The organism is Edaphobacter sp. 4G125 (assembly GCF_014274685.1).
GTDB lineage: Bacteria > Acidobacteriota > Terriglobia > Terriglobales > Acidobacteriaceae > Edaphobacter.
Genome location: NZ_CP060393.1, coordinates 1,098,780 through 1,156,450 on the forward strand (window position 1 = coordinate 1,098,780; position 57,671 = coordinate 1,156,450).

Genomic DNA, 57,671 nt, shown 5'->3' on the forward strand with positions numbered 1-57,671 from the left:
CGATACCTCCAACGCGTCAGCCGAGTTTGGCCGTGCGTCAGGTCCGACGTTCAATATCGTGACCAAAAGCGGAACGAACTCTTTCCATGGAGGAGCGTTTGAGTTTCTTCGTAACAACTATCTGGATGCCACGAACTACATTGCGCGGCAGAAGACGCAGCTAATCTATAACGATTTCGGATTCTTTGTAGGCGGCCCCATCATCAAGGACAAGCTATTCTTCTTCGTTGGAGAAGAGTGGAAGCGTCTTCGCCAGCAGGCGACTGCCAGCACTTTTACGGTTCCCACCACTGCGATGCTGAATGGGGACTTTTCAGCGTTGCTTACCGGATCGAATCCGGTTCAACTCTACTACCCCGGTACTACGACTCCGATCCCAAACAATAACATCGCTTCGCTGATTACAACGGATGGTCGAGCAATCGCTAATGTGTATAAGACGATCAGTGCGGCTGGTTTGAGCTATCGCGATGGTGGTATTCCGAGCAATAACCTGACATTGGCACCTAGCAACCCACTGAACTTCCACCAGGATTTAGTGCGGTTCGATTATGTAATCAACCAGAAGCATTCGATTTATGGCCGCTGGATTCATGATCAAAATACTTTGACAGATCCGTTTGGCACTTTCTCAAATAGCGGAATTCTGAATACGACCCCAACGATTCGTAATCGTCCTGGACAGAGCTATCTGGTTGCTTATACCTGGGCAGTTCGTCCAAACCTGATCAACGTAGCGCAGGCGAATACAAGCTGGGCAGCGCAACGTATTCCTCCGGCAGGCAACAACTGGAAGCGCGAGACCTTTGGCTTCCAGTACCAGAAGATCTATCCGAATGCGGGTACCTATCCCAATGGAATTCCGCAGGTGAATATCACCAACTATGCTGGTATGCAGGGACCGAACTTTGCTCTGCTATCACCTTCGACCGATATCCAGTTGGCCGACACCCTTACCTGGATCAAAGGGAATCACACGGTCAAGACGGGTGTCGTTGTCATTCGTGATCGTGTCGACCAGAACGGTCGCGCAAACTACACCGGCACGGCAAACTTTCAGCCTGCTGCGTGCACGGGTGGGAAGCCTTCCAACGTCAATACGACCTGTTATTCCCTGGCGGATGCTTTCCTCGGCAATTTCAACAGTTACTCCGAGGCCAGTGCCGATCCAATGGGGCACTTCCGATTTACGCAGCCTGAAGCCTTCGTTCAGGATTCGTGGAAGGCAACCCGGAAGCTCAGTCTAGAGATTGGTCTGCGGTGGCAGGGGATCTTGCCCTGGTATACGCAGGGCAATAACATTTCGAGCTTCGATCCCTCCGTTTATGCCGCTTCTACTCCGGTTACACTTCTACCGAACGGCAGAATCGACACGACCAAGGGTGGCAATCCCTATGCTGGACTTGTTCGCGCTGGCAGTGGGGTTCCAGCAGATCAGCAGATTCGAGTGCCGAATGTAAATACGGCGTTGTTCCCGTTGATTCCTGCAGGCGCTCCGCGAGGTTTCTATAAGATGCATGGCGCGTTCGGACCTCGGTTCGGATTTGCCTATGCCGCGGATGACAAGACCGTTATTCGTGGCGGCTTCGGCCTGTTCTTCTATCGTGCGCAGGGTAACCTGATCTTCAGCCAGCTGAATATCGCTCCATTCCTTTCGAATACCAACCTTGATTTCGGTAACCTGGCGACGCTGTCCAGCGTTCCAACTGCAGCGACGACACAGGGTACGATCAGTGCGATCGATCCAACGGCGCATAATCCCTATACATACCAGTACAGCCTTGGCTTTCAGCACCAGGTAACTCGTACCGTGTTGTTTGAGGCCAACTATGTAGGCAGCGTTGCGCATCGCCAGCTTGCAACGCCGAACGTCAATTACCCGAACTTAGCGGTTGTTGCAGCGAATCGGGCCAATGGAATCACGAATACAAATTATTCGAATCCATATAAGGGCTTTACAACGATCAATATGAATCGGTTCGCTTCTAATTACAATTACAACTCTTTGCAGGTCTTCGCTTCGAAGAGAGCGGGACTTGTGACTACCACGCTGGCTTACACATGGTCTAAGGCGCTTGGAGATTCTAACGGCAACAATCAGACGCTCGAAAACTGGAGTAATCCGGGCTACAACTATGGTTATCTGGTCAATGATCGGCGGCACGCTTTTGTGGCGACCTTTGTTGTGCAGGGACCAGAGTTCCGCGGACATAACTTCGCGATTCGCGAGGCCATCGGAGGCTGGCAGTTGAGTGGTGTCGCTCGTCTTCAGAGCGGAGCTTACTTCAATGTTCAAGCGAACTCGGCACTCGGCGTTGGAAATGTGCGTCCGGACCTTAAGCCCGGCGCAAAGATCCTTGCCAACAACCATGCCGGTCTTAACGGTTATGTTTGTGGAGCCACAAAGTCTGGTTGTACAAACCCATTCGCTACCCCCACGGGAGCGAATTACGGTAATGCCCCGTATGGTGCAGTGCAGGGACCGGGGCTCGCTCAGACCGACGCAACGCTTTCGAAGTTCTTCCCGATTACAGAACGTGTTCGTGTCAAAGTGCAGGCAGATGCGTTCAACATTCTTAATCGCACGAACTTCAATGGTCTGAACCTGACGACAACAAACAGCAACTTCGGCTCAATCTCCTCTGCCTTCCCGCCGCGGCAGTTGCAGCTTGGAGCGAGGGTATTGTTCTAGACTGAAACGAAACGAAGACAAGAAGAGGAGCGGCTAAGTCGCTCCTCTTCTTCGTTTACCTCGAAGTTCCTATTCAGCTTTACCGACTGCGTGGTCTTTGTAGGTTTTCTGGAAAAGGAAGAAGGCCTGTTTGCGTTTGCCCTCCTCGGAGATGAGTCCTTTGCGGTTGAAGCCGTCCTGCAGTTTGGGGATGTTCCGGGTGGGTGAGCGGAAGTCCATCAGGACCCAAGGAATGAGTCCGCGTACCTGAGGGATCTTCTTGATCATGACGAATTGGTGCTCGTAGACATTCACCTGCTGCTCTTCAGCCCAACGTTGATCTTTACCACCATGGTTTCCCTGTTTCGCCTCAGCGCCGAACTCTGAGATAAGAACGGGCTTATTGGGAAGTGTCCAATGGACGTTGTCGGCATCTTCGGGGCGCATCTCATACCAGCCGATGTACTCATTCTGACCAACAACATCGAGGGCGTTGATCAGGGGATCATCCTGCACCATTTCCATGCCTTTGGGATGCGGTCCGATGAGCGCGGAGGTGATGGGACGAGTGGAGTCGAGGTGACGTGCCTCATTGGCGAGATCGGTAAGGAACTTAGTGCGTGTGGGATTATTGGGAGTCTCGTTGGAGACGGACCAGAGGATGACAGAAGCCTTGTTGCGGTCGCGGCGGATCATCTCGTTGAGCATGAAGCGGGCCTTGGCGTAGACCTCGGGCTTGTCGTAGGAGATGTGCTGCCAGATGGGGATCTCGGACCAGATCATGATGCCTTCGCGGTCAGCGGTGCGCTCCATGCGTTCATCGTGGGGATAGTGAGCGAGGCGAACGAAGTTGGCGTTGAGATCCTTGAGGAAGCTGAAGATGTTTTTAACGTCCTCATCGGTGCAGGCGCGTCCAGTGCGATAGGGAGCTTCGGCGTGCATATTTGCACCCTGAAGGAAGATGGCTTTGCCGTTGAGGAGGATACGGGTACCGTCGACGCGGATGTCGCGGAAACCGATATCGTCGGTGAGCTTGTCTTCACCGGACGATAGTTCTACCTTGTAGAGCTTTGGTTGCTCAGGTGACCAGAGAGCCAGGCTGAGTGCTCTGGCCTCAAAGGAGGCGCGGCCGTTTTCATCCGTTTTGATGGTGGTGTTGATGCCTGCTTCGGGGATGTGGAGTGTTACCGGGGTTCCAGCGGTGGCGCCTTCGACGTGCACGTAGCCGGTGAGGGTATTTGCATCTGAGGATGAGAAGGTAGCTCCGTGTTTCAAGTGGATATCGTAATCGTCGATGAATTTTGTGGGTACGGTTACGAGAGAGACATCACGGGTTAGTCCGCCATAGTTGAACCAGTCGATGCCAACGGAGGGGATGCCGTCGACATCGCGGGTGGAATCGACAGCGATGACGACGAAGTTGCTGCCGGGCTTGAGGGCCGAGGTGACTTCGCAGTCAAAGGGAGTGAAGCCACCTTCGTGATCGCAGATGCGCTTCTGGTTGACCCAGACGAAGGAACGATAATTTGCAGCGCCGATATGGAGGAAAGTTCGGGTGTTGGGGCGGGGCTGGAAGTCGAAGTCGCGCTGATACCAGACGACGCCCTCGTAACGAAAGAGCGTGGGTTCCTGGGTGTTCCAGTCGCCGGGGACCTTAAGAGTGGGAGCGGTGGCGAAGTCGTATTCGTCGTTGTGAGGACCGCTGTTGATATTGGGGTGCGTGTTGAGGGCGTAGCTGTTATCTCGCACTTTTCCCTGTGCGGTATAGAGGGCGCGGGCCGGAGGCTGATCGACGAGGTAGTGCCAGTCGCCGTCGAGCGAGGTGACGGTACGATGATCGACTCCGACGAGGAGGGTTTTGAGGGGCTGCTGCGCCTGTGTGAGCATTGCGCAGCAGGAGAACGAAGCAATGGCGCAAATGCGCGGGAAAAGATGTTTCAAGAAGACTGAATGACGAATCATACCCACCTAACTCTTTCTTTTGGAATGGAAATGGAGCGAAAAGGAAGCGAATGGAGCGATTGAGGTCTTTGCTCGGCTATGGCGGCCATATTAACAGAGTTGAGACAGAACGGGCTGTTCGTGCGGTGTTCATGCTCCCGCGCTTTATCTCGGTGGACAAATCTGACACACTAGAGGTATGAGCACAGCGACGGCTACCAAGATATTTGCGGACCGTATCGGCCGCATCGAAGTTTCTGCAACGATGGCTATCACCGCTGCGGCGCTGAAGCTGAAGTCCGAGGGCGTGAATCTGGCGGACTTTGGCGCGGGCGAGCCGCATTTTTCCACTCCGCGTCATATTAAGGACGCGGCGATTGATGCAATCGAGAAGAACTTTACGCGTTACACGAATGTCGCTGGTATTCCTGAGATTCGTAAGGCCATTGTGGATCGCCATGCGGCGGACTTCGGTTCGGCCTACACGCCAGAAGAGTGCGTCTTCACAACGGGCGGCAAGCTGGCCTTGTTCAATGCGATCCAAGTGCTGGTCGATCATGGCGATGAGGTGATCCTACCGGTCCCGTACTGGGTGTCGTTCAAGGACATCATTCAGTATGCTGGCGGTGTTCCGGTGTTTGTGGAGACGAACGAGGCCGAGAACTTCCGCGTAACGGCGAAGATGATTGAGGCGGCGATTACGCCGAAGACGAAGGCGATCATTCTGAATACGCCCTCGAATCCTTCGGGAGCGGTGGTTTCGCCGGAGGATCTGGAGGCGATCGTCAGGCTGGCGCACAAGCGCGATATCTTCGTACTGCTGGACGAGTGCTACGTCTACCTGAACTTTGCGGGGAATCTTGTCAGTGGCGGCAGCTTCAAGGACTGCAAGGAGCATGTGGTCGTTCTGGGATCGTTGTCAAAGACTTATGCAATGACGGGTTGGCGCGCGGGTTTTGCTCTGGGGCCGAAGCCGATTATCGCGGCGATGAGCAAGTTGCAGTCACAGTCGACCTCGAACACAGCGAGCATGGTGCAGCGTGCCTCGATTGCGGCAGTAAGTGGACCTCAGGAGTGCGTTGCCGAGATGCGCGCAGACTACATCAAGCTGCGAGACCGCGTGCTGGAGGGATTCAAGACAATTCCCGGTCTGACGTGCACTGTGCCCGAGGGTGCGTTCTATGTGTACCCGAACGTGAAGAACTTTATCGGCAAGGGCGGAATTACGTCGGCGACAGATCTCGCGGCCAAGTTGTTGAGCGAGGCCCATGTCGTGGTGGTTCCGGGCGAAGCGTTTGGTACGGCAGAGCACATCCGGCTGTCGTACGCAGTTTCGCATGATGTTGTTGATGAAGGCGTGAAGCGCATGCGGGAGTACTTTGCGTCGCTCGGATAGAGGATGATTTCAGGAGAAGGGCCGCATAGGGAGAATCCTGTGCGGTCCTTTCCATTGGGTAAAAGACATGGGCAATGCTGGAGATCAGGCCGGGGAAGTGAAGCTTCGTTTCGCTCCGGTGATTCTTGCGGGTGGTAGTGGGACGCGGTTCTGGCCCAGAAGCCGAAGATCGCGAGCCAAGCAGGTTTTAGCGCTGGACGGCGAACGGACGATGATTCAGCAGACGGTGGACCGGCTGGTTCCGGTTGCGGAGGCTGAGGACGTTTGGGTCGTCACGAACGATCTCTTGCGCGAAGAGATCGTGCATCAGCTTCCAGGAGTAAAGTCAGAACACATTATGAGCGAGCCGGCGGCGAGAAACACTGCTCCTGCGTGCGCATTAGCTGCCTTTCTGTTGGAGAAGACCGAACCTAATACAGTGATTGGTATCTTTCCTTCAGACCATGCAATCAAGAACGAAAAACGGTTTGCGGAGATTGTGAAAGCCGGCGTGAAACTGGCTGCCAGCGGCGAGAAGATCGTGGTGCTGGGAGTTCCTGCAATCAAAGCAGAGACGGGTTATGGCTATATCGAACAGGGCCAAACGGTAAAAACGGTTGATAGTATCGAGGTTCGAAGAGTCAAGCGGTTTACAGAGAAGCCGCACAAGGCTCTGGCCGAGGCATTTGTCGCTTCGGGAAATTATGCCTGGAATAGCGGAATGTTTTTGTGGAGCGTAAAGACGCTGACGGGAGCCGTTCGTGAGCATAGCCCTGGCATTGCCGTGTTGATGGAGAAGATTGCCGCAGCCTATGGCACGCCGAAATTTGGGCAAGTCTTTGCGGAGATCTATCCGCAGTGCGAGAACATCTCCATTGATTACGCGGTTCTTGAACCGAGATCGGCGAAGGGAGAGGAAGCCTCGGAGATCTATTGCCTGCCTGGCGATTTTTGCTGGAACGATCTGGGGTGTTGGTCGGCGTTGCATGAGCACGTCGCGGACTGTGGGCCGGAAGATCTGGCGAAGAAGAACGTCTTCGATAAGACGAATCAGCCCTGTGTGGATATCGATGCGCAGGGAAATTATGTGTATGCGCCAGGCAAGGCAGTCGCTCTCGTTGGTGTCAGTGACCTAGTCGTTGTTGAAACGGAAGACGCGCTGCTGATTACGACCCGGGAGCGGTCGCAGGATGTAGGCAAGGTGGTCGCAGAGCTGAAGCAGGCCGGAAGAGAAGACTTGGTGTAGTTGCAGATTGAAGGCATTTGCGAAACGAAAAACTATGGCAGAGATCAAGACAGTAGTGAAGTTTGGGACGGATGGCTGGCGCGGCGTAATTGCCGATGATTTTACCTATGCCAATGTTCGTGTAGCGGCGGGTGCGATTGCTAACTATGTTTTAGAGCATGAAGATGCCAAGGCTGGCGTCTGTATCGGGTGGGACACTCGCTTTGCTTCGCTCTCGTTTGCCAGAGTCGTTGCTGAGGTCCTGGCTAAGGCGGGTATTCCGGCGCAGATTGCGAAGGAGATCACTCCGACTCCGGCGCTGTCGTTTGCGGTGCGAGCGCGGAAAGCTGCCGGCGGTGTGATGATTACATCGAGCCACAATCCAGCCGAATGGAATGGCGTGAAATACAAGGCGACGTATGGTGGATCTGGCAAACCTTCGATTATGGCCTCGATTGAGAGCTATCTTCTGAAGCCGGTTCCGCAAGCGGAGAAAGCGGCACCGATTGAAGAGGCCGATTTCGCTCCGGAGTACATTGCCGCGCTGGAGAAGTTTGTTGATCTGAAGGCGATCCAAGCGAGCGGATATAAATTCCTGGTCGATGTGATGTATGGAGCGGGCCGTGGCGTTCTTGCAGGGATCTTCTCCCGCGCAGGCGTTCCATTTGTGGAGATCCGCAACGAGATTAACCCGGCATTTCCTGGGATCAATCCTGAGCCGATTCTGCCTCACATCAAAGCAACACAGGAGGCAGTCGCCGTGGAGAAGTGCGATGCCGGCCTCATTACCGACGGCGATGCCGATCGCATTGGTGCTGTGGATGAGCACGGCAATGTAGTGGATGCGCACAGAATCTTCTCCATTCTGCTGTGGTGGCTACTGGAGCGGAAGAAGTGGCCTGGTGAGGTGACCCGGGCGTTCAATACGACGAAGATGATCGATCGCATCGCCGCGAAGTATGGCCGTAAGCTGAACGAACATGGGATCGGCTTCAAATATGTTGTGGACTTCATGCTCGAGAAGGAGGTCCTGATCGGCGGCGAAGAATCGGGAGGAGTGGGGATCAGCAAGCATCTGCCGGAACGTGATGGTTTGTTGAACTCATTGTTACTGGCCAATGTGATGGCTGATGAGAAGAAGACGCTGGGTGAGCTGGTTACCATGCTGCAGACAGAGTTTGGTGTGCATGAGTATGGGCGCGTGGATATGCATATCGAAGAAGAGATTAAGCAGTCTGCGATTGCGCGGGCCAAGGCCGGAGTGACAGAACTGGCTGGCATGAAGGTGTTGCGAACGGAGATGCTGGATGGGATCAAGTTCTTCCTGGAGAATCCGGGTTGCGCGAACAAACCCAATGCAGCGGAGACGTGGCTGCTGCTACGTGCATCGGGGACGGAGCCGCTGTTGCGCGTGTACTGCGAGAGCTGCTCGAAGGAGTCCGTGGAGAAGGTCCTAGCGGCTGGGCAGGCTTTCGTACTGAAAGGGGCGCAGGCTTGAGCGAGCTGGTGAAGGTAGAAGCAAAGGGCCTGCTGTTCGATATGGACGGCGTGTTGATCAGCTCGATCGGTTCGGTCGTGCGTTGTTGGCGAATCTGGGCCAAGCGGCATGGAATCCCCAATGCGGAGACTTACAACGTTCCGCATGGCATGCGAGCGATCGAGATTGTTAAAAGCCTTCGACCCGATATGGACCCCGTGGAGGGACTGCGCGAGATTGAAGATCTGGAGATTGCCGATACGGCGGATCTCAAGGTGCTACCGGGCGCGAAAGAGTTGCTGCAGAGTCTTCCTCCGGACCGTTGGGCAATTGTGACCTCGGCGACGCGACGACTTATGCTGGGGCGTCTTGAAGTTGCGGGATTACCTGCCCCGGATCGCATCGTGAGCGCAGACGATGTGGAGCGGGGAAAGCCCGATCCAGAGCCCTATCGTCGCGGTGCAGAACTACTGGGTTGCAGGCCGGAAGACTGCGTCGTTGTCGAGGATGCTCCTTCAGGTATAGGAGCCGGAAAAGCCGCAGGCGCACAGGTGCTGGGCGTATTGGGAACACACTCGATGAGCGAATTGAATGAGGCGGACTGGGTGGTGAGATCGCTGGAAGAGGTCTCGGTGCAGAAGTCGATGAAGGGACAGTTGGAGATCAGCTTTTCCCAGACCCGTTAAGGGATTGCTGCATCAAAATCTTTTCTACCAGGCGAAGATCTTCTTCTGTATCGACACCGATGGTGTCGAATGGCGTGGGTTCGACATAGAGGCTGACTCCGTTTTCAAGAAAGCGGAGCTGCTCGAGCCGTTCCGTGTGTTCGAGTGTACTCGAGGCAAGCGTCGGAAATCGCTGTAGCGCAGCTTTGCGATAGGCATAGAGGCCGATGTGTTTCCAGTATTGCGCGGGATTACCATCGCGGTTGTAAGGAATGGTAGAGCGGGAAAAGTAGAGGGCGCGTCCATCGGCCGCCGTAACCACCTTCACTGCATTCGGATTGTGGATGTTCTCTGGCGTACAGAGAACCTTGAGGGTCGAAACCTCAACGTGGGGTTTGGCGAAGGGATGAAGCAGCGCGGTAATGTGCTCCGGCTTCAGGAGTGGCTCATCGCCCTGGATGTTGACGTAGATATCCGCATCGACGATTTGAGCGACGGCGTGGACGCGGTCGGTACCGCTGGGCAATGCGGGTGAGGTGAGCTGGCAGGTCCAGCTATTCTGCTTGCACAGGTCGGCGATCTCCTCGGAGTCGGTGGCGACCAGAAGGTCATTCAGCTGAGGACAGGCCCGGGCTGCCTCCCAGACCCAGGCAAGCATGGGGCGGCCTGCAATCGGACGAAGAATCTTGCGTGGGAGTCGGGTAGAAGCCAGCCGCGCCGGGATAACGCCAATGATGCGCAAGGGTTTGTCTCCACTGGGCTTTTCCGTCTGGGCGGAATCAAGTATGATGGAATCTGGCTGTGCCGCGACGGTTCTCCTTCTGAATCGTAACTTCTGGCGGGCATAGTCTTCCTGCATCGGCGGTGTAGCTCAGATGGTTAGAGCGACGGACTCATAACCCGTAGGTCAGTGGTTCGATCCCACTCACCGCCACCAAAAAACTACAACCAAAGTGCTGAAAAGACACCCCCCTGTTGCGACTCTTTGTACGAGAGTATCATTTTGTCAGCGCGGTTCGTCTAAACGCCTGTTGGGTGGTTTTGATCGCCCTGGAGATTTCTGTACCTATGCCGAAGATTTCGAAGATCCTTCTGCTGACCGTCTCGGCGGCCCTTGTACTGACGGTATTTCTTGGAGTCAATTCCAGCGGCGTAAACGCCGCGACGGACGATCAGGATGGCGCTTACCGGCAGATCAATGTCTATAGCGAAGTGCTGCGGCATATCCAGACAGATTATGTAGTAGAACCGAATATTCCTCAGGTAACCAACGGGGCCATGCGCGGGTTGTTGGAGTCTCTGGATGCGGATTCGAGCTATCTCACGGCCGACGATTACAAGGCATTCAAGGCTGACAAAGAAAAAGGCGCGAAGGCTCAAGTCGGAATCAACGTCTCAAAGCGTTGGGGGTATGCGACGGTGGTTTCCATCGTTCCAGGAAGTCCTGCCGACAAGGTGAACCTGAATGATGGCGACATCATCGAAGCTATCGACGACCATGACACTCGCGATATCTCCCTGGCAATGATCCGTATGATGCTGGAAGGCGCTCCAGGAAGTCAGGTGTCGATCTCTGTGGTTCGTCCGCGCAAGGCAGTTCCGGACAAAATCACGATGACGCGGCAGATGATTACACAACCTGCGACCAGCGAGACGATGTACGAAAACTCATCCATCTTGTATCTGAAGCCGGGCATTCTTGACCGCGAGCATGTGCAGCAGGTGGAGAGCAAGCTGAAGGGTATGCAGAAGGCTGGCAACAAGAAGATTCTGCTGGACCTTCGTGATGTAGCGGCAGGCGATATACCAGAGGCGATTCGGATGGCAAACTTCCTGCTGAAGTCGGGAACGATCACTATCCTGGCAGGCCAAAAGGTGGAGAAGCAGACTTTTACGGCTGAATCTTCGAAGGCGATTAATACGACCTCGCCGGTGGTGGTCCTGGTGAACCGTGGAACCGCAGGTCCAGCGGAAGTGGTTGCAGCTGCCCTGATGGACAATCACCGCGCTGACCTGGTGGGCGAGAAGACTTTTGGCGAAGGCTCGCAGCAGAAGACCTTTGAGCTGCCAGACGGCGCTGCATTGATTCTTTCGGTCGCAAAGTACGAGTCTCCTTCAGGCAAGAAGCTGGAAAATGAAGGCGTAACGCCTGGGGTTCTGGTGGCCTCGAATCTTGATGACAACGGTCCGATCGACGATGGCGATGCCACAGTACAGACGCAGCCGGAGACGAAGAAGCCCAGTGTCTCTGTCGATGATCAGCTAAATAAAGCGTTGGATTTGCTCAAGAGCAAGGCTGCCTGATCTGAATTTTCAGTCGTATAAGTTCTGATTCCGGGACCCGCCTTCCGCGGGGATCGGTCCACCTTTGGATGGGCCGATCATGCTATGGTGAGGGCTGTGCCGAGCTTATTCAGACGCGAGGAAGAGAAGGCGGGAGATGCGTCCGAGCCAATCTGGAAGCAACTTTTGCATCGGCTGGTTTCCGGGCCAGAGTATCCCAGTCGAAGGCGAGCCCGTCTTGCCACTTTCTATGTTCTGCTCGGGCTTTCGTCGGTCTTCGGAGCGCTCTGCGGGTTGATGCTCGTCTACTCTATCGATCTGCCAGAGGTCGATGATCTTACCCGCTATCGTCCAAATACGACGACTGAATTGTTGGATGTCCATGGTCGACCGTTTGGATCGTTTGCGCTGGAACGCCGCGTGGTGGTTCCATACTCGGAGTTCCCTCCGGTCCTGAAAGAGGCCATCCTTTCGATTGAAGATAAGAGTTTTGAGAGCAACTGGGGCGTGAACCTGGTGCGCGCAGTGGGGGCTGCCTATCGAGACCTGCATGATCAGCGGCGCAGTCAGGGATCGTCAACAATCACGATGCAATTGTCGCGGAATCTGTTTCTCTCAACCGAGAAAACCTTTGGGAGAAAGTTCCAGGAGGTCATCCTCTCGATGCAGATTGAGAGGAGATTTACGAAGAACCAGATCTTCGAGCTTTATGCGAACCAGATCTATCTTGGTCGCGGGACCTATGGGTTCGAAGCAGGAGCAGAGTACTACTTCAATAAGCATGTGCGCGACTTAACGTTATCTGAGGCTGCGCTGCTGGCGGCTCTTCCCAAGGGGCCGGAGTATTATTCACCGGTGCGTTACCCAGAGCGTGCACTGAAGCGTCGGAACCTCGTGCTCAGTGAGATGCGGCAGGACGGAAAGATCACGATTGATCAGGAGGAGACGGCGAAGGCGACTCCATTGGGCCTACATGTCCAGACGCCTCCGAACAGCATTGCGCCTTATTTTGTGGAAGAGGTGCGGAGGCAGCTCGAGCGGGAGTATGGAGTTGACGAGGTGCATGGCGCCGGCTTGCGCGTCTATACGACGCTCGATCTTGATTTGCAGGCGGTTGCCAATAAAGCTGTACTCGATGGCGCCGCCAGCTATGAACGACGTGAGGGATGGAAGGGAAATCTCCAGAATATTGTGCTGACAGGGGATGATATCGAGACATATAAGCATCCCGACTGGATCCAGCCCATCATGAAAGATACCTATGTGCATGGCGTCGTTACTTCAGTCGAAGCAAAGCGAGTGACGGTGAAGCTTGGTGATCAGATCGCGGTACTGACTCCCGATGACTGGAAGTGGACGCAGTACTCTGAGGCCGACAGCTTTTTACGAAGCGGTGATCTGGTGTATCTGAAGATTGAAGGGCCTGGGCCTGAAAAGACGTGGAAGGCATCGTTGCAGCAGGATTCAGGTGCTCAGGCTGCTCTGATGGCTGTGGACAATGCGACCGGCGAGGTTGTCGCGATGGTTGGCGGCCGAGACTTCGCGCTGTCCCAGTTCAACCGTGCGACACAGGCGAAGCGACAAGTGGGTTCGTCCTTCAAGCCTTATGTCTACACGACGGCGATTGAGGCGGGAGCCAAGCCGACGGATATTATTGTCGATGGTCCGACGACGTTTCCGACGCCCGGTGGCCCGTATACTCCACGCAACTATGAGGGGGATTATCGTGGACCGATGTCGCTGCTGTATGCCTTTGCGGAGTCACGAAATATCCCTGCCCTGAAGCTGGCTTCGCATGTGGGGATTCGCAAAGTCATTGATACGGCGCACAGGTTTGGAATTACAAGCGACATCCCGCCATTTTTGCCGGTCGCATTAGGATCGGCCGACATCTCGCTCTACGAACAGGTAGGAGCCTACAGTGTATTCCCGAACGATGGGATACGAATTGCGCCGCACTATATTCGCAAGGTGATGCAGGCCGATGGTCTTCCTCTCGATGAGAAGCCTACGGACGTGCGAGAGGTGATCTCTGTAGAGACAGCGCGCACGATGATGGAGCTGTTGCAGGCCGTGGTGCGAATGGGAACTGGCGGGGCAGCTTCTCAGCTGAAGCATCCTCTCGGAGGCAAGACCGGTACAACCAACAACTACACCGATGCATGGTTTATCGGGTTCTCTCCTTCGGTGACATGCGGTACCTGGATCGGGTATGACAATCGGCAGTCGCTGGGGGAGAAGGAGACCGGGGCGCGTGCTGCTCTTCCCATCTGGATGGACTTCATGCGTGTCGCAATTGCTAACAAGCCGGACGAAGTTTTTCCTGCAGAGGGAACTCCAAAGAAGATGCTTAATGTGGCTGTGAGTAAGGCCGGTGCGCCGGCGAAAGCAGCTGCGGACGATGATGTCGAACCAGCCAAGGCTCCCAGTTCATCGAAACCGAGTGCGCCCGCAACTCGTTCTACTTCTGTGAAACCAACAGGCGGCACAAATTAAAGTAGCGTTGAGCACGACGCACATCGCGTCCAATCTGCTCGCGTAGAGCTTCAGGCGAAGGCCAGCGAATCTCATCGCGCAGGTGATGAAGAAACGTGAGCTGAAGCGGAGTCTGCTCTGTCAGGTCGATGGGATGGAAGTTGAGTAGATGGGATTCGATCGTGAAGGAATCTTCTCCAAACGTCGGACGGTTGCCGACGTTGGTGACGGCATTGAAGCGTTCGCCATCAATTGTGAGAGTCGTGATGTAGACGCCAATGGCAGGAATTAACTCTGAATAGGGTGCCAGGTTGATTGTCGGAACGGTATAGCGTGTGCCATAGCCTCGACCCGAGGCTGGCGTGTTGACGATACGAAACGGGCGGCCAAGCAGAGCGCGGGCATCGCCGACCTTGCCCGCGGCGATGAGCTGACGAATGCGGCTTGAAGATACAGCACTGCCTCGTAGAATACGCGGAGAGTAGATCGCGACGCGAAAGCCGAGTTCCAGACCAAGAGCCTCAAGCGATTCCACTCCCGCCTCTGCGCGGTACCCAAAGCGGAAATTCTCACCTTCATGCAGTTCAATAACGTTGAGGGCTTGCCGGAGTATCTTCTCTGCGAAAGTTCGTGCGGGCGTAAGCGAGAGATCGTGTGTAAAGGGAAGGACGAGCGTAGCGTCGATTCCTGTTGCTGCAAGTAGCTCAAGCTTTTGCGCCAACGGAGTGATGAGAGGTTGGCTGGTTTCAGGACGGAGGACACGAACCGGATGTGGATCGAAGGTGATGGCGAGAGAACGGGCATTGAGCGCGTGAGCTCGTTCGATAACCTCGCGGATCACCCATTGATGGCCACGATGCACCCCATCAAAGTTGCCAATCGTGGCTACCGTAGGGCCGAACTGTTCGGGAATTTCAGAGAGGGAACGGAAGATCTGCATGCGGCTCATCGTCGTACTCGTCATCCAGCGATCTCAAAGGTGAGCTGGAGGCCATCATAAGCAAGCTGCACGTTCGGCGGAAGCTCTGCCTCAGTTACTACATGATCGAGGTCGTGGCTGATGTGAGTAAAAAAAGCTCGCTTCGGCTTGAGTTGTTCGACAAAGCCTAGAGAGCGCTCAAGGTGCGAGTGACTGGGATGAGGCTGACGGCGCAGGGCATCGAGAATGAGGATGTCGAGGTCCTGAAGCAGTGGAACGCTTTCGGGAGGGATATCGCTCATATCCGTAAGGTAAGCCGCCGAACCGAAGCGATATCCGGTGATGGTCTGGACTCCGTGAGTGACGGGAATACGCTGAAAGCAGGCGCCAAAGAGGTCGAATCCAGCTCCAGGTGTCTCATCGATGCGATGAATCTGCACACGCGCACTGGTGGGATAACGGTCTTTATCGCGAAAGGTGTAGTCGAAGATACGCTCGATCGTGCTCGCTGTTTCATCGTCGGCATATAAGGGGAGACCTCCGGGAAGCTGAAAGCTCAGCGGGCGAAGATCGTCGAAGCCTAGGATGTGGTCAGCGTGGCCGTGCGTGTAGAGCACGGCATCGACATGACGAACATTTTCGCGGAGAGCCTGTGCATGGAAGTCCGGACCGGTATCAACAAGGACGATGTGGTTGTTGTAAGCCAGACGCAGAGACGGGCGCGTGCGACGATTCCGCAGATCTGCAGAGGTGCAGACCGTGCAGTCGCATCCGAGCGTAGGCACTCCCATCGAGGTGCCGGTACCGAGAAAGGTGAGCGTCGCTTCCATTCGCTAACGAACGATGCTTGGCTTTCCAGGAGTTGGATTCGGAGTCTTAGCAGATGCCGAGCGGGCCAGCGCCTGGGTGATCTCCAGGAACGCCATCCGCAGCTCAAACAGGGCACTTTCCAGGAGCCGATGCTCGGAGTCGGAGAGATTCCCTTTGGTCTTCTCTTCGAGAATGCCGAGCATATCGATGCTCTGGCGTGCACCCATTAGATCGACCTGCGGTTGCTGACCTTCTGGGGTGGCTCCACCAAGCTGAACGATAGTGGTCATGTAGATGGATTGCACCAGCGTCTCGAAAGTCATCGCCGGCGGATGATCCGCTCCCGGATTTGCAGCGCGAATAGCCGTATCCAGGCGCTCTGCTGTGGCTTCATACGCAGCGCGGGATTGCTCCGTCTGTTCTGCGGTTGGTCCCGGTGGAAGGTCCTGCAGGTCGTCGTCGCTCGTGTGTTCTGTTTCCGACTCGCTAGCCTGCGCTGAAGTGGGAACTTCGATGGGGCCAGAGGTCTGTGCTGCCTCATGCTCGTCGCGCTCGGGTTCAGGAGAGATATCGGCGCGGGGTTCGCCGTCAAGGTTGAACTTACGGCGGTCGGTGATAACAAAGGGCTTATTTTGTTCGGACATGATGTCAGATTCTCTCTTGAAGTTCAGATGCTTGGGACGAGGATTTGGGCTCCACTACGGAAAAAGGAGAAGAATCAGGATGCGCCGTTCCGCCTGCGTATTGGATCGGTTCGTGGCGTTCGAGCGCTTCGCGACGGATATAACCCAGGGCCCGTTGCAGATTCCTACCGGCGAGTGGGATAGTAGCGAAGCTAGTAAGTTCTCCAGCCTGCTTTCCGGCTGATTCTAGAGCCGTACCGGATACAGGGAGCGTACCTTCAAGGCGGAAGCCCATAAAGGTGCGATGCACGTTACCGCGCGAACGGATGCGTTCGACGATCTCCTGGCCGAGGTAGCAGCCCTTGTTGAAGTGCAGGGCACGAGCCTGGTTGGTCTCCTGGGGAAGGTCGCGATCACGAATATCCGTGCCGTAAAGCGGCGTCCCTTCAAGGAGTCGCAGCCAGTCGAGAGGTTCTGCCTCACAAGGGATGGCCCCGTTTTCTTCAAGAGCCTTTCGCACCGCTCGCGCTTCTTCTTGTGTGCTAACCCACAATTCATAGCGGGGGACCAACGGATCATGAGCCCGGATCAGGGTGATCGTAGCGGAGTTCCATGTCAGCGTGCGGACTGCAAGCTCCGCGAAATCGTCAATTACCAGACCGAGTTGTGCCAGCAAAGAGGCAGCCTTTGGTCCGATCAGCGTCAATCCGTGCCGCGTGTCTGAGATATCGGCCAGTTCGACGTCGTCCATGATGATGTAGTGGTCGAGATAGGGGATCAGGGTTGCGACCTGGTTATGGCCAGTCTCGATCAAGAGTTCATCGGACGACGCAAAGATATTGCCATCGGCCTGAATTCGACCTTGAGCATTTAGAAAGAAGTTATAAGCGCCGGTTCCAGCCGCTAGATCCTGGACGGAGTTGGTCGCCATGCCATTGAGCCACCGGACGCGGTCCGATCCGGTCACTCGTATCCAGCCGATTTGATCGAGGGGGGCTACCCCAACCCCGTGAAGAAGAGCATCAAGCTGCGTGTTGGAGCCAGAAGTCAATGTCATAGCTGCTGATCGCACGACGGCGAAGCGAAACTCTGCGTACACTTGATTATAGCGGTCGAATCGAGAGGTGGGATTGCAGCAGCAGATGGCGAACAATTGGGCGGTACGGACGTGGCAATGGCTTGCAGGTGCTTTCTTATTGATGAGCCTGGCAACAGCCGGTTTTGCTCAAGTCGACCAGCAAAAGCAGGAAAGCAACAAACCGATGACGAAACAGCAGGCCAAGGAGCTGTTTCGTTCCGTCGATGAAATTCTGAACTTCGTCAGTGTCGATACGAAGCTCCCCATCGAGCACAGCGTAAAACGTAAGTTGATCTCCCGCGAAGAGGTTACAAAGTACCTTACGAAGAAGTTCGATGAGGACGAGAGCGCGCGAAGAATGGAGCGCTCTGAACTTGTTCTGAAAAAGTTTGGCTTGCTGGACCGTGACTTCCATCTGCGGCCATTTCTCCTGTCGCTGCTGACAGAGCAGATTGCAGGTTTTTACGACAACAAGACCAAGACCGTAAACCTGCTGGACTGGATTGAACCCGACCAGCAGAAGCCGGTACTGGCCCACGAGTTGACCCACGCCTTGCAGGACCAGAAGGTGAACCTGACCAAATGGTCCGATACGAGTCTGGACAGCGTTTCGCATAATGTTCAAGACGATAATCGCCATCTGGAGGTCGATGAGGCCGATACTGCGCGAGATGCGGTGGCTGAGGGACAGGCCATGGCGGTATTTATTGATTACACGCTGAAGTCGTCTGGTAAAACTCTGGCCGATGCCACACCGGAGATGATGGGTCGCCTGAAGGACCTGGCCGGAGATACGACCGGTTCACCCATTCTTGCTCGTGCGCCGCTCCTACTACAGGAGTCCTTGTTGTTTCCCTACAGCGATGGACTGAGCTTCGAGCATGCGGTATTGGTGAAGGGGGGTAAAGAAAGGGCCTTTGCAGGCGTTCTTGCGAATCCTCCCTCGTCAAGCTTTGAGATTCTTCATCCCGATGCCTATATGGCTCATGTTCCGGTGCCGGTGTTGCGAATGCCGGATATCCATCCCCTCATTGACGCTCAATATGAGCCTTATGATCTGGGCGTGATGGGAGAGCTGGATGTTCGAATCCTCGCTGAACTGTTTGGCGGCCGAGAGCTTGCGGCAGGTTTGGCTCCTGACTGGAATGGCGGAATCTATTACGCGGCACAGCGTAAATCCGCCACACCGGCTGAGAAGGAAACCTCAGCGTCCATCGGGCTGCTGTATTACTCGCGTTGGAAGAATCCTGATTCTGCAAGCACATTTATGCGTATCTACAGCTCTCAACTCGGGAGAAAGTATTCCAGATTGGAGAGACGGCAGAAGGATGAAGGCGGAGAGAACGAGCAGGTCTACTCCACCGAAGAGGGCGATGTCCTGTTGTCTATCTCAGGGACGAACGTCTTTGTGAGCGAAGGTTTTGATCTGTCGCTTGCTCGCAAGTTGAGGGACAGCATCGCGAACGCTCAGGCGGAAGGGCCAGTGCGAATTGTTCAGCAGGGACACGAACCGGCGCTCTCCCTGGCTCATATGCTCGGGTCGTATGGAATGCTCAAGCCAGCTCTGATGGGGCGATATACTTCTGAAGGGCACCCCATAAATACGCCCAGGTCAGCAGGTACAGGAGACGCATTTTGAAGAAGGCAGAGATTGGGATCATTGGCGGCAGCGGACTGTATGCGATGCCGGGACTTACGGATGTTCATGAAGAGAAGATAACGACGCCGTTCGGAGACCCATCAGACGCCTTTATTCTGGGAGAGTTGGAAGGGCGCAAGGTCGCATTTCTGGCGCGCCATGGACGGGGGCACCGCTTGCTTCCAAGCGAACTCAACTTCCGCGCCAATATTTATGGCATGAAGATGCTTGGTGTGGAGCGAATTCTTTCTGTCTCCGCGGTCGGCTCACTCAAGGAAGAGCATAAGCCGACCGACTTCGTGATGCCGGACCAGTTTATCGACCGCACTTTCGCGCGCAAGTCCACTTTCTTTGGTGAGGGGATTGTCGCGCACGTAGCTTTTGGTGATCCCGTCTGCGCAACCGTATCTTCTGTCTTCAAGAAGGCGTGCGATACCGTCGGAGTCGTTGGCAAGAGCGGAGGTACCTACGTGTGCATGGAAGGTCCGCAATTCTCTACTCGGGCAGAGTCGAACCTCTATCGTAGCTGGGGAGCTGACGTGATCGGCATGACGAACCTGCAGGAGGCCAAACTGGCTCGCGAGGCCGAGATTTGCTACGCGACGATGGCGATGGTTACGGATTACGACTGCTGGCACGAAGGCCATGATGATGTTACCGTCGATCAGATTGTAGCCGTCATGCACCAGAACGCGACCAATGCACAGAAGGTCGTTCGCGCTGCGGTCGCTGCCCTGCCGCAGGAAAAGACATGCGCTTGCGGCGACGCATTGAAGTACGCGATTCTTACCGATCGCAAGGCTATTCCTGCCGAGACCAAGCAGCGGTTGGATCTGCTGATCGGAAAGTATCTGTAAGTTCGGCTGACTTATATCTCCTTTGCTGCATCTTTGAGAAAGAGGATCGATGTCCATACTTGTTGTAGGTTCCGTAGCATTCGACAGCATTCAGACTCCGAGTGGCTCCGTGGAGAACTGTCTCGGCGGCGCGGCAACTCACTTTGCGCTTGCTGCCAGCTACTTTACGGATGTTCGTGTCATTGGAGTCGTGGGGAAGGACTTCACGCCCGAGCATGAAGCTGTTCTCACCCGTCGCGGAATTGATACTCGTGGAATCGAACGAGCCGATGGCCTCAGCTTCCACTGGACCGGTTCGTATGTGAATAACCTCAACGAAGCTCAGACGTTGAATACGGACCTGAATGTCTTCCAGAGCTTCGATCCGAAGATCCCCGAAGCCTATAGGGACAGCGAATATCTCTTCCTTGCGAACATCGACCCTGTCCTGCAGGCACGCGTCCGCAGCCAGATGCCAAAGGTTCGCCTGGTCTGCGGCGATACGATGAACTACTGGATTGCAGATCATCGGGCCAACCTGGAGAAGGTTCTTCGTGAGCTGGATGTCCTGTTGATCAATGATGGCGAAGTTCGTATGCTGGCCGGAGATCGCAATCTAGTCGTTGCTGCCAATAAAGTACTCGCGATGGGGCCGAAGACGCTTGTCGTCAAACATGGGGAGTACGGTGCGACCGCATTCTTCGGTGATCGTTCATTTCCCGGCGTCCGTGCGCTGCATCCTTTCCGTGCCCCGGCGCTTCCGTTGGCCGAGGTGGTCGATCCCACGGGAGCCGGCGACTCCTTCGCTGGAGGCTTTTACGGCTATCTCGCCTCCCAGCCGGAACTAACTCCGTGCAGCTTCCGCACGGCCATGTTCTACGGTGGCGTCATGGGATCGTTTGCTGTCGAGCGGTTTGGAACTGAGCGCCTACAGAACCTCACCCGAGAGGAGATCGACCAGCGATTCCGTCTCTTCAAGGAGATCTCGCATCTTGAGTATGAGAGCGCGTAGACGCAGTCCACGAAACGAGACAGGCAACCAGCTGGAACCGCTGAGCTTTGCAGTGCTTCCTTCCAAGCGGGAAGAGGCGATGCCATTCGCTATTGCAGCAGTGGCATTTGCTTTTATCGCTCTGATCGTCTGCATGGGGCGCGACTATCTTCTGCTCTACGGCGATGCGGTGGCTCATCTTGGCATCGCCCGCCGGATTCTCGATACGCGTAACCCTGGGCTGGTCCAGCTTGGCGGAGTATGGCTTCCGATGCCGCATCTGCTGATGCTGCCCTTCGTTCAAAAGATGCAGTGGTGGCAGAACGGCCTGGCAGGCGCCTGGCCCTCGCTCTTTTGCTACGTGCTGAGCGTTGCAGGGATCTATCGCCTGGCCCGGCGGATGGTGCCGCCGCAATGGGCAACCGTCGCGACTATCTTCTACGCGCTGAATCCTAATCTGCTCTATCTGTCGACCACGGCGATGACAGAGCCCTTATTCCTAGTCATCGTCATATGGGCGACGCTGCTCTCGATGGAGTGTAGCGATGCGATCCGGACCGCACGTATCGTCGCGGTCAATTGGCGGCTTGTTGCTCTTGGACTGTTGATTTTCGCAGCTGTTATGACCCGCTATGACGGCTGGATCTTCGGTGCGGCCGTATGGTGCGTCCTTACCTGGAAGATCTTTCAGTCAGAGAAGGTTCGTTCTCGCGCGATGCGCGGCTTTGCGATATTTACGATTCTGACGATTGCGGGCCCCATCGCATGGCTGGCTTATAACCAGCATTTCTTCCACGATGCCCTGGACTTCATGCGCGGTCCTTACTCGGCGCTTGCGATCGAAAATCGGACCTCGGCGGCAGGATCGCATCATCCGGGCTGGCATAATCCGTTTTGGGCCGCCGTGCTGTATCTGCGTACGGCGCAGCTCGATGCCTCGGTGTGGGAAACGGGTTTTGCCGTCGCCGCTGCGGCGATTGCAGGTGTCGTGATTGCCGTCCGTCGCAAGCTGGACCTGGTTTCGATACTGCTCTGGATTCCGCTTCCTTTCTACATCTACTCCATCGCGTTCGGGTCGATTCCGATCTTTATCCCGCCTTTGCAGCCGCACTCCTATTACAACTCGCGCTATGGCGTGGAGATGTTGCCGGCCTTTGCGATCTTCTCCTGTGTGTTCCTAGCATGGTTGCAACAGCGCTGCGCGTCCTGGCAGCCGATTTTGGCCCGATTGATGCATCCCATCGCGCTGTTGCTGATCGCAATCAATACGGTCTTCATGATGTATTGGGTGCCGCTGGTCTTGAAGGAGGCGATGGTGAATTCGACTACGCGTATTGCCTTTGAACAGGCCGTCGCCAATGAGCTGAAGACATTTCCCGCAGGTGTCCCCATCCTGATGTACAACTCTGATCATATCGGGGCGTTGCAGCGTGCAGGAATTCCGTTGAAGCAGACGATCAGCGAGACGGATTACGACAGCTGGAAGGCTGCTCTGGCCGATCCCGCCAAGCACGCCGCTTATGTGGTGGCAATGGTGGGCGATCCTGTTTCTGCCGCAGTGGAAGCGCATCCCAAAGACCTGACTGAGCTAGTAGTCCTGTGTACAACGGGCCAGCCCTGTGCTCGTTTTTATCGCTCCACTCATTTCTGAAACCTAAAGGAGGCGAGAGTGCTACTATCTCTCGCAGACCTCAATGCTTGTTCCTCAGTTTCATTTCAGTCAGATCGATCAGGAGTTATTGTCGACAGGAACCGTCGCCCGTCTACTGACGGCGTGTTTTCTGGGGGGTGCGATTGGGCTGGAGCGCGAGTGGCGTCATAAAGCAGCAGGGCTGCGGACGAATCTGCTGATATGTCTGGGATCTGCCTTCTTCACTCTGCTTTCTGCGGTTCTGGCTGGAGAAGGGAACCCCGACAAGGGCCGCGTAGCAGCAAATGTTGTCCAGGGGATTGGCTTCCTGGGTGCTGGCATCATTCTGCATAACCGTGACCGCGTCGTAGGATTGACTAGCGCGGCTACAGTCTTTGCAGTGGCTTCGATTGGCATGGCCAGCGGTGCGGGGCTCTATCTTGAAGCGGTGTTGGCAGCGATCATTACTCTGTTTGCACTATCGGCAGTCGGATATGTCGAATCGCGAGCTGGCTGGAAGCATATCTCGATGCTTTATGAGGTTCGTGGAACCAACCAGAGGGCCCTGTATATCACTGTGCTCAGTGTTTTGGATCGCATGGGAATTCGCCTGAATGTTGTGGAACGCGAAAGCATCGATGGGTTTGAAAGAATGGTGTTTTCCGTTCCTGCAAGTCGCCGCCGACACCAGGATCTGATTCAGGAGCTTCGTCAAAGCGCCTCGACCGATCAGGTTGTCGTCTTCCGCGATTCTGAGGAAGAATAAGCAGAGTGATGATTCCTTTTGTAAAAGCACATGCATGCGGTAACGACTTCCTAGTTCTTGAAGAAGAGGTTGCCCGACGTCAGCACGCCGCGCTGGCACGAAAACTGTGTAGCAGAAACACCAGCGTCGGTGCCGACGGAATTGAGTTTCTTGAGCGAAGGCCGAACGGCGAGTTTTTCCTCCGCCTGTTCAACGCCGATGGCAGCGAGGCAGAGCTCTCCGGCAATGGAACCCGTTGCGTCGCCGCATGGTTAGCCAGCTCCGAAGGAATCGACGAAATTGTCCTTGGTACGCATGGGGGACCGCGGCACTGTCGCGTCGTCGAAGATGCTGATCCTATCTACCTGATCGAGAGTGAGATGGGAGTTCCGCGCGTGATGGAACGTGTGATTGAGCTTCCTGGCGTTGGAAAGATCTCGGGAGCGATGGTCAATGTGGGAAACCCACATTTTGTGATCTTTGTTGACTCTGAGGACTTCGGATCGCACGGACTGAGTTGGCAAACACTCGGAGGACAGATCAGTGTAAGCCCGTTATTTCCTCATGGAACGAATGTGGAATTCGTAAAGGTTCTCTCCTCGGACGAGATTGCGTTCCGCATCTTCGAGCGCGGATGCGGGCCGACAACCTCCTCCGGGACTGGCACCTGCGCCTCTTCCGCTGCGGCCATGGCTCTGCGCGGTGTCCATCGCGAGTTGAAGGCTGTGGCCGAGGGCGGCATGCAGCGGACAGTCTGGACCGCGCAGGAGGATGTGATGCGGCTGACCGGACCTGCCGAGATTATCTGTCGCGGCGAGGTGGCCGCGCTGTGAACCAGGCGCGACGATCGTTTACCCGGCCGCCGGCCCTGCGCCCAGGCGCGACGCTGGCGGTGGTGTCTCCCGCGAGCACTCCAAAGCGTGATCTGGTTGAGCGCGGCATCGCAGAACTGGAGTCGGCAGGGTATCGCATTAAGCTCGGAAAGTATGCCTTCGGTGGTGGTCCGCTGTATTACGCCGGGACGGTAGAGGAGCGGGTAGAAGATCTGCACGCAGCGTTCGCCGATACGTCCGTCGATGGAATCATTTGCACCCGTGGCGGATGGGGATCGGCGGAGCTTCTGCCGCATCTGGATGCGCGGCTGATTCGTGCAAACCCGAAGGCGTTTATCGGATACAGCGATCACACTTCCCTGGAAATCTGGCTGCAAAACGAGGCCAACCTTGTCACCTTCTACGCCCCGATGGTCGCCTCGGACTTCGCGCGCGAGGGTGGGGTCGATCTCACAAGCTGGCGCAACACTTTTGAGGGAGTCGCCGAGTGGTCGCTTGGTTCTGTCGATGGTCTACGCGTTCTTCAACCAGGAGTCGGTGATGGAAACCTGCTCGGCGGATGCATCTCGATCCTTACCGCCGGTTTGGGAACGGCATATGCGTCGCAGCTGAACGGAAGCGTTCTTTTTCTTGAAGATATCGGGACCAAGCCCTATCAGTGGGACAGGATGCTGCTGCACCTTCGCTACTCGGGAAGGCTCGAGGATGTTCAGGGCATCGTCTTTGGAGACATGGAGCAGTGCGTTCCTCCTGAAGATCAGGAACAGCTGGAGCGTGCAATCCGGCACGGCCTGCGAGGATTCGTCGGCCCGGTCGCAATTGGTCTGCGATGCGGTCATGTGCATGGTGCGAACCGTACGCTTCCGCTTGGGGTTGCGGTCAAATTGGACCTTACCGAGGTTGGAAATCCGCGACTGACCTTTCTTGAGTCGGCGGTTTCAAGGTAGTCTTTCTTTGGATTCTTTAAAACACCCTTAGAGTGATGCGGAAACATATTTATTTAATTGGAATATGCGGCACCGCGATGGCGTCGCTGGCTGGAATGCTGAAGCAACAGGACCATGAAGTAACAGGATCGGACGCCGCGGCGTATCCTCCGATGAGCGATTTGCTACGCGAACTTGGCATTTCGGTGCACGAGCCCTACGCGGAGCGGAACCTCGACCGGCGGCCCGACCTGGTAATCATCGGCAACGCAATCTCGCGCGGCAACGTGGAGCTAGAGCGTGTGCTGGACGAGCGGATTCCGTTCTGCTCGATGGCATCGATCCTGCATGACGAGTTTCTGCAGGGACGCGAGTCACTGGTGGTCGCCGGGACGCACGGCAAGACCACGACGACCAGCATGCTGGCCTGGATCTATCAGATTGCCTCCGTTCACGATGCGAGTCTGGCACCGTCGTTTCTAATCGGTGGCGTGGCGGAGAACTTCGGCACCAGCTTTATGGTTCGTCCGACGAAGCCCTTCATCCTCGAAGGCGACGAGTATGACACGGCTTTCTTCGATAAAGGTCCGAAGTTTCTGCACTACTTTCCCGACGCAGCGATTCTGACGCACGTTGAGTTTGATCACGCCGATATCTACACCGATCTCGAGGCCGTGAAGACGGCGTTCAAGCGGTTCGTCAATCTGGTTCCGCGGCGTGGCCGCGTGGTGGCCTTCGATGGCAGCGAGAATGTTACCGAATGCGTGTCCAAGGCTTTCTGCAAAGTCGAGCGGTACGGCTTCCAGGAAGGCTCCCACTGGAGGATGACCGATCTGCGTCACGATGGGCCGCTGACACAATGGACCCTGTGGCGGGGCGGAGAACGGTTTGCCGAACTCTCACTGCCGATGGCGGGGGAGCACAACGCTCTGAATGCTACGGCGGCAGCGGCGCTGGCTTCCGGACAAGGAGTCCCGGTTGAAGCCATTGTCGAGGCTTTGAGGACCTTCCACAGCGTTAAGCGGAGGCTCGAAGTGAAGGCCGTCGCCGAAGGTGTGACGATCATCGACGACTTCGCGCATCATCCGACGGCGATCCGCGAGACGCTGCGAGCTCTCCGGGAGAGTCACCCAGGGCAGCGGCTCATTGCAGTTCTGGAGCCGCGATCGAATACATTGCGCAGAAATGTCTTCGAAGATGCCCTGATCGAAAGCCTGGCACTGGCAGACCGAGTTGTACTGGCCGGTGTCTTCAAGTCGGAGAACATCCCAGCGGCGGAGCGGCTCGACCCGGAACGGGTGGTCCACGGTTTGACCGAACGAGGGATTCCGGCGACGGTGTATCAGGATGCAGACGCAATTACGGCCGCACTTGCTCCCGAGGTGCGTAATGGAGACATCGTGGCAATCCTATCGAACGGAGGCTTCGGGGGGATCTACGAGAAGCTGCCGCGAGCGATTACAGAGAAGGCCATCGCCAGCCGTATGGCGGAGCGGTTTGCGTAAGCCCTCCCCCCATACATTTTCGTGCAAAGTATTCAAACCAAATATTTTAGGGGTAGACCTCCATTGAGATGGTCTCCCCCTTTTCTTTTTGAGAGGTCAATTAAAGAATACTGGATTGGCGAGGGTATATCTGCAACATCGATCTCTTTTGAGATGAGCGAGTTATGGGGAGATGGGCCTTGACAGTATGAAATACAGGGATTCTTCCCCCTTCGCGTTGATCCAGGGCCAGAATGACAGGAAGCCTGGCGGTAGAGGACGTTCCCCACCGAAGTCTCGCTTCGCGAGCCGAAGATGAGGCGTTCGAGCACAAGGGTGCCTCACTCTCTGTAGAAATGCGGCACCCTATCCAGGTTTGGGTTAGAGAGAAAGTTTAAATCTGCGGAATAGCAGGCCAGCCGATCCAATCAGACCTGTCCCAAGAAGGAATAACGATCCGGGTTCGGGGACTGCTGATGAACCGTTACTTCCGACTGCGGATCCGTAGAAATCGAGTCCGGCAGAAAGTACGGTCTGTTGCAGATCAAACTGTAACGTGTTGAGTCCGGTGATAAAGAAGCTGGATGGAAGAGCGATTTCCGTCGGAGTCCGGCAGTTCGGAGGGCCGTCCGCGCAGTGAGCGTCGGATCCCAATGTCCCTGCAGATTCCAGGAGATGGCCGTTAAAGAAGATTGCTGCGGTGTCATCGGCCAGCACCCAGAGAGAGCCAGAATAGGTATTGCCAGCCAAGGCATTGAAGCTTGTGGCGTAGGAGTAGATGCCGGCGGGTGCAATATAGCTCCCGTCGGGTCCTGAGCCGGGGTTATTGGAGACCCAGACTGAGTTGGGGCCTGCAGGCGCCCAAGCTGAGCCAGGATTAAGCGCATAGGTTGTGGAAGGTGATCCGAGGAAGGCTACTGCAGTGTTATCGTTGCCGAGGTTTGGGCCACCGGTCTGGTAGCTGCCGATCTGGATACTTTCAGCGGGAGCGAGGACGGTGAACAGCGCAAACATCGCCCCCAAAAGGGAGACTTGCGATGAGCGTCTCATAATCCTTACCTTTCAAATTGTCGGCAGGGACGAAAAAGAAGGCCTGAAAGATAGCCTCGTACGAGGGTCTGTGGGGACAGGGAATCCCGGATATATTTTCTTCTACAGAGTCTCTCGTGAAGACAAAAAGCAACTCAGCCGCCATTCTCAGCGCAGACTGAAAGGGAATGACTTAACTGACGGGCACTTTTTCGGTGAGTGGATTTTTCTTCCTCCAAAAGGAAGTTTCTACCCAGATAATGCAGTGGACGAATCAAGAACGAGTCCGTAAGGCGACATCTGTCGAACCATGCTTGCGATATGCTGCAAAGTGGCATGTTTTCTACGTTAAAGCTTTTGTTTGTCTATCTAACTCTTGGGGTTCCAGCTGGAATTCTGGGAATTCCTTATTCGCTGCTGGTGGGTAGCGTCGACCGGCTGTATCCCATTGCGATGTGGATTGCGAATGCCGGAGTAAGGGCGGCAGGGATTCAGATCGAGATCACCGGTCAGGAGAATATACCGGCCGGGCGGCCGTGCATCTTTATGTGCAACCACGTCTCAAACCTCGACCCGCCGGTGGTGCTTCCGGTGCTGCCGGGTCGCAGCTCGGTGCTGTTAAAGAAGGAGTTGATGAGTATCCCGATCCTGGGGCGAGCGATGCGGATGGGGCAGTTTGTTCCGGTGGAACGCGGAGGAAAGCGCGATGCGGCGCAGGCCAGCGTGGCTGCCGCTGGAAAGGCCTTGGAGAACGGGCTTCATATTCTGGTATTCCCAGAGGGAACTCGTTCGAAGAATGGGCGACTCTCCACGTTCAAGAAGGGCCCGTTCTTCCTGGCGATGGAGACCCAGGCTCCAGTGGTGCCGATTGCGATTTCCGGTACGGAGACGATGATGCAAAAGGGAAGCGCTGCGATTAAACCAGGAGTGGCGCGGGTGCAGTTTTTGCCGGTGATTGAGCCGAAGGATTTTGAGACGCGCGAGGATTTGCTGCGTGCGGTTCGTGCGGAGATTGCGGAGGCTCTTCCGGGAGAGATGAAGCCGGTGGAGTGAATCCCACCTTAGCTTCGAATCGTATTTTTCGATCTCGAAGTGGTTGCTTGAGCGAAAGTCAAATGCAGGAATCCTTCGCTACGCTCAGAATGACGAGCCTAGAACGGGTGTTATTTAACGATGGCGTTATAGCCATCGCCAGCGAGGCGCTGACGCATAGCGTCGGCATCTTTGCGAGTGGGGAAGGGGCCGAGTTGGATGTGGAAGAGCTTGTCCTGCGGCTCGCGGCGGACGGCTACAGCATAGCCTTTGCGTTTGAGGGCGCTAACAAGCATGTCTGCGTCTTCCTGGTGGGAGACCGCAGCGATCTGAACGAGAGCTGGCGGGCCAGCGGCAGCGACGGGATGTGGCGCGGGAGTCGTCTTCGGGCTGACGGCTGGAGCGGCCGGTGGAGGCGCCGGCGTCGATTTGGCGACTACGCGCTGAAGATGCGGCTGCGGCTTGGTTGGCGCAGGAGTTTCTTCAACAGGAGCTGAAACGGGAGCGGAAGAAGCCACCTGAGAGGAATCGGAGTTATCGGATGCAGCAGCGGCTGCTGCATCTGCTGGCGTGAGATTCTGATTGGACAGGCTGGGAGAGGGTTTGGAGTTCCCAGTTGCTTTGAGCTGAGTGTCATCGCCGCTGGCATTTGCCGCGGCGATAGAAGCGGTAGCTGAGCGGTGGCCCATGCTGTAGCCGAAGCCGAAGAAGACGGCGCAGATGATGGCGAGCAGAAAGAAGATTCCCAGCACAGTCGAGGGGCTGAGAGAGATCTCACGTTCGCTGGAGGTGTCAATGTCGTCGTCTTCGATATAGCGGGTTTTCACGGTCACGGTCCTTCCATCTTGCAGGCCAGGAGCCGTCGTGAGAGCCCCTTACTCGATGGGACGGGCTGATGAAGAGCCTTGATCCGGTAAAGTGCCGGTTCCAGGCTGCCTGGCGGCGTCCATCGCCTGCACTGTTTTATTCAACAGGGTCATCAGCTCCATGGGAAGCGGAAAAACGATGGTCGTATTCTTCTCGACACCTATCTCGGTAAGGGTCTGAAGATAGCGAAGTTGCAGAGTCATGGGCTGTGTGGCGAGGAGGGAAGCGGCGTCGACTAGCTTCTGGGCTGCGTTGAATTCACCTTCGGCATGGATGATCTTGGAGCGTCGTTCGCGCTCGGCTTCGGCCTGCTTGGCCATAGCGCGGAGCATGGTCTCGGGCAGATCAACCTGTTTGACTTCGACGGAGACGACTTTGACGCCGAAGGGAGCAGTGTGTCCGTCGATGATGGTCTGGATGCGGGAATTGAGCTGATCCCTGTGGGCGAGCAGCTGGTCGAGCTCGACCTCGCCGAGGACGGAACGAAGCGTGGTCTGGGCGAACTGGCTGGTCTGGTAGATGTAGTTGGCAACTTCGATGACGGCCTTGGTGGGATCGATGACGCGAAGGGTGATGACGGCGTTGACCTTGAGGGTGACGTTGTCGCGGGTGATGATGTCCTGCGGTGGGACTTCCATCGCTTCCTGACGGAGGGAGACCCGGACGATCTGATCGAGCGGACGGAAGACGAGGATGACGCCAGGGCCTTTAGCCTGTTCGCTGACGCGGCCGAGGCGGAAGACGACGGCACGTTCGTACTCGCGGAGGATCTTGATTGAGCTGATGAGATAGAGGACAACGATAAGGATGAGAAAAAGATACGGAGTTTCGATCACGATAAAGCCCTCGTTTGAACCGTCGGATGAGATTGTACGCGGTTTTGGGAAGATGCACTCTTATCGATGCATCCGGCCATCTGCCCGGTAAAGCAAGATGTAGTTTTGATGCAAAGGAGACGCAATACCAAGGGTTCGATGTTAGAGAGCGACAGTGGCAACGATCTTGGGACTGGCTGATTTGGAGCCACTCTGTAAAATGGTGAACAAAAGACCCGCGCTCAAGCTGAAAATATCTTTTCATAATGCAACCTGCCGCATCTTGTGGCCCTTTGGGAGTTCATGATGGCACCTGCAAGCTTTGATGGATTGAGGGTCCTCTCGCTCGAGGCACGACGATCGAACGAGATGACGAAGCTGATTCGGACCTACGGGGGAGAACCCTTTGTCGTGCCTGCGATGCGTGAGATTCCGTTGGAGTCGAACCGGCTGGCAGTGGATTTTATTGAAAAGCTGATCGGCGGACATTTTGACCTGGTGATCTTTCTGACCGGTGTGGGGGTACGGGCGCTGGTGAGCATTGCGGAATCGAAGGGGCGCAGCCGGGAGTTTCTGGAAGCCCTCAGAAAAGTTCCGGTCGCGGCGCGCGGGTCGAAACCAGTCTCGGCGTTGAAGGAGCTTGAGGTTCCTGTTGCGGCGGTGGCTCCGGAGCCAAATACGTGGCGCGAGGTGGTCTCCTCAGTCGAAGCCAAGTTTGGGGAATCGCTGTCGGGATTTCGCGTGGCGGTGCAGGAGTACGGCACATCGAACCCGGAGCTGCTGGAGGCGCTTGCGGCAAAGGCGGGGGAGGTCACGAAGGTTCCGGTCTACCAGTGGGCTTTGCCGGAGGACCTGCAACCGTTGCGCGAGGCCATTCTAAGCATCGTCAGCGGCGGCGTGGATGTGGTTCTGTTCACGACGGGAGTCCAGGTGGTCCACCTGTTTCAGGTGGCCGAGCAGATGGAGTCGGCCGATGACCTGCGAGCGGGATTGCGATCGGTAGCGGTGGCTTCGGTTGGTCCTTCGACGACCGAGGAGCTGGTGCAGCACGGCATTTCTCCCGATTTTGAGCCTACGCATCCGAAGATGGGCTTCCTGGTCAATGAGGCAGCGCAGCAGGCGGGACGCCTAGTAGAAGAGAAGAAAAGCAGACGAATGCGTAGCCTGAGCGCGCGCCAGAGCGGGCTGCGGGTTGCGGTGCCGCGGTCGGCGGATGCGGTGGCTGCTGGAACAGAGAAGTCGTCGGAAAATGCGGCAGCGATGGCTCCCATCGACTTTCTGCATGAGATTACGAGCCGGATTGCGAGTTCAGACTCCTTTCATAAGGTGCTGGGGCGGATTGTTGATTTTGTCACGACGGTGATTCCCTGCGACTCGTGTTTTATCTACGTGCTTGAGGAGGATAAGCTGCTGCTGCGCGCTTCGAAGAATCCGCACGCGGATGTGGTGGATCAATTAGGAATCCGGCTGGGGCAGGGAATTACGGGGTGGGTGGCGGAGCATCGTGAACCCGTTGCGATCGCTTCAAACGCATCGGAAGACCCTCGGTTCAAGCTCTTCAAGAACCTGCCGGAGGATCGTTTTGAGGCGATTCTGTCGACTCCGATCCTGTGCGCGAGCAAGGTGGTGGGGGTGATCAATTTGCAGCATCGTCTGTCGTATCAGCACACGACGAACGAAGTACGGCTGCTCTCGACGATTGGCTATCTCGTCGGCGCGGAGGTGGAACGTGCGCGCCTGGAAAACGAGAACGCGCAGCTTGCAGGAAGACTGGAGGCGCGCAAGGCCGTGGAGCGGGCCAAGGGGATTCTGCAGCGTGATATGCGGGTGGGCGAGGAAGAAGCCTATCGCATGATGCAGCGCGAGAGCCGCCAGCGCCGGAAGTCGATGCTGGAGATCGCCGAGGCGATTCTGTTGGGCGAGGAGATTCGCAAAGGCCAGATGGTGGCGGAGCAGAAGACGGCATCGAGCCAGGAATAAGGGTGTGTCGCGATTGAACCGCGATGCTCGATCATTTCGTTGTTTCTCTTCAGTTGTATTTAATGGCTCTGCATTCGTTTGTTTCAGGTATCGAAATGGAGGTCAGCGTGAAGCATTGCTTTTTGCGTGGTGTTGGGGTGTATCTGTTTGCGTTTACCGCCGTCTTTGGTGTGAGTGGGCTGAGGGCGCAGGAGCAACGGAAGCCTGACCTGGTTCTGAAGGGGACGATTACAGAGGCGAATCGCGAAACCTACGTTGAGGTTCCATTTACGGTACCTGCAGGTGTCGTTCGGGTGAGTGTGGACTTCCACTACACCGGGCATGAGAAGAAGGCGACGATCGATCTGGGCTTGTTGGATAACGAGAGGTTCCGCGGGTGGAGTGGAGGCAACAAGAGCGCCTTTACGGTATCGGAGACGGATGCTACCCCTTCATATTTGCCTGGGCCGATTCGACCGGGAGTGTGGAAGCTGCTGCTGGGAGTCCCCAGCATGCCGACTGGCGTGCGATCGGAGTATGTCGCAAAGGTGTACTTCGGACGTGAGGGTGAGCCGGTAACGGGGTCAACCTTTGGCGCGGAGGCTGTTCCCGGGCCGGTGCGCGAAGGCCCAGGGTGGTTTCGCGGTGACCTGCACATGCACGACGCGCACAGCGATGGAAGCTGCACCAGCCAGATGGGGAAGAAGGTTCCGTGTCCGCTGTACAAGACGGTGGAGGCTGCTTCGGCGCGCGGATTGGACTTCATTGCAATTACGGACCACAACACGATGTCGCACTTCGATGCGATGCGCGAGCTGGCACCGTATTTCGACAAGATGCTGCTGATTCCCGGCCGCGAGATTACGACTTTTCAGGGGCACGCGAATGTCTTCGGAACAACGGAGTTTATCGACTTTCGTTTGACGAGCAAATATGTTCCGACCTTCAATGATCTTTTGAACGAAGTTGAGAAGAAGCATGCACTGATCTCGATCAATCACCCCGGATTGCCGACCGGCGCGGAGTGTATGGGGTGCGGATGGTCGGTGAAAAATACAGACTTCAGCCGCGTGCATGTGATCGAGGCGATCAATGGAGACAATGCCGACAATGCGGTGTCAGGGGTGCCGTTCTGGCAGAAAAGGCTGAATGATGGACTTCGTGTGACGGCGGTAGGGGGGAGTGATAACCATGATGCGACGCTGGAGCCGAATCATAACGCTGCGATAGGGAAGCCGACAACAGTGGTGTATGCGGCGAATCTGTCGGAGCGGGCGATTCTGGATGGGATTCGCGCGGGGCATGCGTTTGTGGATACGCTAGGCTCGCACGATCGGGCGATTGAGTTTACAGCATCAGTAGGCGGACAGAAGGCGATGATGGGGGATGTCGTGAAGGCTCTCCCAGGCGAGAAGGTTCACTTCGTCCTGACACTGAAGAATCTCGCGGGCGCAAAGGCAGAGGTGGTGCGGGATGGTGTCGTTGAGGCGCTTGGAGGAGAGATTAAGGAGCCTATCGAAGTGCGAGAGTTCGATCAAGTCTCCGATGACCAACGGCACTGGGTTCGGGTGAATGTGCGCGGAGCGAATGGAAGGCTTCTGATCCTGGGGAATCCGGTGTACCTGAATTTTTGAAAGAAGCTGGAGGGGCTTTGTGATGAGAAAGAAATACGGGGATTCTTCGCTGCGCTCAGAATGACGGTCCGTTTTGAATTGGTTTAGAAACCTTTGCCGCGGAAGAGATAAATCAACTCGATGACGAGGATGATCACGACGGCGGATTCAAGAAAGAATGCGCGACTCTGATTGAACTGGTCGACCATGAAGCGGTAGAGGTCTTCAGCGGTATCGATCTTCTGATGGACGAGATCCTTGTAGTCGAGAACACCGACTTTGGAGGCAGCGAGACGGTAGAGTCGCGCTGCGAACATGTCGCTGAGGAACTTGATTGCGTTGTCGGCGTGCTCGGTAAGTTCCATGACCTCAAGCAAGACGGTATGAAGACGATTGGCAGAACCGGCGTGGCGAAAACGAGTGAAGAAGCCCTGGCGCTGTTCGAAGGAGTCGTAGACGTCGTCGAGGACGCGGGTGAGGAGATCGTCATAGTGGCGGAACTCTAGAAGCTGCGAGTTGGCGTATTCGAGCAACTGGATCGCGGCTTCGGCTCCGCTGGGAGTGTCGTAGAGGAAGGCAGCATTCCATCCGATGATGGCGAGATCGGTAGGGTAATAAGAGATGCTGGATTGGAGGACCTCTTTGCGTTCGTCGGCAGAGAGCGGGAGAGTGTCGCCACGGACAACCTGTGCAATGCTGTCTCCATAGGTGGCTATAAGTTCGGTCGCTGTTGGAGAACCGGTGATGTGGCGGACATGGACGATGAGGTAGTCCTCAGAGAGCCACTCGTTGTAAGGCTTGATTAGTGCTGGCGCGGCGATTTGAAGCCGTTGACGTACGATGCGCGAGGCGTGGGCAGCGAAATCAATCTCCCAAGCCCAGCGGCTGGTGAGAGAAATGAGGGTCTCCCAGGTGCCTGAGAAGGGGAGCTGGAAGATTACACTGAGCACGCCGTAGTCGTAGTACTTGATCTCGCCGAGGAGACGCTCGCCCGTGTCAAGGATAAGAGGCTCCGTGGGCTCTACTACGGGTGGCCGCTTGTAGCGGACGTAACCTGGCGCAGGATGCTTGAGCGCAGGCTGCTGCACCGTGGGAGCACGGAGGAGATTGCGGAGCCGGTCGAGGCGAATCTCTTCGCTGACGTCGAACTGGAGCAGAACGTGAACGGAGCCGGAGAGGGTGAAGGACTCAGTCGCGGGTTGGAGCGTCTCCGGCATCCTTGAAGGATAGTACCGCTTCTATGTGGATGATTAGGGGATAACTATTCGATGTCGCTTACTACTTTTCAATCGAAATGGTCGGCCCTGGCATCTGCCGGCCAGCAAAGAAGGTCAAGGTGCGGTCGAACTTGATTAGGGATGTCTTTAGTGGGGAGACGATGGGACATTCGATGGCACTTAGCTAAAAACACCTGATCTAAGTATCGTCACTTGCAGTGACCGCCGATGGCACGTTTACCCAATCCAAAAGCTCTTCGGTGTCAAACGGCTTCTGAAGAAATGCTCTTGTATATTCCCAGTGCCAGTCCAATTCCGGCGAAGATCTTGTTAGATCACCGCCAGCTTCTCGGCGGGAATCTTTATCGCCAGTTCCTTGTCGATGTTTAAGCTCGCCATCGATGGCCTTGCCAACGCCGAGAGCACCGACAGGCACTCGATGCTCAGAGAGTGTTAGAACTCACGAATAAGGCCTATTTTCTGTATTTGTCACAGGATTCTGCAGAAAAAGCCAAACTGCTCAGAACGATGTGTTCGAACTTTTCTGTGGGCGCCTCAAGTGCAACACCCACATACAGATATCCCTTCGACATCATTTTCAAGAGGGTCAAATGGAAGAATGGTCGGGGCGATTGGATTCGAACCAACGACCCCCTGCTCCCGAAGCAGGTGCGCTACCAGGCTGCGCTACGCCCCGACTCTGTGCGGTAAGTGGCCGGAGAAGAATACGTTCCGCGATGTACAGAAAATCGGGCGAAGTTCGGGACCGCCTTGGATCTTCCTGCTGGAGCGCTGTTTCCGGCTGATTTAGTTTAGCAGACTTTCCGGCTCAGGTTGCAGGAGCCTCGGCAGGCTTCTATACTTAACAGAGATGGCGAACTTCGCTCAGCGTGCCTGTTGTTGTTGCCGGATGCTCCCGTGTCCGTGCGCGCGTTGTTGTCGATAACCGCGACCGCTATCTTTCCCCTCTACTTTTCCAGCTCTCTTGATTTTCAGCTCGGACACCCGGTGTGACATTTTGCCAGCGAGTCCGGAAGGTGACCCACCTATATGACCCAGACCGTTGCTCTTGAAGCCGATACCCTTCTCCAACCAGCCAGACTGAATCATCTGCAGGCTCTTGAAGCCGAAAGTATTGCCATTCTGCGCGAGGCGGTAGCGGAGTTTGCCCGGCCGGTGATGCTCTACTCCATCGGTAAGGATTCGAGCGTGATGCTGCGATTGGCGCAGAAGGCCTTCTATCCCGGAAAAATTCCGTTTCCTCTGCTGCATATCGATACCAGCTACAAGTTTCCCGAGATGATCTCTTTTCGTGATGACTATACGAAAGAGATTGGCGCGGAGCTGATCGTGCACAAGAATGAAGAGGCGCTTGCGGCGGGAGCGAATCCGTATACCCTTGGGACGCAGAACTGCTGCGGTCTGTTGAAGACTCGCAGCTTGCTGGATGGTCTGGCGGAAGGAAAGTTCGATGCTGCATTTGGCGGAGCTCGTCGCGATGAGGAAAAGAGCCGAGCCAAGGAGCGCGTCTACAGTTTTCGCGATGCTGCCGGTCAGTGGGACCCGAAGAACCAGCGCCCCGAGCTGTGGAGCCTGTATAACTCGCGGTTGAAGAAGGGAGAGAGTATCCGTGTCTTTCCGCTCTCCAATTGGACGGAGCTTGATATCTGGCTCTATCTCTATGCTGAGAAGATCCCGATCGTTCCCCTGTACTTTGCTACGGAGCGACCTGTGGTTATACGTGGTGGACAGATCACTCTCTATTACGACGGCATGAAGCTTCTGCCCGGCGAAGAGGTGCGTACCGAAAAAGTTCGTATGCGTTCCCTCGGCTGCCACCCTTGCACGGGAGCGATCCGAAGCGAGGCGGATACACTGCCAAAGATTATCGAAGAGCTGTTGACCTTCCGAAGAAGTGAACGCGAAAACCGCGCCATCGACCACGACGAAGAGGGATCGATGGAGGTCAAGAAGCGGGAGGGATACTTCTAATGAGCGCGATTGTGACGGGATTTGAAGATTTTCTGGAGGCACATCTCGGCCAGGAGATGTTGCGTTTTACTACCGCGGGAAGCGTGGATGATGGCAAGAGCACGCTGATCGGGCGCCTGCTGCACGATACGAAGAGCGTCTACGAGGATCAGCTTGCTGCGGTGAAGAAGAGCCGCGTGAACCGCGCTGCGAATGGTCATGTCGATCTTTCGTTGCTGACGGATGGTCTGAAGGCAGAGCGTGAGCAGGGCATTACGATTGATGTAGCTTACCGCTACTTTTCCACTTCGCGACGAAAGTTCATCATTGCCGATACTCCTGGCCACGAGCAGTACACGCGCAACATGGCGACGGGAGCCTCAACCGCTGATGTGGCTGTGGTGTTGATCGATGCCAACGCATTTCTGCGTGAGGGCAAGCTGCTGCCCCAGTCGCGCAGGCATACCTATATTGCGGCGCTGCTGGGAATCCCGCACGTCGTCGCCGCGGTGAACAAGATGGACCTGGTAGGCTACTCGGAAGAGAGCTTCCGGGCAATTCGCGCCGAGTTTGTGGAGTTTGCTTCGCGGTTAGGGCTGAAGAGCGTCACGGTTATTCCAGTCAGCGCGCTTGAGGGCGATAACGTCGTTACTCCAAGCCAAAAGATGTCGTGGTACGACGGGCCCACATTGCTGGAATTTCTGGAGACGGTGCCGCTGACGATTCATGATCATCACGGTCCCTTGCGGTTTCCCGTACAACTGGTGCAGCGGCCCCATGCGAACTTCCGTGGCTTTGCTGGTCAAGTCGCTCGCGGTGTATTGCGTGAAGGAGACCGTGTACTGGCGCTTCCTTCGCGGCGCGAGACGAAGGTACATCGCATTGTCACCTGGGATGGTGATCTGCAGATTGCCGCTTATCCACAGAGCGTGACGGTTGAGCTGGAAGACGAGATCGACCTGAGCCGGGGGGAGATGCTTGTCTCTGCCGAACGCGAGCAGGACTTGCCCACGAGCGCACGACGGCTGCGCGCCATGGTGGTGTGGATGCACGAGGAGCCATTGGTCGTTGGGCGTACCTACGTTGCGAAGCACACTACGCGAGTGGCACGGGCGAAGGTTACGGCGATTCGCTATCGTGTTGATGTGAACTCGCTGGAGCATGTTCAGACCGACCGATTGGCGATGAACGAGATCGCTGAGATCGAGTTTGAAACCAATCTTCCGCTCTTCTTCGATGCGTATACCGAGAGCAGGACGACGGGTTCGCTGATTTTGGTCGATGGTTTGACGAACGCGACCGTGGGCGCTGCGATGATCGTGGGCGCTGCGGAGAGCGCAGGCGAGGACGGTGAACAGGCAGCGCTGGTGCTGATACCGGGACGTGAAGATCTAGCGGATCGTGTACGCGATGCGCTGGAGGCTCGCGGGCAGCGCGCTGCAGTGATCGACGATGTATTGATTCCCGACGATGCTCTGGTGGCGGTTGTGCGTGCGTTGACTCTTGTTGGTGGGACCGCAATTACGGCGCGTGCCCTTTCGGTAGAAACGCAGGCGCAGCTTGTGCGTACGGTTGAGGCATTTGCCGACGGCAGGAAGGTTGTCGCGGGCAATACGTTGGAAGAAGACGAGGTTCTACGGCTTGCAGGAGCAAGGATATGAGCGTGATCGATTCGGCAGTGGACTATGAGGCTTTGACTGCAGAAGCGCTGGTGGACCAGGTGGTGCAGGCCGCTGCAAAGGGTTCAGTGTGCCTGACTTCAAGTTTTCAAACGGAGGACATGGTCGCTCTGCACATGCTACGCAAGCATCTTCCCGATGTTCCGGTGATCTTTCTGGAGACCGGATACCACTTCGCCGAGGTGATCGCGTATCGCGACCGCATGACAGCAGAGTGGGGTTTGAACCTGGTCAACGCTCTACCCACGACGACGGTGAAGGAGTTCGAAGGGCAGTTCGGAATTCTGAATATCGTGAATCCTACGGCGTGCTGCGCGGCGCGCAAGGTGGAGCCCTTGATGCGTTCGCTCGAGCCGTTTGACTGGTGGTTTACCGGGCTGCGGCGTGAGCAGTCTCCGACTCGAGCCAATCTCAAGAAGGTTGAGGACCACAAGCTGCCTACAGGAAGACACCTGAAGAAGATCAGCGTGTTGGCCGACTGGGATTGGGCGCGCGTAACTGAGTACGCTGAGCGCGAAGGGATTCCACAGCTGGAGCTTTATGCTCGCGGATACACCAGCATTGGGTGCGAGCCCTGCACTGCGATTCCAGCCGCAGGAGCGGATGCACGCAGTGGACGCTGGGGCGGCCAGAAGCTGGAGTGCGGCATCCACACCTTCTCAGAGAAGAGCTAGAAACCTAAATCTGAATTTGCGCCACAAATAAGAGGAGGCCCTCAAGGCCGAAGCTGAGAGCCCTCGCAATTGCACCCGTCATCCCCGCAATCGGATGGGTGTCAACCCCTCTGTCTCCTGACCCGGGAGCACAACTTGTTAAAGAGTCAAGCACATAGAGGCAAAATAAAATTGCTCCAAAAATGCAGATTCCTACAGTGAGTTTGTCTACAATTTTTATAGAGGGGAGAAATCCCGACTCGATCGCACCGCAACGAGGCGATCTCTTTTAGATTCTATATTTTGGCCCTTAAATCCTTTGTCCTCTATATTTTAGGGATCGATATCTGGATAAGTAACAGAAAAAGAACCATTTATGCAGTCGCTGGGAGGGGGCGCCCCCCTTCTTGACGGTGACACGCCAGAAGACCTGGCTCGAGCGAGGAAATTGTTCGAGCCAGGTCTTAGCTAGCGGTTGCTCTTTCCTCGTTTGAGGGTCAGCGTTGGCGGCTTCTTTTTGCCGGGCAGTTTCTTTCGAGCGACAGTCCGAGCCGATTTCTTCGCGGCTGTTTTCTTTCCTTTGCTCTTAGCAGGCTTCTTTTTCGTAGGCGCGGAGGTAGGTTTCACAACGGGGATAAGTTGAGGTGCGATAGGAGAACCCAGTCCAGTGCAGGCATCCCAACCGATAGTAGCCTGGAAGGCTCCGTTATTGCCCTGCGTGATGTCGTGGAAAGCAGCCTTCGCGGTGGCAGTGTAGATCGCCGGATTGATGAAGCCAGCGGAGGCCCCATTTTGTTGGTTGGCCAGCGCGATGAGACCGGCCCACAACGGAGCAACAGCGCTGGTGCCTCCGATCACAATGGTTTGTCCATCGACGCGGATCGTGTAGCCGGTGTTTGGGTCGGCGTTGCCCGCTACATCAGGAACCCCGCGACCTCCAGCAGAGGTTGTAGGCTTAGGGACGTTCGCGCCGGACTGCCATGAAGGCAGAGCGAAGGTGTTCGACACACCGCCGCCGGTCGCGCCACCTCCTTGATCGTTCCATACGGTTTCGGCGGTGATGGCTCCATTGGAGCTTTGCAGACTCGTTCCGCCGCAGGCGAGGACATGCGGGCTGGAGGCGGGGAAGTCAACGTGATTCTGAGTGTCAGTAATGCCGTCGGAGGAACCGTTGTCTCCCGCAGCGACGGTAATGGTGATGCCGAGAGCCGCCGCAGACTGGCAGACCGCGTCGAGTGCATTCATCGCCTGTGCGGTCCACCGGACCTCAGGTGCTCCCCAGGAGATGGATAGGATACTGGGTTTGTACTTCGTGTCGTGTACGGCGGCGCCGATAGCGTCGATAAAACCCTGGTCGGTATTGGGCGCAAAATAGACCACGATACGGGCTCCGGGAGCGACAGCGGCGGCGACTTCGATGTCCAACATCACCTCGCCGTCCGCGCCATTGGCGTTGCTCGGAGAGTTTTTGGCTCCGGAGACGGAAACCGCGATGACTTGCGGCGGCTTCTGACCGAGCGACTTGAAGTAGGCAGTGATGTCGGCCTGGCGGAAACCTCCCCCGAGTTCAAGCAGAGCAATAGTCTGGTTCGCAGCGGTGGAGTTCGATGGAAAGCCATAGAGCTGGCCCACCTGAACCGGAGTGTAAGAGATAGCGGAAGCATGAGGACGAGCGAAACCACCTGCCTGTGCGATGCGATTGGCGGCAGCACCTGTATCTCCTGCGAAACGGAAGTGAGGCTGAGCCTGGGGACGATTGTCGAGGCCGAGAATTGCGACGACAGGCCCAACGAGTTCCTGCGGGAGGTAGATTCCACCTTGGCGGACCCGGCAGATGTCATCGCCAATGGATTTGTGAACGAGGGTGACGCCGAAGGCTCGCTGGAGATTTGTAATCGTTCCGGTGAGCTTCATGGTGCGGCGACCGGGAGCGGGCGTCCCGGGCTGTATGGTCAGGCCATACTCCTTTGCAAAAGCGCGAACGAGTTTGACTGCGGCAGGATCTGCTGCGTGGCTGGCGCGAAACTGGGCGCGAGTGAGGCGCTGTTCTCCTGTGGTGTGTTCAGCCTGAAGCGGTACTTTGCGACGAACCATCACGGAGACGGTGATACGGTGTCTGCTGGAGATGGGATTTCCGAGATCACCAGGAGCGATAGGATTTTTTTCGCTGCCGGGAAGCAGGGTACGAGGCTGCGTGGAAAAATGAGAGACGGACTTTCGGGAAGCCATCAAATTCCTCCATCTTGCACTTCGAAACTATGGGCCGATTACACCGGAAGATTGTGAGCCTATGGTATGCCGGATGATACGCGATAGGAAGATATTCGCGTTGCCATGACAGGTTTTATCTTTCAATTATGGAAGATAAATTTTGAGTATGATTCATTGGAGGAGTCAAGCGTGACGCAAAGGATTGATGCGCATCACCATCTATGGCGGTACTCGGTGAAAGAGTATGGATGGATCGATGGAAGCATGGCTGCACTACAGCGAGACTTTTTGCCGGAAGACCTGATCGCTGCAATGCGCTCGGCAGGAGTCGACGGAACGATTGCGGTGCAGGCACGGCAGACTCTGGAGGAGACGCACTGGCTGCTGGAGCTGGCGGATCGGCATCAAGAGATTTGCGGAGTTGCCGGATGGGCTCCGATTGCGAGTCCTGAGTTTCGCGCGAGTCTTGAGGCGCTCGTCGGTCAACCAAAGCTAAAAGGTCTGCGGCATATCGTTCAGGCGGAGCCAGATGAGAATTTCATTCTGCGGGAGGATTTCAATCGCGGGATTCGCATTTTGCACGGAACCGGGCTGGTCTACGACATTCTGATCTATGAGCGGCATCTACCGCAGGCGATTGCGTTTGTGGATCGTCATCCGGATCAGGTATTTGTGCTGGACCACATCGCCAAGCCACGGATCGGTGAAGGCGCGCTGGAGCCATGGGCTACGCAGATACGGGAGTTGGCGAAACGGGAAAATGTTTTCTGCAAGATCTCTGGGATGGTGACGGAGGCGGACTGGAAGCGATGGACTCCTGAGGGGCTTCGGCCATATCTGGATACGGTGGTGGAAGCATTTGGTCCGAAGCGCCTGATGGTTGGGTCTGATTGGCCGGTGTGTCTAGTGGCCTGCGGATATGCGCAGTGGTTTCACCTACTGGAGCAGTATTTCACTGGATTCAGCGTACAGGAGCGCGATGCGGTCTTTGGCGATAATGCCAGGCGCGTGTATGGGATATAAGTACCTGGAATAAATCAGCCAGGAAACAGCGCGGACATGTAGGATTTTCCTCACGGCATTGAGATGGGATTTTCAGAAACGGAGAACGCATGCAGATTTCAGCACCGGTAACAGGCACAAAGACGAATACGGCAACGAGCGGAAAACATCCGGTGTTTCCGGTGGGAAACATGGTGCCCTTTGTGTTGGTTACAGTGTTGTTCTTCCTGTGGGGAATGTCGAATAACCTGACGGACATTCTGGTGCAGCAGTTCCGGAAATCGCTGGAGCTTTCGCAGTTCAGCGCACAGTTGGTGCAGACGGCAAACTTTCTTGGATATTTCTGCATGGCGATTCCAGCTGGCCTGGTGATGCGGCGGTGGGGATACAAGACCGGAATGGTGGCCGGCCTGGTGATCTTCGGTTCGGGAATGTTGTTGTTTCTGCCTGCCGCTGTGCGCGGGCAGTATGCGATGTTCCTTGTCGCGCTGTTTACGGTGGGTTGCGGCGCTTCGATTCTGGAGACGGCGGCGAATCCCTTCATCGCGCAGTTTGGCGATCCGGTGACTTCGGAACAGCGGTTGAATTTTTCACAAGCATTCAACCCTCCGGGGACGATTGCCGGCGTACTGATTGGTACATACTTCATCTTCTCGGGCGTAGAGCCCAATGCGGTGGAGATTGGACAGATGAAGGCGGCAGGAACGTATCAGGCCTATCTGCATGGCGAGATCATGCGTGTCGTGCCGACATATCTTGCGTTCGGAGTCGTTGTGCTTCTATGCGCATTGATCCTCTCCAGAACGAAGTTTCCGGTGATTCAATCGGAACATGAAGGAGCAGGAGAAGATCACGGGAGCTTTGCCGAACTACTTCAAAATCCCGCTATCTGGATTGCGGTGGCGGCGAATTTCTGCAACGTTGGTGCGCAGGTTTCGTCGTGGAGCAGCTTGATTCCCTATATGAAGCAGTACACGGTGGTGAGTGAACGAACGGCAGCGCACTATCTGACAGCGGTCCTGATTGCGATGATGATTGGAAGATTCGTATCAACTCCGCTGATGCGCTATATCCGGCCGAGTCTAATGCTGGGTGCGTATGGTGTCTGCAATGCGGTGATGATGCTGATCGCAGTATTACGGCCGGGAATGCTGGGCGCGTGGGCTGTGGTTGCGAGCGGCTTTTTCATCTCCATCATGTTTCCGACGATCTTTGCTCTTGGGTTGAAAGGATTGGGCAGAAATACCAAATTGGGCGGATCCCTTCTGGTGATGGCCATCGTTGGAGGAGCGGTCTTTCCGCCGATTGCTGGTTTGATCGCACGGCAGACGGGAAGTCTGGCCTTGGGATACCTCGTTTCGCTGGTTGGCTTTGCAGTCGTAGGGATCTATGGGTTCTATCAGTCAACTCAGAGGACGCTGCTGTCAGGACCAGCGTACTAGGGTCCCCCCCCCGATTTTGTGCAAAGTATTCGAACCATTGTAGTTAGGTCTGGACCTCCTTCTTTTGAGTGAAATGGAAATCCCCGGCGAGTAGGCCGGGGATTATCTGGTCTGTTTCTATTTTAGAGAATGACAGGGGGTGAATTTGCATCTCAGCAGTTGCGAGGTTAGTGGTTTTATTTTGTTGAGGATGCAAGATTTTTTGGGAGATCCAGGGCTTGACAGGTTCCGTTCCGGGGTTCGCAAAATGCAAATTTGGGGATTCCTCGACTACGCTTCGTTCCGATCGCACCTTTAGGAAGCGGGATCCTAAGGGACGAAGCGTAGATAGACGAGGTAGCAGAGGAGTGTCCCCACTGCGGCCAGGATCAGGCCGGAGGTTCGCCGTTTGTAGACGAAGAAGAGAAGCAGCAGTCCTGTCAGTGAGACCAGGGTGAGCAGAATGGCCGATAGGTCGATCAGCCAGATCCATGTCTTTCCAGCATCACGTCCTTTGTGCAGATCGTTGATAACCGCGACAAAGCCGTTCCGGACCTCAATGAGGTCATAGTGGCCGGTGCTGCGATCGATGGCGACATCTGCGGAGTAGCCGGGCGCTTTGAACGAGACGGAGAGCTGATCGTCGTCGATGCGGAAATCGGAGACGGTTCCGTGAAGTTTATTAGCGGAGCGAAGTCGCTCGACGATCTCGAGTTTTGCTGGTTCGGTCTTGCCGGAAGGTCGAACCCACTCTTGCGGCATCTGGCCGGTAGAGTGGATGGTCTTTTCCTGATTCGAGAACCAGTCGGCGTGGTTGAGAGTGAGGCCGGTAACGGCAAAGAACAGGACGATCGCAAACGACCCCATCGAGAGATAGATATGGAGCCATCGCGCGACGACCGCAGTTTTGCGTCGCAGGTGAACGCGAAGTCCGGGTGCAGGTTTGGAGGGCTGAGTTTGGATCGATGTAGGCATCGTTGGCTGAGATTGTTTAACCGCAGATCCTTCGGCTACGCGCGGTGCGCTTCGCTCAGGATGACACTATCTTGGACTACTGGAACTAGTCGTTCCTGGTTGAGGGTTGTGGTTGTACGAGCACTGCAAAATGCGGGGATTTCTCCGCTTCGTTGCCATGCAACTTCGGTCGAAATGACGCTTCTTGTGAGCAGCCTTACTCTCCTTAGTTGTGCTTACCGTAGTCAAGAGCGGCGCTCGCTATCTCCTTATTTCCGGAAAGTGTGAACAGGGCTGGAGTCTTGCCGTCCCAGTTGATCTCCTGACGCATCAGGCCGTGGGTCCCGTGTTCGCGTGAGGCTTCGATGAAGATGGTGTATTTGCCGGGTTTCACGGGTTTCCCTGCGTTATCTTTTCCATCCCAGCGGAGGGTGTATTTTCCGGGTGACCGAGTCGCAGAAGAGATGGTGGTGGAGAGGTCCGTTCCTTCGGCGAGGTTGCGAACCTGATCGGCGTGGTACCAGGACTTCAGCTCGGGGAGCCAACGGGGTTTCTGGAACCAGAGCGCCAGGGTACGCACAGGGAAGTGGTCGGCATCTTCAACCCATACGGCAACGTAGGGTCTGCGATAGCGCGGATCGTCGATGCGCGCGAGTTCAAAGTTGATGAGCAGATCGAGCGATGGCGCAGCTTTCTTCTGTGGAACGTAGGCGACCGTTTGAATCCGGGGGACTTCACGCGAGGACCAGTTGCGGCTAGTGATAGTACGGCCATCGCGAAGGATCAACAGATAATCGACGTCCGGCATCGAAGCGGCTAATTTGCGGCTCTGGCTGGGTGACATGACAGAGAAGGCTGTAGCCAGGGCTCCGGCAGTTGCGGGGTCACCTGCGATTACGGTTGAAGAAAGAACGGACTCTGCCGGTTCGGCAGTGCGCGGGTCGATGATGTGAGAGTAGTGAGTGCCATGAATATCGAAGCCGCGCCGGTAGTCACCGCTGGTCGCAATGGTGCGGTTCGAGAGTCGGACGAGATCGATAGGGGGATCGTTCTCCGCCGCGGCGCGAGGATCGGTGATGGCGACTCGTTCGGTAATGTTTCCGCGAAGGACAATGTCTCCGCCGATGTTGAGGAGGACTCCGGTGGCTCCAGCCGCAAGCGCTGCATTGGCGGCATGGTTCGCGATATAGCTCTTGGCGAAAGAGTTCAATGCGATAGGAGCATCATCGAGGTGAGTTGCCGTGTGATGAACCGGATCGAGCGACCAGTGAGGGCGCTGCATGGCGGCGACGGCTCTCTGGAGTTCAGCGTCGGTGGGCTCACGGTCTTCGACTGCGGCAAGTTTCCATGCGCGCACTGCTGTTTCCGCGGAGGCATCGAGAGCACCGCCGGTCTGCTGGCGCCAATGATCGAAGAGATCGAGTACCTCGTAGAGTTCGGGCGAGACGTGAACAGGAATGTTGTGGGTGCTGTTCCAGCGGGAGAACTCGCTGGTGGGAGACCAGGCGCTGAGGATGCGGTTCTCGCGATCAATCTCGTGGAGCACGGCCTCTTCTGCTTTTGCAGCCTGAGCTTTGCTGGAGGTGCGCAGCTTGAGCTCGAGCGAGGTTCCGAGGACGTTTTCATGATGCGAGATATAGAGAGAAGACTGCGACTGGGCAGAGGCGAGAGGAATCGCGAGCGAAAGCAGAAGGGCTGCAGAGATCTTAAAGGGATTCATAGGAGTCAGGGACGCGTTCCTTGAGGATGAGAAGCTTCATTGCTGTTGCCTTCGCGACGAGGCTGCTGAGGAGGCAGATTTGTGAAGTAGACGACAAGCTCGTCTTCAGTAAGAAAACCGTCGTGATTGGTATCGATGCTTTCAAACTGCTGTTGCATACGATCGGGAGCTTCGGCTTTCGCGATCTTGCCGTCCTTATTGGTGTCCCACTCGTCGAGCATGTGTTTGGCCCGGTCGACGGGTGTCATCTGTCTAGGACGGAGTTCTGCTGAGGAAAGTTCACCATCGCCATCTTTATCAAGAGACTTTAACGAAACTGGAGCAGCGGCGATCTCTTCGGCGGAGAGGATTCCGTCATGGTTGGTGTCGATAGCGTCCAGGATGGGATCCATACGAGTGGCATTGCCTGAGTGCTGAACACGTCCCTTGGGACCTGTCTGGCCCGCCGCTGAGGCACGAATCTCATCGGGTGTCAGTTTGCCGTCGTGGTTGATATCGGCTCGCGTGAAGAAGCCCTGAAGACGTTCCGGTACCTCGTCGCGAGTGAGAACGCCATCGCCATTGCGATCGAGCGCCATCAGACGCTGCACTGTTTCATCTGGTTTATTGGCGTTCGGATCGGCAGGATTGGGAAGATATTCGAGCGAGGTCAACTGGCCGTCATGGTCGAGATCGAGGGTGAGAAGTGAGGTGCTGGCGGCAGCGATTTCGTCCGCAGAGAGCTTGCCATCATGGTTGGTATCGAGCGCCAGAAATGCCGGCCGAAGTGGAGGTGCACCGGGCCCTTGTGCCAGAGCTGGGGACACAATCAGCAACAGAGAGAGTGATAAGTACTTACGATGCATGGGTCAGGTGCCGTACGCTGCCGGATGGATTGAGGACAAAAAGAGTCCTATTTCTTTATAGGACAAATTTAGTCCTATATCAAGGCGAATGTGAGTGGAGTCGTAGAATTCAAGTTAAATCGCAGATCCTGAGCGAAGCGCTGAAGGCGCATACGCTCAGGATGACACTTCAACTGAGTGATGTTATCGGGACGGGGTCAGTCGGAAGACCCTGGAAGCGTGCGAGTCGAGGGTGAAGTTGAGTTCGCTTGGCGGTGTTGGGACGTCCTGATTGGTGACGAGATCGGTAAGTTTGGGTGGACGAGCGGCGAAGTTGGTGTCGCGAAGGGCGTCGAGTTCGCGCCAGTCAAATTTAATGTCGGCGGATTCAGGTCCCAGATTGAAGAGGGCGAGCGTGAAAGAGCCGTCGCGGTTTTTGGTGAACCATGCCTGTTGTTGTTTGCTGCGGAGTTGTTGGATGTCGAGCGGTGATGCCGGTACGCCGGCCTGATTGATCGCGATGAGATTTTTGTTGGTGAGGATGGCGAGATCGGCAGGATCCATGTGGGTGAGATCGGTGCCGAGGTAGAGCGGAGCGCAGGAGATTGCCCAGAGAGTGAACATGGTCTGGCGCTCGGCTGGGGTAATGCCGTCTTTGTCGCCATTGCCGATCTCGATGGAGTCGAGGTCGTTCCAGCCGCCGGGTTTAGCGTAGGCGATCCAGGGGCGGAGATCGGAGAAGCGCTCGACGACTTTGGACCAGATGGTGAGATTTCCTTTGATAGCGGGATCGGTAGAGCGGCCGCAGGGGTAGCACTCGACATCGTTTTCAATGCGCCAGCCATTGGCGTTGGCGCGCCAGAGGGGAGCTTGATCGATGGACATCCAGTTGGAGAGCTCGAGCCAGATAGGACGATGGGTCGCAAGAATGGCTTGGTGCCAGACACGGAGTTCTTCGCGATTATCGGCAGGGAGATTGCCGCCACCGGGACCGACGAAATCGAGCTTGATGAAATCGACCTTCCAGCGGGCGAACTGGCGAAGCATGGAGAAGACATAAGTTCGAGCAGCGGGCTTGGAGAAATCGATTTTGTAGGAGCCCTTGTGAGTGCTTCCGGGAAGCGTAGTGATGGTGATGTCTTTGATATGCGCGTTGGTGCCTTCGATGATGGGGTTGGCATCGTACAGCTTCGGATCGATGCCAGGCATCATGTAGATGCCGAAGTGCAGTCCCTTGGAGTGGAGGTACTGGCCAAAGCCATCCATGCCGGAAGGGAATTTCGTGAGGTTAGCTTTGGGGATGCCGTGCTCGTCCCATCCGTCGGACCATCCTGCGTCTAGATTGATGTAGCGGTAGCCGTAGTCGGGGAGCTTAGCTGCGAAGAGTACATCCACCTGCGCTTTGACCGTTTCTTCGGAGACCTTGCCTCGCAGGAAAGACCAGCTACTCCAGCCCATGTAGGGGCGTTCGGCGAGCTTCGGCTGTGATTTGGTCTGAGCAGAGACAGAGAGAGACGCAAGGAGGACGATGGCCAGGAAGGAACGCATGGACGGAATCATATCCGCTTTTGGATATGAAAGAGAAGATAGATGAGTGAAAATAATCGACCTTCTCCTGGTTTCCGTAGCGCGTCAGAAGTGGCGGAGGGTCTCCGTAGTGGCCTGGGGTTTGTAGGTTGGATCGGTAGGAAGGACTTCGGTGTCCACATTCTTCTCGAGGGAGCGGCTAACGATGTCACGTGAGCCGAGCCCGATGGCGAGGGAGAGTGTGAGGACGATTCCTCCGAAGAGGATGCCGAATGCGAGGTCGACGACAGTGCCTCCGATCTCAAGGTGATCGAGAACGGTGGCTGCGGTGAGGACGAGCACGAGCCATTTGACTCCTACCGAAAGGAAGCGGGCATACTGGAGCCGGGCATTGACAGCCTCAATGAGAACAGTGCGAGCGAGATAACGGGCCAGCAAGGTTCCACCGATGAAGAGCAGGATGGCTCCTACGGAATGAGTCAGGTAGGGCAGAAGGAAGAAGGACATCTGCGAGTTGCCGGCGTAGGCAGCATCGAAGGCAGAGATGCCAATCAGAAAACCAAGGACGACACTGGCCCAGAAGACGGCGCGAGCGACCAGCAGTGTGGGGCCGTGTGAAGGAGCCCAATCGAGAGGAACGATGGGGTTGCGCGAGAGGCGTTCGTCGAAGCGGATGGCGGTGAGCAGGCGCTTCAGGAGCGCGGCCAGGATTGCGCCAATCGCAGTGAGGATGAGGACCGCCAGCAGCAGGGCGAGCAGTCCGGGGAGAAAGTTGGCCAGTGTGACGAGGGCCCGGTGTGCGGATTGGCTCAGGGCGAGTTCGACTTGTTGCCACATGGGCGATTCTCCTTACCTTGGAATGGTGATGGCTGACGGCTACGGATTGAAGCGATCGGGCCAGCGCCAGCGTGATACGAAATAAGGCTTATCGGTTTCAAAAGCCTGGGCGACCTCTTCGATGTGTCGTTCCGGCGAGGCGCCATTCTGAATCAACAAAAGGTGAGAGGCGACCCACGCGAGATAAAGCGGGATCAGCGCCCCCAGCAGGTGTCCTCGGTTGATAGTACGCAGACGATAGGCGAGTACAAAGTCATAGACGATGCGCACCCAGAGATTGTCGGGCATGCGGAAGGATTCCTGGGGGATGAGCGAGAGATGTTTGAGCCCAAGAAGCGTGTGTGGCGGAAGCACCAGCGCCCAGATCTCGTGCAGATTCGAATACGCGAGATGGAAGGACTGAAGCATGGGGGTGATGTCGATCGGTTCGGCGGGAGAAGTGGTCGAGGGGATCTCGCGCCGTGGGATGGTTGTGCGCATACGCTGCCAGAAGGCCGCGCGGGTGTCGATATCGGCAAAGAAGGAGCCGAGGATCTGGGTGAGAAGAGTATTGAGGTCGGGCGCGAGGGGTTGCGGAAACGACCGAGCCGGAACGTCGGCTTCACTGATCGAAAATCCGGCCACGGCGGCTTCGGAGACAGACCATAGCATTGCGTCGTTTTGATTCGTGGCGGTGAAGCGTTGCGCTGCTGCAGCAAGCCGTTCGGCCATACGGACCGAGAGGCCAAGATCTATGGCCAGAGGAAAACGCGGCTTTGCGCAGAAGAGCGCGCGGGTCAAGGGGTAGAGAAGTGCTGAATTGAGCAATCCTTCTCGCGCTCCCGGATGGTAATGGGAGACGGCGAGATCGGTGGGGGAAGAGAGAACTGTATCTGCCAGAGTGCGAATAGACTCCGGTGACATCGTGTGGGAATCTGCACCCAGCAGAAGGCAAGCCGATGCGTTATGTTCCTGTGCCAGCTTATATGTGTTCAGGTAGTCTGCCGCGGTAAGGACCCAGCTGATCGGCGAAGGAGCCGCCGTAGGGGTGTAGGGGAGCAGACGAAGATTCTGAGCTGGCGGGATCGATTCGAGGTTAGAGGATTCGGGTAAGGCAATCGATACGGACTGGCCGGGAAAGGCAGCGGCAAGATTTGCGAGAGTCTGTTCTAGAGCGTCGGGCGAAACCGTGGAGAGATGAACGAGCAGTCCGGTGCTGATGGAGGCATCGGGTGTTGCATCTGCTGGAGCGGAATGGATCGGCGTGGATGCCATTGTTGGTGAAGCAGTCCTAAATTCTTCTCTTTAAGAATAAAGCCGCTTTGTCTGGAACAAAGCTGGCTTGGATGATAATAAGCGTAACGGCGAGGGTTCGAAAGCCGCCAGGACTAAGATGCCGGCGCAGACGGAGCCTGTAGCTCGAGCCAGAAGAAGGAATAGGGAGCGAGCGTCAGCGGATAGGGTTGTTCTGTGACGACAGGAAATGGAACATAGCCCAGCATCTCGACTGGGGTCATTCCTGCGAACTCCGAGAGGTCGAGCGAAACCGGCTGAGCGAATCGGGAGAGATTGGCAACGCAAAGTACGGTTTCTGTGCCGGGAGAGGTCACGTCACGTTTTGGTTTGGTAGCGGTGTCTTCGCGTGAGCTTGAGTTCGGATTGTAATGCCGGATATATGCGAGAATCTTGCGATTTTCAGGGTCGAGAAACTCCAGTGTGCCGCGGCCAAAGACCTGAAAGAGCTTTCGCAGGGCGATCATATTGCGGGTCCAGTGCAACAGGGATGAAGGGTCGGCAAGTTCGGCTTCGACGTTGACGGCCTGATAGCCGTAGACGGGGTCCATGATGACAGGAAAGCTGAGGCGTGCCGGATTGGCGGTAGAGAAGCCTGCGTTGCGATCGGAGCTCCACTGCATGGGGGTGCGTACGGCGTTGCGATCGCCGAGATAGATGTTGTCGCCCATGCCAATCTCGTCACCGTAGTAGAGGATTGGGGTTCCTGGAAAACTGAGAAGAAGGGAGTTGAGCAGCTGAATCCGCTGGCGATTGTTATCAAGCAGTGGAGCAAGCCGGCGACGAATCCCTGAATTGACGCGCATACGAGGATCGGCCGAGTAGGCGAAGTACATATAGTCGCGCTCGTCGGAGGTCACCATCTCGAGGGTGAGCTCATCGTGGTTTCTGAGAAACAATCCCCACTGACAGGAGTCTGGAATGGGCGGAGTGCGCGCCATGATGTCGGTGATGGGGAGGCGGTCCTCCTGCCGCAAGGCCATGTAGATACGTGGCATAAGCGGGAAGTGGAAGGCCATGTGGCACTCGTCACCATCACCGAAGTACGGGCGGACATCCGGAGGCCACTGGTTGGCCTCGGCAAGTGTGAAACGATTTGTGTATTCAGCATCGATTGCTGCCCGCAGTTGCTTAATGATGGCGTGCGTTTCGGGAAGGCTCTCGCACATGGTGCCGTCACGCTCGACGAGATAAGGGATGGCATCGAGGCGGAGTCCATCTACGCCGAGATCGAGCCAGAAGCGCATGGCCTTGAGGACCTCTTCCATTACGGCGGGATTATCGAAGTTCAGATCGGGTTGATGCGAGAAGAATCGATGCCAGTAAAAGGCGTTCGCTGTGTCGTCCCAGGTCCAGTTGGACTTCTCGGTATCGGAGAAGATGATGGGGACGCCTTTATAAATCTGGTCAGTATCGGACCAGACATAGAGGTTACGTTCCGGAGAACCTGGAGGAGCGAGGCGGGATGCCTGGAACCAGGGATGCTGATCGGAGGTGTGATTAATGACGAGCTCAATCAGGACCTGCATGTTGCGCTGGTGCGCAGCGGCGAGGAAACGCTTGAAGTCTTCGATGGTGCCGTAGCTGGGATTGACGTCGGTGTAGTTGGCGATGTCGTAGCCGTCATCCTTGAGTGGCGAAGGAAAAAAGGGGAGAAGCCAGAGGCAGGTGACCCCGAGATCCTGTAGATAATCGAGCCGGGAGATGAGCCCGGGAAAATCTCCAATGCCGTCGCCGTTCGAGTCTTGAAAGGTGCGAACGTGAAGTTCATAAAGAACTGCATCTTTGTACCAGAGGGGGTCTGTAGCGCTGCCGACTTTCTTCACGATCATTTGGCTCTCTGGGTGAGAAGATGCATCGAATGCGTCTCCGGTTGCAGGGGATCAATCTATATCCAACATTCTGTAGGTACAACCAAAAACAACAGGTTCGCTTCCTAAGAGAAGGCCGCAAATCGGTTCTCGCGTCTCCCTTTGATTTTATCTACTGTTTCTGACCGAGTTGTCCATGTTGCGTGTTCCCATCTCTACGTATCGTCTTCAACTTCACAAAGAATTTACATTCGAGGATGCTCGATCGATCGTGGAGTATCTGCGCGACCTTGGAATATCGCATGTGTACTGCTCTCCTTACTTGCAAGCGGCTCCCGGAAGTATGCATGGATACGATGTGGTCTCGCATCAGGCCGTGAACGTGGAACTGGGGGGTGCAGAGGGGCATCGGCGTTTCACAGAGCGGCTCAAGGAGTTGAGGATGGGACAGGTGCTGGATATCGTGCCGAACCATATGTCCCTGGGGAGAGAGAATCGCTACTGGTGGGACGTACTGGAGAATGGAGCGTCGAGCCGGTATGCGTCATTTTTCGATATCGACTGGCAGCCAGTAGAAGAAAGGCTTCGGGACAAGATTCTTGTTCCTATCCTGGCCGACCAGTATGGGAGAGTGTTGCATCAGGAGGGAATCCGCCTTATACGCGAAGGAAGTAGTTTTAGCGTTGAAGCGGCCGGGCAGACACTACCCGTGGCACCGCAATCGCTACAGACGATTTTAGGCAGGGCGTCGGAGATAGCGAGATCGAAGACGCTCAGTTTTCTAGCGGCATCTTTCGGGAGGTTGCCGTCACCGCCTTATGAAGACCGTCGGCGGGTTCTTGCACTTCATAACGACAAGATGGTGCTGTACTCACTTCTAAAGCGAGTGTGTGAAGAGGAGCAGGGTGTCTGCGAAGGAATCGATCGATCGGTTGAGGAATTGAACAGCAGTGAAGATGCGTTGGATGATTTTTTGAACGAACAGAACTACCGATTGGCTTATTGGAAGACCTCGGGACAGCAACTGGGCTATCGCAGATTCTTTGATGTGAACTCGCTGGTGGCATTGCGGGTGGAGCGCGAGCACGTCTTCGAAGAGACACATGCTCTTGTGCTGGAGTGGCTGCAACAAGGAGCTCTAGATGGCGTTCGGGTGGACCATCCTGATGGTCTGCGTGACCCGTTGGAGTATCTCCGCAGATTGCGTGAACGGGCACCGGGTGCCTGGATTATCGGCGAAAAGATTCTGGAGCCGGGGGAGTTTCTTCGAGAGAACTGGCCGATCCAGGGTACGACGGGATATGACTTCATGTATGTCGTCGGAAGTCTTCAGCTATGGCCACAAGGGCTGGAGGAGCTTACGGGAATCTATTACGGATTTATTGGCAAAGAGATGGCGGCATCTCTTTCGGACTACGCTACGCTGGCCCACGATAAGAAGATCAATGTTTCGCAAGAGGCGTTAGGGAGTGATGTAAACCGTCTAACCTCGATGTTTGTGGAGATCTGTGAGTCGAATCGGGACCGACGCGACTACACGCAAGCCGAGGTCCGAAGAGCCATTCGTGAACTGGCTGCGTGCCTTGATATCTACCGCACCTATGTTGTTCCCGACCGGAACGAGATTACAGAGGAAGATCATGCGCACATTGCACAGGCGGTTGAGTGCGCAAAGGAGAGGCGTCAGGATATCGATGGCGACCTCTTCGATTTTTTGTGCGATGTTTTGACACTACGGATCACGGGGAGACGAGAAGCCGAGTTTGTTCTGCGCTTTCAGCAGTTCACCGGGCCGGTGATGGCAAAGGGTGTGGAAGATACAGTGTTCTATTGCTACAACCGGCTCTCCGGGATGAATGAGGTCGGAGGAAACCCGGTGGGTACAGGAATCGATGTGGCGGAGTTCCACGCGTATTGCGAGAAGATGCAGGCGACTCATCCGTTGACGATGACAGCGTTGGCGACTCACGATACCAAGCGCAGCGACGATGTACGAGCGCGTTTAGCGGTGCTTACGGAGATTGCACCACGATTTGGATCGTCTATTCAGCGATGGGCAAGGATGAATGCGGGGTTTCGCAGACGATCGGTGACGGGGGCGATGCCAGACGCGAATACAGAGTATCTCTACTACCAGACTTTGATTGGTGCATGGCCGCTGACTGTTGATCGCGCTCAGACTTACATGCTGAAGGCTGTACGTGAGGCGAAGATGCAGACGTCGTGGATTGCCAACAATAAAGAGTTTGAAGATGCGTTGATGGAGTTTATCGCTCGAACGCTGGAGCATGCTCCTTTCGTGAAGGAGCTTGAGCAGTTCGTTGAGCGCGTAAAGAGCGCAGGGAGAGTGAACTCACTGACGCAAACACTGATGAAGCATACGGTACCTGGCGTTCCAGACCTTTATCAAGGGACGGAAGTATGGGACCTGAGCCTGGTCGATCCGGATAACAGACGACCAGTCGATTATGAGCGGCGCAGGCAATTGCTTGCTGATATGCAAGCTCTAACCGGCCCCGACATTGCCGCGCAGATTATGCAGAACGCCGAAGAGGGGATGCCGAAGATGTGGGTGATTCATCAGGCGCTCAGGCTAAGACGTGAACATCCGGAATGGTTTGGGGCGGAGGCGGGTTATCGTCTGTTGGGCGTAGAAGGCGCGCGCGCAGAATATGTGATCGCATATCTGCGAGGAGATTCCGTAGCCACGATTGTGCCGCGATGGATGTTGAAGCTGGCGGGTGCATGGAGAGATACAGCCATCGCTCTTCCCGATGGCAGATGGGTAAATCGCCTTACTGGAATGATGGTGCAGGGGAGAGTGGCGATGAAAAACCTGTTTCGTGAATTTCCAGTTGCGCTACTGGTGCGGGAGGATGCGCGCGATGCATGAGTTTCGCGTATGGGCTCCGAACGTAAGGAAGATTGCGGTTCGGGTGGGATCAATGGATTACCCGATGCAGCCTGTTGGAGAACATGGTTGGTGGAGAGCTGAGGTAGAAGAAGCTGGTCCGGGAACGGACTATTCTTTTCTGCTGGGAGATGATCCCACGCCGTATCCGGACCCAAGGGCAATGTGGATGCCGAACGGAGTGCATGGACCTTCTCGCGTATACGGGACTGGCCGGTTTGCATGGAGTGATCAGCGATGGCAGGCCCCTCCGCTTTTCAGCGGAGTGATCTACGAGATGCATGTCGGGACGTTCACGCCGGAGGGGACGTTCGATGGCGCGATTACGAAGTTGGATTATCTTGCGGAACTGGGCATTACTCATGTCGAGTTAATGCCGATTGCCGAATTTCCTGGCGACTTTGGCTGGGGATACGATGGCGTCGCCTTATTCGCAGTGCGCGAAGCCTATGGAGGGCCAGATGGCCTGAAGCGATTTGTCGATGCCTGTCATGTGCGGGGATTGGCTGTGCTGTTGGACGTGGTCTATAACCACTTCGGGCCGGTGGGGAACTATACGGGAAAGTTCGGACCTTACCTTACAAATCGTCATTCCACTCCGTGGGGCGAGGCGGTCAATCTGGAGTTTGAAGAGAGCGATCAGGTACGGCGGTTCTTCTGCGATAACGCTTTGATGTGGATGGAGGAGTACCACATCGATGGACTCCGCCTGGATGCTGTGCACGAGTATATGGACCGATCGGCGATCCACTTTATGGAACAACTTGCAATGGAGGTGGAAGAGCTTTCTGCGCGCTTGGGAAGGCAGTTCGTGCTGATTGCAGAGAGCGATCTGAATGACCCGCGTGTCGTTCGTTCGCGTGAGGCAAATGGTTATGGGATGGATGCCCAGTGGAACGATGATTTTCATCACTCGCTCTTTACGGTGCTTGATTCGGATGCTCCAAGAAAAGGCTATTACGGCGACTTTGGCACCATGGCGAGTCTGGTCAAAGCGCTTACACAAGGTTTTGTGTATGACGGGATGTACTCCGAATATCGTCGACGGGTTCATGGGCGTCGTGCGGAAGGGCTATCGATGCATCGCTTCGTGGGGTTTATCCAGAATCACGACCAGGTAGGAAACCGAGCTATTGGCGATCGCCTGGAACACATCGTCGGGCTGGATCGAGCGAAGGCAGCGCTCGGTCTGGTACTGACTGCACCGTTTATTCCCTTGTTGTTTCAGGGTGAGGAGTTTGCCGCCTCTACTCCGTTTCAGTACTTTGCCCATCATGAGGATCGAGAGATGGCCCGGTCGGTTTCTTGGGGACGTAAGAGGGAGTTTGCGGCCTTCGGGTGGCGTCCAGAAGAGGTGCCTGATCCGGAGAGCAGGGCGACTTTTGAGAGATCTAAGCTCCAGTGGGGTGAGATCGGTGAGAGACCGCATGCGGAGATGCTGGATTGGTGCAAGCGCCTGATTGCCTTCCGGCGGCATTCGGCCTCGTTGAATCAGGGGGAACCAGGAACGACACAGGTCCGTTTTGACGAGGTTGGCCGATGGCTCGTGATGGACCGAGGTGAGGTGCGGTTCCTGCTGAACCTGGGAGAAAATCCGGTTGAGTTCAATAAGAACGACGATTATCGCCTGGTGCTCTCGTCCAATCCGGATATCGAGATTCATGGGGCGGGCATCTTATTGGCGCCATCCCGATGTGCCATTCTTTGGAGATCCACTGTC

42 protein-coding genes, 2 tRNA genes and 1 pseudogene (2 of these 45 cut by a window edge) are annotated in these 57,671 nt (G+C 55.9%); 26 read left to right on the forward strand and 19 right to left on the reverse strand.

The features are described from left to right. Window positions 1–2,692, forward strand: the 3' portion of a protein-coding gene (locus H7846_RS04605; protein ID WP_255460841.1) for a TonB-dependent receptor. It extends 686 nt beyond the left edge of the window; only the last 2,692 of its 3,378 coding nucleotides appear in the window; its start codon lies off the left edge, out of view; it ends in the stop codon at window positions 2,690–2,692. A 69-nt stretch (window positions 2,693–2,761) separates the two neighbouring features. Here the strand turns inward: H7846_RS04605 and H7846_RS04610 are convergent, their stop codons facing one another. Further along, complete coding sequence (locus tag H7846_RS04610; RefSeq protein ID WP_186695345.1) at window positions 2,762–4,633, reverse strand: glycoside hydrolase family 2 protein; 1,872 nt, start codon at window positions 4,631–4,633, stop codon at window positions 2,762–2,764. A gap of 178 nt (window positions 4,634–4,811) precedes the next feature. On the opposite strand from H7846_RS04610, the gene H7846_RS04615 reads away from it, so the two are divergent. From H7846_RS04615 to H7846_RS04630, 4 genes are all read left to right on the forward strand, one after another. Continuing rightward, window positions 4,812–6,008: a pyridoxal phosphate-dependent aminotransferase gene (locus tag H7846_RS04615; protein ID WP_186695346.1), complete on the forward strand. Its 1,197-nt coding sequence runs from the start codon at window positions 4,812–4,814 to the stop codon at window positions 6,006–6,008. Window positions 6,009–6,105: 97 nt separating this feature from the next. After that, complete coding sequence (locus tag H7846_RS04620) at window positions 6,106–7,233, forward strand: mannose-1-phosphate guanylyltransferase (RefSeq protein ID WP_370561351.1); 1,128 nt, start codon at window positions 6,106–6,108, stop codon at window positions 7,231–7,233. A 34-nt stretch (window positions 7,234–7,267) separates the two neighbouring features. Then, window positions 7,268–8,710: a phosphoglucomutase/phosphomannomutase family protein gene (locus tag H7846_RS04625; RefSeq protein ID WP_186695348.1), complete on the forward strand. Its 1,443-nt coding sequence runs from the start codon at window positions 7,268–7,270 to the stop codon at window positions 8,708–8,710. Next, window positions 8,707–9,375 carry an HAD-IA family hydrolase gene (locus tag H7846_RS04630; RefSeq protein WP_186695349.1) on the forward strand — a complete coding sequence of 223 codons (669 nt, stop codon included), beginning with the start codon at window positions 8,707–8,709 and terminating at the stop codon, window positions 9,373–9,375. The genes H7846_RS04625 and H7846_RS04630 overlap by 4 nt, the downstream gene beginning before the upstream one ends. On the opposite strand, the gene kdsB is transcribed toward H7846_RS04630, so the two are convergent. Beyond that, the gene (kdsB, locus tag H7846_RS04635; protein ID WP_255460842.1) at window positions 9,353–10,096 is read right to left on the reverse strand and encodes a 3-deoxy-manno-octulosonate cytidylyltransferase; all 744 of its coding nucleotides are present in this window, start codon (window positions 10,094–10,096) and stop codon (window positions 9,353–9,355) included. The genes H7846_RS04630 and kdsB overlap by 23 nt on opposite strands. Before the next feature lie 118 nt (window positions 10,097–10,214). Between kdsB and H7846_RS04640 the strand changes: the two genes are divergently transcribed. The 3 genes from H7846_RS04640 (at window position 10,215) to H7846_RS04650 (ending at window position 14,133) form a co-directional block, all read left to right on the forward strand. Continuing rightward, window positions 10,215–10,291, forward strand: a tRNA-Met gene (locus tag H7846_RS04640). A gap of 131 nt (window positions 10,292–10,422) precedes the next feature. Continuing rightward, window positions 10,423–11,658 carry a S41 family peptidase gene (locus H7846_RS04645; protein ID WP_186695351.1) on the forward strand — a complete coding sequence of 412 codons (1,236 nt, stop codon included), beginning with the start codon at window positions 10,423–10,425 and terminating at the stop codon, window positions 11,656–11,658. 96 nt (window positions 11,659–11,754) lie between these two features. Then, window positions 11,755–14,133: a penicillin-binding protein 1A gene (locus H7846_RS04650; RefSeq protein WP_255460843.1), complete on the forward strand. Its 2,379-nt coding sequence runs from the start codon at window positions 11,755–11,757 to the stop codon at window positions 14,131–14,133. Here H7846_RS04650 and ribF read toward each other — a convergent pair. The 4 genes from ribF to ygfZ are packed head-to-tail and all read right to left on the reverse strand — an operon-like array spanning window position 14,099 to window position 17,521. Continuing rightward, on the reverse strand, window positions 14,099–15,076 hold the full coding sequence (ribF, locus tag H7846_RS04655; RefSeq protein ID WP_370561352.1) for a riboflavin biosynthesis protein RibF: 978 nt from the start codon (window positions 15,074–15,076) through the stop codon (window positions 14,099–14,101). The two genes, H7846_RS04650 and ribF, sit on opposite strands and share 35 nt — an antisense overlap. Continuing rightward, complete coding sequence (locus H7846_RS04660) at window positions 15,073–15,861, reverse strand: MBL fold metallo-hydrolase (protein WP_186695353.1); 789 nt, start codon at window positions 15,859–15,861, stop codon at window positions 15,073–15,075. The genes ribF and H7846_RS04660 overlap by 4 nt, the downstream gene beginning before the upstream one ends. Before the next feature lie 3 nt (window positions 15,862–15,864). Further along, a complete protein-coding gene (locus H7846_RS04665) occupies window positions 15,865–16,485 on the reverse strand; it encodes a DUF1844 domain-containing protein (protein WP_186695354.1) in 621 nt (206 codons plus the stop codon). A 4-nt stretch (window positions 16,486–16,489) separates the two neighbouring features. Next, the gene (gene ygfZ / locus H7846_RS04670) at window positions 16,490–17,521 is read right to left on the reverse strand and encodes a CAF17-like 4Fe-4S cluster assembly/insertion protein YgfZ (RefSeq protein WP_186695355.1); all 1,032 of its coding nucleotides are present in this window, start codon (window positions 17,519–17,521) and stop codon (window positions 16,490–16,492) included. 85 nt (window positions 17,522–17,606) lie between these two features. On the opposite strand from ygfZ, the gene H7846_RS04675 reads away from it, so the two are divergent. The 8 genes from H7846_RS04675 to mpl are packed head-to-tail and all read left to right on the forward strand — an operon-like array spanning window position 17,607 to window position 26,647. Next, window positions 17,607–19,181, forward strand: a complete 1,575-nt coding sequence (locus H7846_RS04675; protein ID WP_186695356.1) for a hypothetical protein — start codon at window positions 17,607–17,609, stop codon at window positions 19,179–19,181. Further along, on the forward strand, window positions 19,178–20,038 hold the full coding sequence (locus H7846_RS04680) for an S-methyl-5'-thioadenosine phosphorylase (RefSeq protein ID WP_186695357.1): 861 nt from the start codon (window positions 19,178–19,180) through the stop codon (window positions 20,036–20,038). The genes H7846_RS04675 and H7846_RS04680 overlap by 4 nt, the downstream gene beginning before the upstream one ends. 49 nt (window positions 20,039–20,087) lie before the next feature. Then, a complete protein-coding gene (locus H7846_RS04685; RefSeq protein WP_186695358.1) occupies window positions 20,088–21,029 on the forward strand; it encodes a PfkB family carbohydrate kinase in 942 nt (313 codons plus the stop codon). Further along, on the forward strand, window positions 21,016–22,659 hold the full coding sequence (locus H7846_RS04690; RefSeq protein ID WP_186696179.1) for an ArnT family glycosyltransferase: 1,644 nt from the start codon (window positions 21,016–21,018) through the stop codon (window positions 22,657–22,659). Before H7846_RS04685 ends, H7846_RS04690 begins: the two co-directional genes overlap by 14 nt. 43 nt (window positions 22,660–22,702) lie before the next feature. Beyond that, the gene (locus tag H7846_RS04695) at window positions 22,703–23,404 is read left to right on the forward strand and encodes an MgtC/SapB family protein (RefSeq protein ID WP_186695359.1); all 702 of its coding nucleotides are present in this window, start codon (window positions 22,703–22,705) and stop codon (window positions 23,402–23,404) included. Between the two features lie 8 nt (window positions 23,405–23,412). Continuing rightward, on the forward strand, window positions 23,413–24,216 hold the full coding sequence (gene dapF / locus H7846_RS04700; RefSeq protein WP_186696180.1) for a diaminopimelate epimerase: 804 nt from the start codon (window positions 23,413–23,415) through the stop codon (window positions 24,214–24,216). Then, window positions 24,213–25,163 (forward strand): S66 peptidase family protein, encoded by a 951-nt coding sequence (locus H7846_RS04705; RefSeq protein ID WP_186695360.1) that lies wholly within the window; start codon window positions 24,213–24,215, stop codon window positions 25,161–25,163. Before dapF ends, H7846_RS04705 begins: the two co-directional genes overlap by 4 nt. Window positions 25,164–25,198: 35 nt before the next feature. Then, complete coding sequence (gene mpl, locus H7846_RS04710) at window positions 25,199–26,647, forward strand: UDP-N-acetylmuramate:L-alanyl-gamma-D-glutamyl-meso-diaminopimelate ligase (protein WP_186695361.1); 1,449 nt, start codon at window positions 25,199–25,201, stop codon at window positions 26,645–26,647. A gap of 360 nt (window positions 26,648–27,007) precedes the next feature. Here mpl and H7846_RS04715 read toward each other — a convergent pair whose 3' ends face one another. Then, complete coding sequence (locus tag H7846_RS04715) at window positions 27,008–27,676, reverse strand: PEP-CTERM sorting domain-containing protein (protein ID WP_186695362.1); 669 nt, start codon at window positions 27,674–27,676, stop codon at window positions 27,008–27,010. Window positions 27,677–27,991: 315 nt separating this feature from the next. Between H7846_RS04715 and H7846_RS04720 the strand changes: the two genes are divergently transcribed. Beyond that, complete coding sequence (locus tag H7846_RS04720; protein WP_186695363.1) at window positions 27,992–28,708, forward strand: lysophospholipid acyltransferase family protein; 717 nt, start codon at window positions 27,992–27,994, stop codon at window positions 28,706–28,708. 110 nt (window positions 28,709–28,818) lie between these two features. Here H7846_RS04720 and H7846_RS04725 read toward each other — a convergent pair whose 3' ends face one another. Further along, window positions 28,819–29,520 carry an SPOR domain-containing protein gene (locus tag H7846_RS04725; RefSeq protein ID WP_186695364.1) on the reverse strand — a complete coding sequence of 234 codons (702 nt, stop codon included), beginning with the start codon at window positions 29,518–29,520 and terminating at the stop codon, window positions 28,819–28,821. Between the two features lie 42 nt (window positions 29,521–29,562). Next, window positions 29,563–30,390 (reverse strand): slipin family protein, encoded by an 828-nt coding sequence (locus tag H7846_RS04730; RefSeq protein WP_186695365.1) that lies wholly within the window; start codon window positions 30,388–30,390, stop codon window positions 29,563–29,565. 282 nt (window positions 30,391–30,672) lie between these two features. On the opposite strand from H7846_RS04730, the gene H7846_RS04735 reads away from it, so the two are divergent. Further along, window positions 30,673–32,349 carry a uroporphyrinogen-III synthase gene (locus H7846_RS04735; protein WP_255460844.1) on the forward strand — a complete coding sequence of 559 codons (1,677 nt, stop codon included), beginning with the start codon at window positions 30,673–30,675 and terminating at the stop codon, window positions 32,347–32,349. A 107-nt stretch (window positions 32,350–32,456) separates the two neighbouring features. Then, the gene (locus H7846_RS04740; RefSeq protein WP_255460845.1) at window positions 32,457–33,962 is read left to right on the forward strand and encodes a CehA/McbA family metallohydrolase; all 1,506 of its coding nucleotides are present in this window, start codon (window positions 32,457–32,459) and stop codon (window positions 33,960–33,962) included. Between the two features lie 83 nt (window positions 33,963–34,045). On the opposite strand, the gene H7846_RS04745 is transcribed toward H7846_RS04740, so the two are convergent. After that, window positions 34,046–35,158 (reverse strand): hypothetical protein, encoded by a 1,113-nt coding sequence (locus H7846_RS04745; RefSeq protein ID WP_186695366.1) that lies wholly within the window; start codon window positions 35,156–35,158, stop codon window positions 34,046–34,048. Window positions 35,159–35,778: 620 nt separating this feature from the next. Beyond that, window positions 35,779–35,855: transfer RNA gene (locus tag H7846_RS04750), tRNA-Pro, on the reverse strand. A gap of 353 nt (window positions 35,856–36,208) precedes the next feature. On the opposite strand from H7846_RS04750, the gene cysD reads away from it, so the two are divergent. Genes cysD through H7846_RS04765 form a run of 3 tightly spaced genes read left to right on the forward strand, consistent with a single transcriptional unit; the run spans window position 36,209 to window position 39,482 of the window. After that, window positions 36,209–37,150, forward strand: a complete 942-nt coding sequence (gene cysD, locus H7846_RS04755) for a sulfate adenylyltransferase subunit CysD (protein WP_186695367.1) — start codon at window positions 36,209–36,211, stop codon at window positions 37,148–37,150. Further along, on the forward strand, window positions 37,150–38,790 hold the full coding sequence (gene cysN / locus H7846_RS04760; RefSeq protein WP_186695368.1) for a sulfate adenylyltransferase subunit CysN: 1,641 nt from the start codon (window positions 37,150–37,152) through the stop codon (window positions 38,788–38,790). Before cysD ends, cysN begins: the two co-directional genes overlap by 1 nt. Beyond that, window positions 38,787–39,482: a phosphoadenylyl-sulfate reductase gene (locus tag H7846_RS04765; protein ID WP_186695369.1), complete on the forward strand. Its 696-nt coding sequence runs from the start codon at window positions 38,787–38,789 to the stop codon at window positions 39,480–39,482. Before cysN ends, H7846_RS04765 begins: the two co-directional genes overlap by 4 nt. A 447-nt stretch (window positions 39,483–39,929) precedes the next feature. Here H7846_RS04765 and H7846_RS04770 read toward each other — a convergent pair whose 3' ends face one another. Continuing rightward, window positions 39,930–41,690, reverse strand: coding sequence for a S53 family peptidase (locus H7846_RS04770; RefSeq protein WP_186695370.1), 1,761 nt, complete (start codon window positions 41,688–41,690; stop codon window positions 39,930–39,932). Between the two features lie 171 nt (window positions 41,691–41,861). On the opposite strand from H7846_RS04770, the gene H7846_RS04775 reads away from it, so the two are divergent. Then, a complete protein-coding gene (locus H7846_RS04775) occupies window positions 41,862–42,695 on the forward strand; it encodes an amidohydrolase family protein (protein WP_255460846.1) in 834 nt (277 codons plus the stop codon). Between the two features lie 89 nt (window positions 42,696–42,784). Next, window positions 42,785–44,116 (forward strand): L-fucose:H+ symporter permease, encoded by a 1,332-nt coding sequence (gene fucP, locus H7846_RS04780; RefSeq protein WP_255460847.1) that lies wholly within the window; start codon window positions 42,785–42,787, stop codon window positions 44,114–44,116. 309 nt (window positions 44,117–44,425) lie between these two features. Here the strand turns inward: fucP and H7846_RS04785 are convergent, their stop codons facing one another. The 7 genes and pseudogenes from H7846_RS04785 to treS form a co-directional block, all read right to left on the reverse strand. Then, window positions 44,426–45,070, reverse strand: coding sequence for a PepSY-associated TM helix domain-containing protein (locus tag H7846_RS04785; protein WP_186695372.1), 645 nt, complete (start codon window positions 45,068–45,070; stop codon window positions 44,426–44,428). A 205-nt stretch (window positions 45,071–45,275) separates the two neighbouring features. Beyond that, window positions 45,276–46,769, reverse strand: coding sequence for a DUF2271 domain-containing protein (locus tag H7846_RS04790; protein WP_186695373.1), 1,494 nt, complete (start codon window positions 46,767–46,769; stop codon window positions 45,276–45,278). A 5-nt stretch (window positions 46,770–46,774) separates the two neighbouring features. Then, the gene (locus H7846_RS04795) at window positions 46,775–47,614 is read right to left on the reverse strand and encodes an EF-hand domain-containing protein (protein ID WP_186695374.1); all 840 of its coding nucleotides are present in this window, start codon (window positions 47,612–47,614) and stop codon (window positions 46,775–46,777) included. Between the two features lie 183 nt (window positions 47,615–47,797). Next, the gene (locus H7846_RS04800) at window positions 47,798–49,153 is read right to left on the reverse strand and encodes a glycoside hydrolase family 27 protein (RefSeq protein ID WP_186695375.1); all 1,356 of its coding nucleotides are present in this window, start codon (window positions 49,151–49,153) and stop codon (window positions 47,798–47,800) included. Window positions 49,154–49,225: 72 nt separating this feature from the next. Continuing rightward, a complete protein-coding gene (locus H7846_RS04805; RefSeq protein ID WP_186695376.1) occupies window positions 49,226–49,957 on the reverse strand; it encodes a mechanosensitive ion channel family protein in 732 nt (243 codons plus the stop codon). 39 nt (window positions 49,958–49,996) lie between these two features. Continuing rightward, the gene (locus tag H7846_RS04810; RefSeq protein WP_186695377.1) at window positions 49,997–51,211 is read right to left on the reverse strand and encodes a hypothetical protein; all 1,215 of its coding nucleotides are present in this window, start codon (window positions 51,209–51,211) and stop codon (window positions 49,997–49,999) included. A gap of 125 nt (window positions 51,212–51,336) precedes the next feature. After that, window positions 51,337–53,061, reverse strand: a pseudogene (gene treS / locus H7846_RS04815) (maltose alpha-D-glucosyltransferase); the annotation flags it as partial. 175 nt (window positions 53,062–53,236) lie between these two features. Here treS and treY point away from each other — a divergent pair. Together treY and treZ are read left to right on the forward strand one after the other, a co-directional pair. Further along, window positions 53,237–55,933, forward strand: a complete 2,697-nt coding sequence (treY, locus tag H7846_RS04820; protein ID WP_186695379.1) for a malto-oligosyltrehalose synthase — start codon at window positions 53,237–53,239, stop codon at window positions 55,931–55,933. After that, window positions 55,926–57,671: the 5' portion of a malto-oligosyltrehalose trehalohydrolase gene (gene treZ / locus H7846_RS04825; RefSeq protein WP_186695380.1), read on the forward strand. 3 nt of this gene lie beyond the right edge of the window; only the first 1,746 of its 1,749 coding nucleotides appear in the window; its start codon is at window positions 55,926–55,928; its stop codon lies off the right edge, out of view. Before treY ends, treZ begins: the two co-directional genes overlap by 8 nt.

What these genes read in the sequence shown, in the direction of transcription:
- H7846_RS04610 (WP_186695345.1), bottom strand. Translation starts at nt 4,633, where the DNA reads ATGATTCGTCATTCAGTCTTCTTGAAACATCTTTTCCCGCGCATTTGC.
- H7846_RS04615 (WP_186695346.1), top strand. Translation starts at nt 4,812, where the DNA reads ATGAGCACAGCGACGGCTACCAAGATATTTGCGGACCGTATCGGCCGC.
- H7846_RS04625 (WP_186695348.1), top strand. Translation starts at nt 7,268, where the DNA reads ATGGCAGAGATCAAGACAGTAGTGAAGTTTGGGACGGATGGCTGGCGC.
- H7846_RS04645 (WP_186695351.1), top strand. Translation starts at nt 10,423, where the DNA reads ATGCCGAAGATTTCGAAGATCCTTCTGCTGACCGTCTCGGCGGCCCTT.
- ribF (WP_370561352.1), bottom strand. Translation starts at nt 15,076, where the DNA reads ATGACGAGTACGACGATGAGCCGCATGCAGATCTTCCGTTCCCTCTCT.
- H7846_RS04660 (WP_186695353.1), bottom strand. Translation starts at nt 15,861, where the DNA reads ATGGAAGCGACGCTCACCTTTCTCGGTACCGGCACCTCGATGGGAGTG.
- H7846_RS04665 (WP_186695354.1), bottom strand. Translation starts at nt 16,485, where the DNA reads ATGTCCGAACAAAATAAGCCCTTTGTTATCACCGACCGCCGTAAGTTC.
- ygfZ (WP_186695355.1), bottom strand. Translation starts at nt 17,521, where the DNA reads ATGACATTGACTTCTGGCTCCAACACGCAGCTTGATGCTCTTCTTCAC.
- H7846_RS04675 (WP_186695356.1), top strand. Translation starts at nt 17,607, where the DNA reads ATGGCGAACAATTGGGCGGTACGGACGTGGCAATGGCTTGCAGGTGCT.
- H7846_RS04685 (WP_186695358.1), top strand. Translation starts at nt 20,088, where the DNA reads ATGTCCATACTTGTTGTAGGTTCCGTAGCATTCGACAGCATTCAGACT.
- H7846_RS04690 (WP_186696179.1), top strand. Translation starts at nt 21,016, where the DNA reads ATGAGAGCGCGTAGACGCAGTCCACGAAACGAGACAGGCAACCAGCTG.
- H7846_RS04695 (WP_186695359.1), top strand. Translation starts at nt 22,703, where the DNA reads ATGCTTGTTCCTCAGTTTCATTTCAGTCAGATCGATCAGGAGTTATTG.
- dapF (WP_186696180.1), top strand. Translation starts at nt 23,413, where the DNA reads ATGATTCCTTTTGTAAAAGCACATGCATGCGGTAACGACTTCCTAGTT.
- mpl (WP_186695361.1), top strand. Translation starts at nt 25,199, where the DNA reads ATGCGGAAACATATTTATTTAATTGGAATATGCGGCACCGCGATGGCG.
- H7846_RS04715 (WP_186695362.1), bottom strand. Translation starts at nt 27,676, where the DNA reads ATGAGACGCTCATCGCAAGTCTCCCTTTTGGGGGCGATGTTTGCGCTG.
- H7846_RS04720 (WP_186695363.1), top strand. Translation starts at nt 27,992, where the DNA reads ATGTTTTCTACGTTAAAGCTTTTGTTTGTCTATCTAACTCTTGGGGTT.
- H7846_RS04735 (WP_255460844.1), top strand. Translation starts at nt 30,673, where the DNA reads ATGATGGCACCTGCAAGCTTTGATGGATTGAGGGTCCTCTCGCTCGAG.
- H7846_RS04745 (WP_186695366.1), bottom strand. Translation starts at nt 35,158, where the DNA reads ATGCCGGAGACGCTCCAACCCGCGACTGAGTCCTTCACCCTCTCCGGC.
- cysD (WP_186695367.1), top strand. Translation starts at nt 36,209, where the DNA reads ATGACCCAGACCGTTGCTCTTGAAGCCGATACCCTTCTCCAACCAGCC.
- cysN (WP_186695368.1), top strand. Translation starts at nt 37,150, where the DNA reads ATGAGCGCGATTGTGACGGGATTTGAAGATTTTCTGGAGGCACATCTC.
- H7846_RS04765 (WP_186695369.1), top strand. Translation starts at nt 38,787, where the DNA reads ATGAGCGTGATCGATTCGGCAGTGGACTATGAGGCTTTGACTGCAGAA.
- H7846_RS04770 (WP_186695370.1), bottom strand. Translation starts at nt 41,690, where the DNA reads ATGGCTTCCCGAAAGTCCGTCTCTCATTTTTCCACGCAGCCTCGTACC.
- fucP (WP_255460847.1), top strand. Translation starts at nt 42,785, where the DNA reads ATGCAGATTTCAGCACCGGTAACAGGCACAAAGACGAATACGGCAACG.
- H7846_RS04785 (WP_186695372.1), bottom strand. Translation starts at nt 45,070, where the DNA reads ATGCCTACATCGATCCAAACTCAGCCCTCCAAACCTGCACCCGGACTT.
- H7846_RS04790 (WP_186695373.1), bottom strand. Translation starts at nt 46,769, where the DNA reads ATGAATCCCTTTAAGATCTCTGCAGCCCTTCTGCTTTCGCTCGCGATT.
- H7846_RS04795 (WP_186695374.1), bottom strand. Translation starts at nt 47,614, where the DNA reads ATGCATCGTAAGTACTTATCACTCTCTCTGTTGCTGATTGTGTCCCCA.
- H7846_RS04800 (WP_186695375.1), bottom strand. Translation starts at nt 49,153, where the DNA reads ATGATTCCGTCCATGCGTTCCTTCCTGGCCATCGTCCTCCTTGCGTCT.
- H7846_RS04805 (WP_186695376.1), bottom strand. Translation starts at nt 49,957, where the DNA reads ATGTGGCAACAAGTCGAACTCGCCCTGAGCCAATCCGCACACCGGGCC.
- H7846_RS04810 (WP_186695377.1), bottom strand. Translation starts at nt 51,211, where the DNA reads ATGGCATCCACGCCGATCCATTCCGCTCCAGCAGATGCAACACCCGAT.
- treY (WP_186695379.1), top strand. Translation starts at nt 53,237, where the DNA reads ATGTTGCGTGTTCCCATCTCTACGTATCGTCTTCAACTTCACAAAGAA.